A 57,671-nucleotide genomic window follows, 5' to 3' on the forward strand; every position below is an offset into this window, starting at 1 on the left:
AAACTAAATCCTACTCACGAGAATTTAACAGGCATGAGAACAGAAGAGATTGCAGGTAAAACACCTGTAGAAGTTCTTGGAGTAGAAACAGGTAATGCAGTAAGAAAGCGTTATCAAAAATGTCTTGATAAAAAAGAAACTATTACTTACGAGGAAGTCTTAAATTTACCTAGTGGTAAAAAAGTATGGTCGACTAAATTAAGTCCCGTTTTAAAAAATGGTGAAGTTACACATATTGTAGGTAGTGCACGTAATATCTCGGAAAGAAAAAAGCTTGAAGAAGAAAAAAAAGAACTTAGCAGAAGATATAAACTAGCTACTAGCGCTGCTGAAATAGGTGTCTGGAAGTTAGATGTAGAAAATGATGAATTAATTTGGGATGAATATATGCTAAAAATTTACGAGATTGAAAATGATGATCAATATAGTTATGAAAGTTGGACTGAGCATATTTATTATCAAGATCGAGAAGAGACTTCTAAAAAATTTAAGCAGGCAGTAGAGAATAATGAGATCTTTGACCATGAATTTAGAATAAAAACAGATGCTGGTAGTTTTAAATATATTAAAGCTTATGGGAAACCAGTTTTAGATGACCAGGGTAATGTAACTGAAGCAATAGGTGTTAATTTTGATATTACTGAAAGAAAAAAATATGAAAAGAAATTTAAAAAAATTTTTGATGAAACATTATTTGGTGTAGCTTTGATTAATCCAGAAACAGCTAAAGCAGTTGAGTTTAATAATACTGTTTGTGAGATGCTTGGCTATACTAAAAAAGAATTTGCTGAACTTAAAATAGAGGATTACGAAATTTTAGATAATAAGGATTTAATTTATAATAAATTAGATAGGATAAGAAAAGGTGAGAAATTAGAGTTTGAAACAAAACACAGGAAAAAAGATGGAACAACAATAGATGTATTAATAAGAGGAAGTGCTATTAACTTAGACGGTAGAAATTTAGCCCAAATTGTCTATGTTGATATAAGCGAAAAAGTCGAAGCACTGAAAAAGTTAGAAGAATATTCGAAAGAGTTAAAGTTAAGAAATATTGAATTAAAGCAAGCTCGCGATAAGGCTAAAGAGGCTTCAAAAGCAAAATCAGAGTTTTTATCAACAATGAGTCATGAAATTAGAACTCCAATGAATTCGATAATTGGAATGGCAGAACTGCTGCAGGATACTAATTTAAGTGAGCAGCAGAAAAAATATGTTAATATCTTTCAAAATTCTGGAGAAAGTTTATTGACTTTAATTAATGATATTCTTGATCTATCAAAAATAGAAGCTGGTAAGGTAGAGCTAGAAAATAAAGAATTCAATCTGATAAATATAGTTGAAAATGTTGCAGAAATGATTTCGGTTAGAGCTTATAAAAAAGGTCTAGAAATGCCTCTAAGAATTTCATCTGCAGTACCAGAATGTGTAATTGGTGACCCAGAGCGCTTAAGACAAGTTTTAATTAATTTGTTGGGGAATGCTGTTAAATTTACTGAAAGTGGTCAGATTTTTTTAGATTTGAGAATCGATACTGATTTTGAAGAAAAAGGTAAAAATAAAGTGATTTTTGCAGTTAAAGATACAGGGATTGGGATAGCGGAAGCAAAACAAAAGCAGATATTTGATAGTTTTACTCAGGCTGATGCCTCAAGCACCCGCAAGTATGGTGGTACAGGACTGGGACTAACTATTTCTAAGCAGTTAGTAGAAATAATGGGAGGAGAGATATGGCTTAGAAGTAGTCTAGAACTTGGCAGCACCTTTTATTTTTCTTTGCCATTTGAAATTCCAAATAATAATTTTGATAAGCAAAAAGATAAAGCATTACAATTTAATGATTTGAGAATTTTAACTGTGGATGATAATCCAACTAATATTTTTATTCTTAAAGAAATACTAGCTGATAAAGGTGCTGAAGTTGGTACTGCAAGAAGTGGGGAAGAGGCAGTAGAAGCTGTTGCAGAAAGTATAAAATCTAAAAATCCTTATCAGATTATTTTAATGGATAACTTTATGCCAGAAAAAAATGGTTTGAAGACTGCAGAAGAAATTAGAAACAAATTTAGTTTAAATAATTTACAAATAATAATTATATCTTCGGATTTTGAAAACAAATATTTGGCCCAAAATAAATGTTTTATTGATGATTATATGATGAAACCTATTCGAAAAAAAGATTTATTTGATCTGCTTGAAAAGGCTGCTGGTAGAATTTACAATCAAAAAAAAGAAAAAAATATTATAAAGAGTCAACTTGATGAGAAGAAAACTATAATTGATACATCTGATCATAAAAGCAAAAAACTACTTGTAGTAGAAGATAATCCGGATAATCGCTTTTTAATTAGAGCCTTTTTAGAAAAAAAAGATTATTTATTTGAAATGGCTGAAAATGGTCTTGAAGCTTTAGATAAATTTAATAATAATAGTTATGACCTTATTTTAATGGATATCCAAATGCCTAAGATGAATGGTTATCAAGCAATAAATAAAATTAGAGAATTAGAAATAGAAAATAAACTTAAAAAAACTAAAGTGATTGCACTAACAGCATATGCTTTAGATTCTGATAAAGATAGATCTCTGAGTGAAGGATTTGATGATCATTTGACTAAACCAATAAAAAAAGATAAATTATTTTCAATGATAGATAAATATTTAAAATACTAATTTCATTTTATTCATAAATGGTATATCATATAAATAAGGGAGTGTTTATATGAGTTTGTTAGATGGAATTTTAGGTAATGCAGGTGAGATGGATTTAGAAAAATTGGAAAGTGAATTAGAAGAGATAATTATCGAAGGAGAAAAAATTGAAGGTGGATATAAAGTATTAAGAGATTATTTTGTTTTTACAAACAAAAGACTTATTTTAGTTGATAAACAGGGCGTAACTGGCAAAAAAGTTGAATATCATTCAGTTCCATATAAAAATATTAGACATTTCAGTATAGAATCAGCAGGAACTTTTGATAGAGATGCAGAATTGAAATTATGGGTTGCTGGAATTACTGGTCCTCTTGAAAAAAAGTTCGGTAAAAAATCTAGTGATATATTAAAAATACAAAGGTCACTAGCTAAATATATTTTGAATTAAAATTTATAAATGGGGTGAAAAAAATGATTGATACAATTGGATTATTAGAATTTAAAAGAATATCGTCAGGTATTGAGGCTAGTAATCAGATGATTAAGGCTGCTGATGTGGAGTTAATTAGTGCGAGATACATATGTCCGGGGAAATATATTGTTCTAATCTCTGGTGATCTTAGTGCTGTTAAATCTTCAGTTAAGGCTGGAGTTGAAGTGGCTAAAAAAGATCTTATGAAAGAACTTGTAATCCCCAAAATAAATAAAAGTTTAATTGATATAATTCAAGGTAAAAATAATGAAATTGGAGAAATTAAGGCGCTTGGTATTCTTGAATATTCAAGTATTGCTTCTGGGATTATTGCTGCTGATGCTGCTGTAAAAGCTTCTGAAATAGAATTTTTAAAAATAGTGTTGGGAATGAGAACAGCGGGGAAATCTTTAATTATTTTTACAGGTAGTATAGAAGCCTGCCAGCAGGGATTAAATGCTGCTGAATTAGCAAATAAAGATAACGAAAAGTATTTATTAGGTAAAAAATTAATTTCCTCTCCAGAAAAAAAGCTAGTGGAAAAGTTAATTTAAGCTGAAGATAAAGATTATAATATATTAGTTTGTTTGAGACTTTGATTTTTTAGTTGGTTTTAATAGGTCCTCTTTTTTGTGAGATTGCCTTTGAAAAGAGGACTTTGGATATTATTTGAGTTATAGTGACAAGCAAAATAAAATAGTTATTATTAGCTTCTCTTGACAATTATCAAAAAATTATATAGAATAAAACATAAGTTAAAATAGTCAAAATATTTTTTTAACTTTAATGGTCTGACCATCATTCCTATTTTTTTTAATTAAATCATTTATAAAAGGAGGTATTTTTATTAATCAAGAGGATAGAATATTATTTTAGCAGTGGGTTTGAATTTTATAATTTAAAAGGGGTGTAATAATTGGAAATATTAGTTTGTGTTAAACAGGTTCCTGAAACTAAAGATGTTGAAGTAGATGAAAATGGAAATCTGATTCGTGATGGTGTTGACTCTATAATGAATCCCCATGATATGTATGCATTAGAAACAGCCTTAAGATTGAAAGCTGAGCATGGAGGAACAGTCTCAGCAATTACAATGGGGCCTCCACAATCTAAAGAGGTTATTAGAGAGGCTTATATGATGGGGGCAGATAAAGGGTATATTTTATCTGATATTAAGTTTGCGGGTGCTGATGTTTTAGCTACTAGTTATACATTAAGTCAAGGACTTGAAGTTATCGGGCTGAAAAATGGCTATGATTTAATTATATGTGGTATGGAAAGTACAGATGGAGATACAGCACAGGTGGGACCTGCAATTGCAGAAACTTTAAAAATTCCACATGTAGCCTATGTTAGTTCAATAAAGGAGTCTAATGGGGAAAAAATTATTGTTGAAAAAGATATGGGAGAAACAATTGAAATTGTAGAATTTAGTTATCCCGGTTTGATTACAGTTACTAAAGAGGTAAATCAACCGCGGCTTCCATCATACAGACTTAAACTTGATACACGTGATAGAAAAATTGAAACTCTTACTTTTGCTGATTTGCTTGATGATGATGAAAACAATTTTGGTTTAAAGGGTTCTCCAACTCAGGTAGAAAAAGTATTTCCTCCAGATGATAATATTGAAAAAGTAATGTGGACTGGAAATGGCGAAGAACTGTCAGAGAAATTATTTAATGAATTAAAGGAGTTGAAAGTTATATGAGCAACTACGATATTGGTTATGTAAATTGTTCCTTATGTGAAAAATGTATTGATGCTTGTCCATTTGATGCCATTGCTGTAGTGGATGGTAAAATAAAAATGAATTCAGCCTGCAAAGCTTGTGGAATATGTGTTGATAGCTGTCCGGAAGGTCTTATTACTCCTGTTAAAGATCAGAGAGCAAGCGTTGATAAAAGTCAATATACTGATGTTTTAGTTTTTGCAGAGCAAATTGAAGGGGAAGTACATCCGGTAACCTATGAATTAATGGGCAAAGGAAGAGAATTAGCTAATAAAATAGATCAGGAACTTCATGTTATTTTACTTGGGCATAATTTAATGGATCAGACTGATGAAATCTTGGCACATGGTGCTGATAAAATTTATGTTTATAACCAAAAAGCACTTCATCATTTTGATGTTCAGGCTTATGCTCGAGCATTTGAAGATTGTGTTGAAAAAACTAAGCCAACAATTATCTTAATTGGAGCAACTCCAGTTGGTCGCTCACTCGCCCCCAGAATATCAACCAGGTTCAAAACAGGTTTAACTGCTGACTGCACCATTTTAGATGTAAGAGAAAATACAGATTTGGTTCAGACAAGACCTGCTTTTGGTGGTAATATAATGGCTAGAATTTTAACTACTAGAACCAGACCCCAGATGGCAACAATGCGCTATAAAGTTATGGAGCCAGCTGCAAAAGTTGATAATCCAACAGGGGAAATTATAAACTTTAGTGTTCCGGAAGCAGAATTAGAAACAAGATCAAATTTTATCAGCATTACTAAAAAACCTGAAGTAGAAAGTATTGAAGATGCAGATAAAATTATAGCTGTTGGTCGAGGAATAAGGGAAGAAAAAGACTTAGAGATGATCAAAGAACTTGCCGATCTCATAGGAGCTAAAATTGGAACAACTAGACCTTTAATTGAAAAAGGATGGACCGGCCATCACCAGCAAATTGGCTTAAGTGGTAGATCAGTTAGACCAGAATTAATAATTACCTTAGGTATTTCGGGAGCAGTTCAATTTGTTGCAGGCATGAAAAGTTCAGAACATATTTTTGCGGTAAATAGTGATCCTGAGGCAAGCATTTTTAATGTGGCTCATTATGGTATGGTTGGAGATTTATATAATATTGTACCAAAATTAATTGAAAAAATTAAAAATGGAGAGAATGTATTTAAAAAAATAGAAAAAGAAGCAGTTGCAATTTAAAAACACTGAGTTAAAGGAGGAAAATTGATGGATTATAATAAAATAACAAAAGAAGATATAGAAGTATTAATAGATATCTTAGATGATGATCGTGTAACTTTAAGAGAGGATATAAATGAGGATTATTCTCATGATGAATTAGCAGAATTGAAAGCATTTCCAGAAATTATGATAGAACCTGAAACCACCGAAGAAGTTTCTCAAGTAATGAAATTTGCTTCTAAGAGAAATATACCGGTAACTCCCAGAGGGACTGGAACAGGACTTTGTGGTGGAGCAGTTGCTATGGAAGCTGGTATTTTATTATTAACAACTTCCATGGATCGAATTATTGAAATTGATGAGGAAAATTTGACTGCTAAAGTGCAGCCGGGAGTAATTTTGATGAATTTTTCCGAAAAAGTAAATGATTTAGGCTTTATGTATCCACCAGATCCAGGCGAAAAAAGTGCAACCTTAGGTGGTAATGTACTAACTAATGCAGGTGGAATGCGAGCTGTTAAGTATGGTGTTACAAGAGATTATGTGCTGGGGATGGAAATTGTACTTCCCAATGGAGAAATAATTGATACTGGAGGTAAAGTTGTTAAAAATAGTTCTGGTTATAGTATTCAAGATTTAATAATTGGTTCTGAAGGTACTTTAGGGATTGTAACAGAGATTACTTTAAAATTAGTTCCAATGCCAAAAAAAGCATTAACCTTATTAATTCCTTTTGACAGTCTAGAAGAAGCAATTGGAACTGTACCAGAAATAATTAATGCTAAAATAGTTCCAACAGGAATTGAATTTATGGAAAAAGAGGTTTTATTAGCTGCAACTGATTATTTAGGTAAAGAATTTCCAGATACATCTGCTCCAGCCTATCTTTTGCTTAAATTTGATGGTAATGATAAAAAAGAAATAGAGAAAAAATATGAAGTAGCCGCTGATGTTTGCTTAGAGAATAATGCCTATGATGTATATATTGCTAATACAGATGAGCGTCAGGATGTAATCTGGGATACAAGAGGAGCTTTGCTTGAGGCACTAAAAGCAGTAAGTGAGCTAGATGAATGTGATGTGGTTGTACCTAGGAATAAAGTTGCTGATTTTGTTAATTTTACTCATAATTTAGAGGATAAACATAAATTACGGATACGTGGTTTTGGTCATGCTGGAGATGGAAATTTACATCTGTATACTTTAAAAGATGACTTAGATGATGAAACCTGGCAGAAAAGGAATAAGGCAGTTATGGATGAACTCTATGCTAAGTCTAGAGAGATGAAAGGTAAAGTATCAGGAGAACACGGAATTGCAATTGCAAAAAAAGAATATTTACATGCAGATATTGGCCCGGTTCAGCTTGGCTTAATGAGGGGAATAAAAAATACTTTTGATCCGCAGAATATCTTAAACCCTGGCAAAACAGTTTAAATTAACATTTATCTAATTTTATAGTTTTACAATAATAAGATTAAGCAGTCCAATTTCTGTATAGGTCATGATTGAGGCTGCTTACTTTTTTAAAAAGTAAAAACCCGCCTTGCAGCGGGTCTGAAAAAAATCATAAAAAAAGAGATTTATTTTTCAAAGGGCTTAATAAAATAAAGTTCATTTTCAGAAGATTGATCTTCATTAAAAACATATCCATCCAAATTAATTTCTTTAATTTGATCTATGCTTTCAACCTGTTTTTTGATCAATTCATTGAGCAGTTTGCCTCGATTATGTTTAACATAATAACCGACTGTTTTAAGGCTGCCATCCTCTTTTTCTTCTTTGAAATAAAAATCTATTATCTTTCCTTCATAATTTTTTTCAACGACTTTGCTGTACTCATTTGAAGCTAAATTTATAATTAAATCAACATCAGAAAAATACTCTTTCATTACTTCCTGCCAGTATTCATAAAGATTGATTCCATTAGGTTTAAGCCTCATTTCCAACCTGTAAGGCCAGATTTCTGTATTTGAATGCAGTGGACCATACATCGGAGAAATTATAATTAGCTTTTCCTGCATATATGAAAATTGCTCTTTATTATAGCTCTCTAAATCAATTTGTTTGAAAGCTGAGCCATTATAACATTCAATAGCCGGAATTGTTTGATCTTCAAAACTGTGGTTTTGAAAAAGTTCATATGTCCTATCTAAAAGTTTGCCCTGGATATCTAGTTCAGACTTTAATTCCTTTTTTGACAATCCTTTAAGATAATTAAATAATTTTTTAGTCATATCTTTATTTGGAATATCTTTACCTTTTTCTTGGCTTTTTCTCTCGTGATTTTGAGTTTTGCTTGGTGATAATATTATTTTCATATTTAACATCCTTTCCTTGTAGAACTATATTATTTCTTATTTAATATATTCAAGGAAAATTATTTTACTCCTTTATTATAAAAACAAATTGATATTTTCATAAAATGGTGAAATTAACCTTTATAAGTTAAATGAAAAATATTTAATTGTAGCTTTTTCTAAGTTCTTCTTCATTTAAAATCAGCTCTATTTGTTTTCTTTTTGCAGGAGTGTCCCATGTTTTTAAAATATTATGTTTTTTAAAGTATTTTTCTGGTATTGGGTGAGTGCCAATTACCACTTTTGTATTATATGTATTTTCAATAAAATTTTTGAAATAGTTTATCCGTGGGCAGGGAGGATAACCAACAACTAAGCCTGTAGCAAGATGAATAACTTCAGCTCCATTTTTAATCATTTCTTGAGGTGCATATTCTATATTTCCGCCTGGACAGCCTCCACAGCTTGTATAACCAACGACTTCTACCTCTTTACCTTTATAAATCTGAAAAGCACCTTCTCGATTTTGTAAAGCTTTAAAACATTTACCACCTGCACAGCTGCTGTAACGGTCACAGATAAAAATAGCTATTTTCTTTTTTGAACTCATAATAACCTCCTTATTTACTTTAGTTATGAACATTATACCATAAATATATATAAAGATATAATATAGTAGTCTAGTAGTATATAGTTTATATTAATAAAAAACTGCTTAAATTAAATATTTTTTTAACTTTTTAAAGGACTTTTTAAAAGTATCTTCAATATATATAATAAGATACTAAAGAAATCGAGGGTTGGTATTATGGAAATTAAAAATTCTAAAGCTTTAAAAAGGCATAATCAACAAGCTGTATTAAGTGAAATTATAAAAAGACAGCCAATTTCTAGATCGAACTTAACGCAAGAGTTAGATGTATCTCATACAACTATATCATATTTAGTTAAAGATTTGATGGATAAAGAATTAGTTGTAGAAATGACTGCTGATTCAACAGGTGGGAGACCGCCAAAATTATTAAGCTTTAAAGGTGACAATAAATATATAATATCCATGAGTTTTGAAGAACGAAAGATTGCTTATGCTATATATAATTTAGATATTGAATTAATTGATAAAGAAATAATAGAGGTTAATAATGAACTTTTTGTTGATTTAATTAAAAAAATAGAAAAAGTGAGTAAATTAAAAAATAAAGAGTTTGATATAAATGAAGAACAGATCTTTGGAATAGGTGTGTCAGTACCAGGTATCTATAAAGAATATAAAGACTTAGTAATAAATTCTACAACTCATTATTTAGGCAGTATTAATTTAAAAACTGAGCTAAATAAAATATTTAACTATGCCCCAATATATATAGATAATGATGCTAACCTATCTGTCTATTATGAGTGGAGTCATATGTTAGATAAAGAATATGATAACTTAATTTATATTTATGTTGTAGACGGAATTGGTAGTGGAATTATAGTTAATAATAGTTTATATACAGGTAGTCATGGTAATGCAGGAGAAATTGGGCATATGAAAGTTAAATCTAAAGGAAAAAAATGTATCTGCGGTGGACAAGGGTGTCTAGAAACAATATCATCAATAAAAGCTATTGAAGATGATTTTAAAAAAGCAGTTGATAATGGAGAATATACTCTTTTAAACGATATATTTGATTCTCCTTTTGATTATAAAGAGATTATTACCGGTTATCTAAATAATGATAAATTGTGTAAAAAAATAATTAATAGAGCTATAAAATACTTTGTTCGCGGTCTTTCTAGTATAATAAACATATTTGATCCTCAGATAATAGTTTTAGGTGGTCTTTTTGATGAATTTAATGAAGACATGATTAAAAAAATTAATAACAAACTTGAGAATTCATATTTTCCTGATGAAAATGATAAACCTAAAATAATTAATAGAGGTGACCAACAAAATTACCAAATTTCAGCTGTAACTTCTTTTATATTCGATAAATGGAAAGCTAATTTCTGATAAGAAATTATATTAATAAAAATTTACAGAATTTTTAAAAAATTAATTAAAAATTTAAACAATATTAATAATTAAACTATAAAATTATAATTAAAATTTTTTTATTTTTTAAAAAATCCAAAAGGAGGGATGGTAAAGATAATTTTGATTTAAAGTATTAAAAATTCAAAGGAGGATGAAAAATGTTTAATAAGAAGTCACTTTTAATTTTAACACTTGTAATTTTATTTGTGGGTGTATTCGCTTTATCAACTTCTGCAGAAACAATTAAAATGATTAGTATGAAACAAGCTGGTTGGACACCAGAAGAGTATGATCAAATCATTGCTGAGTTTGAAGATAATAATCCAGGCATAGAAGTAGAGCTTACATTGGTTGGTTATGATGCTTTGCATGATAAGTTAATTACTTCAATTTCTGGAGCTAATCCAGCCTATGATGTTGTTTTAATTGATGATATCTGGTACGCACAGTTTGCTGAAGCTGGTTGGTTATTAGATGTAACAGAACGAGTATCTAGTGATATGAATGATGATGTATATGACAAGGCCTGGGAAGTTGTTGGATATAATGACCGACTTTATGGACTACCTTGGCTCTTAGATTTAGAATATTTCTTTTACAACGAACAAATTCTAAATGAAGCTGGTATTGAAAATCCACCTAAAACATGGGAAGAAGTTGTGGAACAGTCAAGAATAATAAAAGAAAAAGGTATTGTTGAATATCCAATGGTTTGGAGTTGGGCTCAGATTGAAGCACTTATCTGTGATTGGGTAACATTACTTAAAGGTAATAATGGGGACTTTTTTGATGAAAATAATAAACCAGCATTTAATAATAAAAGGGGAGTTGAAACTTTAAGCTGGATGAAAGAAACTATTGACAGTGGACTTACAAACCCAGCAAGCTTGTCTGCTAATGAAGAAGAAGTAAGAAGAATTTTCTCACAAGGTAATGCTGCTTTTACAATTAACTGGGTCTACATGTATGAATTATTAAATAATCCAGATGAATCTAATATAGTTGGCCAAACACAACTTGCTTTAATGCCTGTATTTGAAGATGCAAAATCAGAAGGTGTTGAAAGTGCAAGTATTACTGGTTCAATGGGCTTTAGTGTAACAAAAAATTCTCCAAATGCAGATATTGCCTATGATTTAATTGAATTTATGACAAGTAAAGATATTCAAACAAGATATGCTGATCATGTAACTCCGATGTACAAATCTGTAATGCAGCAAGAAGAAATAATTGAAATGCATCCTGAAACATTTAAAATGTTTGATAAGCAGTTCCCGTATATTTATTCAAGACCAAAAGTTCCTTATTATACTGAAATGTCACGTGTGTTACAAACTTCAATTCAGAATGCTCTTGTAGGTAATGTTAGTCCACAAGAAGCATTAGATAACGCTGCAGAAGAAGTAGAAAAAATTCAAGAACGTTGGTAAAACAATAAAATAGTGCGGAGTTTTTAAATACTCCGCACTATTTTCACTAATTTTATGGGGGAAAACATTATGAACTTTATTAAAAAAAAGATCACCAGTAAATTTGAAAAAAACACAAATTTGCTAGGATGGATTTTGGTTCTTCCAAGTTTTTTAATAATTGCTTCTGTGGTTTTTTATCCAATTGTTAGAACAATGTGGTTAAGCTTTACTTCCTATTCATTAGCTTATCCTTGGAGGACACAATTTATTGGCTTGAAAAATTATATTGATTTTTTTATATCTTTTGATTTTTGGGCAACAATCGGTAGAACTGCTTATTTTACAATAATTTCGACAGGTATAGAAATTGTTTTAGGTATAGCTATTGCATATTTAATAAATTTACACCTGAAAGGGTGGAAAATATTAAGAACAATTGTAATTATACCTTGGGCTGTACCAACAGTTGTAAATGCAATTATGTGGAAATGGATTTATAATGCAGAATATGGTGCTTTAAATGGATTGTTGCAATCATTAAATATAATTGATAAGTATCAGACTTGGTTATCTAAACCTTGGACAGCGATGAATTTAGTTATATTAGCCGATGTCTGGAAATGTACACCATTTGTTGTTTTAATTATGAGTGCTTCTTTGGCAACTATAAGCGAAGACCTTTATGAAGCAGCAGATATTGATGGTGCGAATGGACTTCAAGTTTTTAGCTATATTACATTACCATTATTAAAACCAGCTATTATGGTTGCTTTAGTTATAAGAACTGTTGAAGCATTTAAAGCTTTTGATATTATATATGTTTTAACTAGAGGTGGCCCAGCTAATGGAACCCAGATTATTTCATATAAAGCATATTTAGAATCATTCAGCTTTTTAAATATGGGAAGGGGTTCAGCTCTTTCATTTATAGTTTCTATATTTATATTAATTTTATCTCTGGTTTATATAAGAATCTTATATACAGAGGACGTGTAAAAGATGAAAAAAATGACACCAACCAAAAAAATAATTGGTTATATTTTAATGATAGTAGTTGCAATCTGGATATTAGCGCCGATTTATTGGCTGGTAATTTCTAGCTTATCTACCCAATCTTCATTATTAATTAAACCAATAGATTGGTTTCCTGATAATCTGACCTTTAAAAATTATGTGAGTATATTTTCAACCCAGGCAGGATCATCTCAATCAGCTGAAATGTTTACTAAGGCTTTATATAATAGTGTATATGTTTCTTTCTTTGTTACTTTAGTAAGTTTAATATTTGGAATTCCTGCGGCTTATTCTTTTTCTCGACTTGACTTTAAAGGGAGAAGAATAGGAATGCTTACTATGATTGCAACTAGAATGATTCCAGTTGTAAGTTTGATAATTCCAATTTATATTTTGATAAATAATATTGGACTATTAGATAAGAAAATAACTTTGGTTTTTGTATATTTATCTTTCACTTTACCATTTGTAATATATATTATGACAGGCTTTTTCCGGAGTATACCAATGGAATTAGAAGACTCTGCTAGAATAGATGGATGTTCAAGATTAGGAGCATTAATCAGAGTTATATTACCTCTTTCTGGCCCCGGTATTGCATCAGTAGCTATATTTTCATTTCTTTTAGCATGGGATCAGTTTTTTTATGCTTTAATCTTAACAAATAGTTATGCATCTAAAACTGTTCCAGTAGCAATAACTGAGTTTACAGGTCGACATGCTGTAAACTATACTGCAATGACTACAGGTGGTGTTTTAGCTGCAATTCCTCCCATGATTATTGTAATAATATTTCAAAGATTAATTATCAAGGGACTAACAGCTGGTTCAGTAAAGGGTTAAGGGGGTCTCAAAATGTTAGAAGATTTAAAAGGGAAAATAGAAAAAATAATTGAGGAAAAAAAATATCTAGATAAAAATGCAGCAATTGGTTTTGATGGATTTGTTGATAAAATATATAGGCCAATTAGTTCACAGGAAGGTAAAACAATTAACTATTATAAAACTATAGATGATTTTGGGGACAGGATAAAACAAGCTTCTGGACTCAGCTGTGATATAGATATTGAATTAGAATCAATACAACCTGGTGGTAATACACCACTTTTTGCAAACTCTTTGGGACATTTGGGCATAAATACTGACTGTATTTCACCAATTGATGAATATGAAGAGATCTTTAATAAATATATGTCTAAAAACTGTAATATATATTCTATAGGTAAGCCTGCTTTAAGTTTTGTTTTAGAGTTTTTTGATGGGAAAATAATGTTAGGAGATACACATACATTCAAAGAAATTGACTATAATACAATTAAAAATAAAGTTGGAGATAAAATATATGAAATATTAAATAACTATGAATTGCTTTCGATGGTTAATTGGAGTCATTTTAATAATATGACATCAATTTGGAAAAAAATAATTAATTATTTAAATCAAAATCAAGATAAATTTAATAATAAAGAACAAACTCTTTTCATTGATTTAGCTGATACTAGTTCAAGGTCAATTAAAGATATAAAAGAAATGTTAAAAACTTTATCTGATTTTAGAGATTATTATAGAGTAATCATTGGTTTAAATGAAAATGAAGTTAGAGATTTAGGAAAAAAGATGATGACAAATAATTTCAAAGATATTACTAATATTGGTAAGCATTTAGTTAATAGTGGATTTGTTGATGAAGTAGTAATCCATCCTGTTGCTGAAGCATATCTAGTAAAAAAATCAAATAAAGTTAAAGTGAGAGTTCCTAAAGTGGAAGCGCCTGTTTTAACTGTTGGTGGAGGAGATAATTTTAATGCGGGGTTTATTTGGGGAATATTAAATAATCTTACTGATCAAGAATCTTTAGTATTAGGCACAGTAAATGCTAGATTATTTGTTGAAAAAGGATCAAGTCCTTCGATTGATGATCTTTATAATTATATTTCTAAAAATAAAGATTCTATAGAAGTCATAAATATATAAATATGAGGTGGTAAAATGTCTGATCCGATGATTAAAGATATAAAAAGTCAACCAGAATTTTTGAATATGATTTTGACTAATTATTTTGAAGATACAAAGTATAAAAAAAGATTAAAAGAGGTAATTAATTATATTGAGGATAATGATAATCCAATTCTTTTTGCAGGAATGGGTAGTTCAAATTATTCTGCAATATCAGCAATTAACATCTTATCTAACAAAGGATATCTTTGTCTAAATCCAAATATAGATGAGTTCATACATTATCAGATGAATTCTATAAATGAAAATGTTACTGTAATAGCTATTTCTCAATCTGGAAAAAGTGCAGAAACAAAGAAACTATTAGAAAAATTATCTGATAATACTACTATCATTGCAATTACAAATTATGAGGATAGCCCAATCGCTCAAATGTCTGATTTTGTATTACCTATATTTGCAGGCAAAGAAGCTACTATCTCTACTAAAACTTATGTGAATAGTAATTATCTGCTCAATATAATCGCTCATTTAGTTGATAATAATAAAGGTTTAGATATAAAAAAACAGTCAGATGATATTGAAATAATAAATAATTTTATAGTGCAAGCAGAAAACACTATTCATAATCTATATAATCATCTAAAATCTAAAGATAAATGGTCGTTTATTTCAAGGGGAGATCTTTTAAGTACAACATTTATGGGAGCTTTAATTTGTGCCGAAGGAACAGGATTGCAGCCTAAAGGTTATAGCGGTGGTTCTTTTAGACATGGCCCTTTAGAAATCACAGGCAAAAATCACGGTGCCATTGTATTTGCACATGGCGATCACACTTTTAACCTTTTAATAAAACTTACCGAAGAGATGGCCCAAAATGGGTCAAACATAATATTGTTAACAGATAAAAACTATAATAATGAAAGTGATAACATTCTTTTAAATAAAATACCAATTGTCAATAGATTATTACTCCCAACTATATATGCAGTTGTAATACAGCTTTTCACAAGAGAAACTGCTTTAAATAGAGGAAGAATACCCGGCATGTTAAATAAAATTTCAAAAGTCACTGAAAAAGAATAAAATATATTTGTCCTAACTAGTTCTTGAAATATTTTTCAAAATAACACAGAAGACTCGCCTCCCGGCGGGTCTTTTTTTATGGGTTTTAGCCCTTAATATTCAATGTTAGTTGACCTTTATAATTTTTATAATTATTATCTAGAAATGGTTAAAAATCTGCAATATTTTTGACAAATTTTTTTCATGTTAAGATAAGGACTATTTGTGAGTAAATAAGATTTAATTAGGGATTGAAGTCTTTAATCATGTTTGAAGTTATTTAAGTTTTGCAAACTTGAGTACGATAATATAGTTAGAGAGATTAAATAAAATCATCATCAGCAAAAAAGGAGTGTAATAAAAAAGCATGAAATTATTAAAATTTAAGTCGATTAGAGCAAAATTTTTAATACCGACACTTATAGTACTTATAGCAGGGATGGCAGCAATAGGATATATAGGTTATGATACTCAAAGAGACTATATCATGGAGCAGACTGAAGAAACAGCAACCTCAAAGATGGAAGAAATTAAAACCATAATAGATGATAGAAAAGAAAATGCTCAGCTTACTGAAGAGGCAATTGATAAATATCTTATTACAATAACCAGAACAATAGATCAACATTTAACAACAGTATCTGATTCTATAATCCAGGAGGAAATAAATACTCTTATGCAGGAGTTGGATTTAGAAGAAATCCATGTAACTGATGCAAAAGGTGTTATCAGATGGTCTAGTGTTATGGAATTTATTGGGTTTGATTTTAGTGAGTCAGAACAGACAAAGCCTTTTCTAGAAGGATTGGAAAATGAAGAGTTTGAATTAGCACAAGCTCCTCAAGAGCGAGGAACAGATGGTGAATTATTTAAATATATAGGGGTTGGAAGAACAGATAAAGCGGGAATTGTCCAGATTGGTGTCCAGCCGAAAGAACTGCAGGAAATTTTGGCAAAAATTGATATCACTCGTACGGCAGAAACAGCTAAATACGGTAGAAATGGATATGTTTATATCACAAATAAAAGTGGACAAATAATAAGTCATCCAGAAAGCAGTATGATAGGAAGCAGTATCACAGATTACAGCTGGGGAAATGAAATATTAACTCAGCAGGAGGGTAGTGATATTATTAACCTGGAAGGGGAAGAACTTCTCCAGAATTATATGCCCTATGATAACTATATAATAGTCACCGCACTTCCAACTTCTGAATATCAATCAGCGCTGGATGCATACAGAAATAAGATATTCATTACCATCTTGTTAGCAATAATTATAGCCTCAATTATAGTCTTTATGGTAACCTCTTCTGTAGTAAATCCGCTTAAAAATGCTATAGGATTTGCAGAAGAGATAGCAAATGGTAATCTTTCGGTGGCAGAATTGAAAGTAAAGACTAAGGATGAAGTTGGGGAACTATCCAATGCATTAAATAATATGCTCAAAAACCTAAAATCTCTTGTTGGCCAGGTAATAGATATTTCAGCTAATCTGTCAGCTTCAAGTGAAGAACTTTCAGCCTCTGGTGAAGAAGTATCAGCTTCTGCAGAACATGTTGGCACAGCAATCCAGGATGTGGCATCTGGTGCTGAAGAACAATCAGCACAGGCGCAGGAAACAAATGCTCTGCTCTATGAACTTACAGGCCAGATCAATATGGTAAGTAGTTCCTCGGAAGCAATGAACAAAAAAGCAGATGAGGTAACATATAATATAGAAGTTGGTGATCAATCTATAGAAAATTCAGTAGCAGAGGTCAATAAACTCAAAGAAAATTCTAATAATGTATCTGATGCCATAGATTCTCTTGCAGATTCATCACAAAGAATTGGTGAGATAGTTCAAATAATTAAAGATATATCTGCTCAGACAAACCTTCTTGCTTTAAATGCAGCTATTGAGGCAGCAAGAGCCGGAGAAGCAGGAAGAGGTTTTAGTGTTGTTGCAGATGAAATTAGAGAATTGGCAGAACAGTCAGGCGAAGCTACCGATGAAATATCAAAATTAATTGGTGGAATTCAGAAAGATGTAGAAATTTCGGTTGAAAATATGGAGCAGACAGAGCAAGCAGTAGATACAAGTGTAAATTCAATAGAAGAAAGTGGTAAGTCATTTGATGATATCAGGCAGGCTGCTTCTGTTCTGAATAATATAATAGAAAATATAGGTGAACAGACTGAAAAAATGAAAGTAAACAGTAATGAAGTGGAATCTGCAGTAAAACAGATTGCAGAAGTCAGTCAAACCGCGGCAAGTAATGCAGAAGAAGTTGCTGCAGCCAGTGAAGAACAGAGTGCTTCCACTGAAGAGATTGTAAATTCTGCTCAAAATCTTGCAGAAATGGCACAGAAACTCTCAAATGCAGTAAATGAATTCAAAATTTAAATAAAAAATAAGTATAATCGAGTAGGAGAAAAATAATTAATTTATTCTCCTTTCTCTTACAACAATCACAGTATATCGTTAGTTGCTGTGCGGTTCATTAAGAATTAATTACTTGAAGAATTAATTACTTGTGCATATCTTTCCGTAAAATTAAAGTATCCAAATTTCTTTAAGAACTGGTTAGTAAAGATTTTTGCAAGTGTTGGGCTATTGGACATTATCCAGTAGCCTTTTCTTGTATTAGCATATTCCCATGCTTTAGCTTCTCTGATAACGAGTATTAGTATTCTCCGCTGAAATAGCATGCATTTTAATCATAAGACATCAACAACTCTAAATCAGAAAAAACAGAAAAAAATCAGCCAAAAATTAGGAAAAAATCAGATACGTTTTATTTAGTTAAAGAGCATTTCAATAACAGGTATTATCCCCGTTATAACGACCTTTGTAGATGATAAAATAGATTTTACAGAAAACGATAAATAAGATTTTACGGGTATTGCTAGATAATGTAAAAGTAATGATTTTCTAATGGTAAATATGTTAAATTAATCCAGTACCATAATCTGCTCTTTTAGGATATAATATTCTTCTAAATATTCTAAAAGGGGGCAGAAATATTGAACAAAGAAGATGGATATAAAATGCATATGAAAATCCAGCAATTAAAAGAAATAGGATTAAATAAATCCCAGATTGCAAGAAGATTAAATATCAGCAGACCAACACTCAATAAATACTATGACTTAAATACAGAAGAATTTAAAGAAGTTCTTCAGTCAATGAGTACCAGAACTAAAAAAGCAGATAAGTATCATGATAAGATTCTAAACTGGCTAAAAGAACATCCTGATATCTCAGCTTCTCAAATCTATGACTGGATTGAAGAACAGCTTAACGGATATCCTGGTTTCACAGAAAGTACTCTTAGAAATTACATAAGAGATTTAAGAAAAGAGCATAATATACCCAAAACAAAGCATCCCAGGATCTATGAGGCAGTTGAAGATCCGCCAATGGGTCAGCAGATGCAGGTTGATATGGGTGAAAAATGGGTCTACAAAGCAGATAAAATCACCAGAGTTAAGCTCTATCTCATTGCCTTTGTTCTCTCCCATTCTCGATACAAATATGTAGAATGGTTTGATAGACCATTAACTACAGCTGATGTAGTAGCAGCTCACGAAAATGCATTTGAATACTTTGAAGGCATACCAGAAGAAGCTGTCTATGATCAGGATAGTTTAATCCTGTACAGTGAAAACTATGGTGATTTAATTTACACTCACCAGTTTGCATCATATAGGCTTGAAAGAAAATTTAGAGTATATATGTGTAGGGCGGCTGATCCTGAATCTAAAGGTCGTATTGAAAATGTTGTTGGCTATGTAAAAAATAATTTTGCAGCTCATAGAACATTTATCAATTTAGAAAAGTGGAATGAGGATTGTCTTAAGTGGCTTGAACGCCGTGCTAATGGGAAAATATATGGCACAACAAAAAAATACCAGCTCAGGTATTAACCGTCGAAAAGAAATACCTGAAGCCGGTATCCGAAAAAATTAAAAATAATTCTTCTGACTTAAGTATAACTTATCAGGTGAGAAAAGACAATACTATCCCGATAAAAGGTAACAGATATTCTGTTCCATTAGGCACCTATCAAGGACCTGAAAGCTATGTTAAAGTGCTTGAGGACAATGATAAATACTTGATATATGATTTTGAAAGTACAGCTAAACTGGCAGAACATAAAATAATAAGAACTAAAGGTAAACTCTCTAAAAATAGAGATCACGGTAGAAAGAAATCTGATAATATTGACAAACTGATAGAAAAGATAACTCTTCTCTTTCCTGATCACAAAAGAGCAGATAAATTTTTAGCAAGAATCAGAAAAGAAAAACAGCGATATATCAGGGAACAACTGCTTGTAATAGAAAAAGCTTTAGAAGATAAAGATTCTGAAACTATCACAGAAGCATTAGAATACTGTATAGGTAATAAAACTCTCCAGTGCCAGTGATTTTAGAGATATCATTAGTTATTACGATAAAGAAAAAATCAAGTCTAAAAATGATGATATTTTACTGGTAGCTGATAATATAGCTTTAAATGAAAAAGATAAGGCTAAACTTGCTGCTAAACCAGCAGTAAGAGATCTTGATGTCTATCAAAAGATATTTGACTCTTAAAACTGGAGGTATAAATGACAATCACAATTGAAAATCTAAAAGATAAATTTAAAGTTTTAAAGTTAAAAAATGCCTCTGATAATATATCAGAAATCATATCTCATGCTGTTGAAAATTATTTTCCCAGCGAAAAATTATTAGAATATGTATTAGACCAGGAGATTGAGGCACGAGAAGAAGCTCGCCTAGAAAAATATTTGAAACAAGCTGCATTCCCATAGTATAAAACTCTGGCTGAGTTTAATCTTGAAGAACAGCAGTCATTATATAAAAAACAGTTTAACCAGTTTAAAGAATTATCCTTGCTTGAGCGTGGCTAAAATAGAGTACTGCTTGGTCCTTTAGGAGCAGGCAAAACTCATCTGAGCATCGGCCTCGGCATTCATGCCATCAACGAATGCTACCAAGTAATCTTTGCAGCTATTAGTGATTTAATCTACTGGCTTAAAATTGATGAAATGATTAGATATTATAAAACTAAACTCAATAGAGTTTTAAAGAGGTGAATTGCAAGTTGCAATGCACGGTTTTTTTTGATTTTTTAAAAATTACCTGTACCTTAAGTATTTCTAGATGCTGAAACTAAGTTTTTCTCTAAATAATTCGTCTGAATTTCCGTAGCCAAACATTTTTCTGGGATAAGTGTTTATAAATTCCTGAATCTTTTTTACTAGGGTTCTTTTGATCCCTTTGAAGCTTGTGCCTTTAGGTAAGAATCTTCGGATAAACCTGTTAGCTACCTCATTTGAGCCTCTCTGCCAGATGCAGTATGCATCGCAGTAATACTGACTGGTTCTTGGGATACTGCTACCTGTAAAAGATTCTTCAATTCCTTCATAATCTGCAAATTCTGCTCCATTGTCTGTAGTGATTGTTTTGAATGTCTCTCTGAAATTCACTACTCCAAATCGTCTTTCTATACGATCTAACCCCTTTACCACAGATTCTGATTTCTTGTTTGGTATTTTTTCTATGATTTCCTGTCTGGTCTGTCTTTCTGTTAAAACCAGTAAAAATGGCTCTCCTTTTTCCTTTAAACCCTCTACCAAATCCATCTCCCAGTGTCCAAATTCTTCCCTGGTATCAGCTTCTTCAGGTCTGTCCCTAATTGTCCGGCCTTCCTTACGTCTAGTAGTACTAGCACTTTCTTTAGGCCTATCTTTTTCAACTTTATAGTTACCATGTATGAGATCATCTCTATCTATATCCAAAACACCTTTATCTATATAATTATAGATTGTTTTCCAGTGTAGTTCTGTCTCATAATCATCTGATTTTTTAATATCATCTACTACTGCTGCAGGAGATCTTAATTTAAGTATTTGCTCTTTTATAAATTCTGCTAATTTATTATTATCGCCTATTTTTAAATCCGGTCCTTTAGCAGTATTCTTTTGCTCTATTTCACCCTTTTTAATTTCACGACTTACTGTAGTTCTATGACAGTTTAGTTCTTTACCTATTTCAGTATAATTTTTATCCTGTTGATTGTATAGATGTTCTATCTTTACGCGATCTTCATAACTTAGGTGTTCACCTTTGCTTCTTTTTGTGTTACAATTACTTTGACACATATTCTGTACCCTCCTAATGTTTTTGTGGTTATTAACATTATACAAAAGGTACAGGTATGTGTCTATTTTTTTATCAAATTACCGCGTGCATTTAATTATACAATTTATTTAGAGTTTTAAAGAGTGATCTTTTAATTATCGATGACATTATGTTTATGGCTATGGAAAAGCAGGAATCCAACCTCTTTTTCCAGCTGATAAACAAACTGTATGGTTAGACTTAAATTATTATCACCTCAAATAAAGGTCCTTCAGACTGGGGTGAATTGATAGGTGATCAGGCTATTACAGCTGCAATTTTAGATCGTATAATTCATAAGTGCTAAATCATCAATTTAGATGGTGATAGCTACAGATTGACTTACAGAGAAACCATTTTTAAAAATTATTGGGTGTAAAATCTTATTTAACATTCACAATAAGATCCCACTAATAATTATTACCGGCTTCTTGGGAGCAGGTAAGACAACATTTTTGAATAATTTACTGGGGCAGCTTAAAGATAAAAAAACTGGAGTTATTGTTAATGAGTTTGGTGAGACTAATGTAGATGCCAAGATGCTTGATTTGGAAAATGATGATGGCATAGTTGAAATAAACAACGGTTCTATTTTTTTGCAGCTGTTTATCAGGGTCTTTTGTAGAATCGATATTATCATACAAGGATATTGACTTAGACTATTTACTAGTTGAGAGTTCGGGGATGTCAAGACCTAAAAGTATCGACAGCATTTTAGCTGATGTGGCTAAAATAACAGATGATAGATTTGATTTTAGAGGAATGATTAGTATAGCAGAGGCTTCTAATTTTAATAAGATTTTTAAAGCATTAAACTTGGCCAGAGAACAGGTAGCATACAGTGATTTGGTTATAATTAATAAAACTGACTTAGTTGATAATAAAGAATTGGATAAGATTGAAAGCATAATTATTTCTTTAAATCCAAGTGCAGAAATAATTAAAAGCAGTTATTCTGAGCTTAATATAGATATCCTGGAAAATAATTTTTCTTCTAATAAAGATGTTGGAAAAATTTGAAAGAAGATGGAATTTACTGACTTAAATAAACCAGAAAATATCATACTGGAGTTTGAGAATGAACTTAAAATTGATAAACTGAAAAGTTTAATCAAAGAACTATCCACCTATTCTCATAGGATTAAGGGCTTTGTTTATTTTGTTAATATAAAAAAGAAAACTACTTTAAAATCAAAAAAATCACTCCAGGGAAGGGAGTGGGATAAAAATGAGAAAAATATCTATTTTTTTAAAATGAATAAGCTAATTTTTTTGCTAGAAAAGCGAACAAATGCATATAAAAATAAAAAAGAAAGAGCTGATTATTTGAACTTTAAAGAATGAGAAATAAAAAGTCGGCAACAATCATGTTGATAGAAGACAGCATAGATTGAAAGAACTTAAAGATCATGAGGATAATATAGAAAAACCAGTGCTAGCTGATAAGGAGAAAGAAAAAATTAATTAAAAACTGATATGCTATCTATAATCATATCGTCAAAGTTCACTTGACCGTTGTTGGATTTTTAAAATATAATTGTCATAATTATTCTTCTTAGTGGTTTGGTTTTTATTTCGCTAATAAATAATTTAACCACTTAAAGAAGGATTATTTTTTTAAAACAGGTTATCATAGTTCTATTTAAACAACCTATTAAGGATTGGATTTAATTAATAGAATGTTTATCTTATATTAATATAATAGAATATTTTGACGTGAAATTTATTTCATATATTGTTGTATGATTTTAAAAATAAAGAATTATATTATTTTTTTGAGAATATAAGAATAATAAATTCATCTCAGAAGGGAAAGATATACAATATGAAAAAAAGAAAGATATTTATTTTTACTCTGCATGTTCTAATGACAACACAAACATACTTTTTCTTGCCATTAATTCCAATTTACGCAAAAGAATTTGGTATAACTCAATTTTTAATTGGACAGATTATATTCTTCTACAATCTACCAAGTGGGTTTACCAAAATTTACATAGGTTTTTTAATTGACAAAATAGGTAGTAAAAATGTGCTTATATTTTCGAACCTTATATTTATAATTGGGCTAATATTTTATTTTTTTCCGAGAAACTTTTTTATTTTATGTACTGCTCAGTTTTTAACCGGTACAAGTAGAGCCGCTTTTATGGCCAGTACAGCTTTTTATTTTTCAGAGATGGATGCTGATGAGCGGGGGAAAAATCTTGGTATAAGAACAGCAGGAATAGGAATGGGATTTTTTATTGGTCCTATTTTAGGAGGTTTTGTAAGCGACTTGTGGGGTTATTATTCTCTTTTCATCATATTATTAATGTCTTTTTTTCTAAATGCTCTTCTCCTAAAAAATCTACCTAATATTGAAGTTAAAAAGAAAAAAACAAAACCAGCGGAAGATAATAATTTTATTGATGAAACTAAACTTCTATTAAAAAACCCAGAATATCTTATAGTTATATTAAGTGGTTTTACAATCTCTTCAATTATGATATTAACAGATAACTATCTACCTCTTTATTTGAATGAAATCAGCCTTTCTCTGAAAGCAGTTGGTTTTATATTAAGTGTTAAAGGCCTGTCACAGATAATATTTGGCAGTATAATGGGCAGTTTATCTGATAAATATGGAAGAATGATCTTTGTTTATGGTGGGATAACAATCCCAGCTTTATCTATCATGCTGCTTCCTTTTTTGACTAATTTTTATTTTCTTGTTCTTAATGTATTTTTAATATCTTTAGGATTTACAGTTCTAAATCCAATATTAAATGCACTTGCAGCTGAAACTGTTAGCCCAGAAAGAAGAGGTTTTTCTATCGGCATCTGGCAGTCAAGTGTAAGCTTTGCAACAACAACATTCGCTCTTTTATTCGGTTATATGTACAGCGCTTTTAAATTAAATTATATATTTGTTGTTTCCAGTTTATTTTTATTACTCTGCCTTATTGGTGTTATTTTTTTAAGATACAAATTTGTGCTAAGCGGAAAAACAAAATTAAAGGAAGTGAATTCTTATGATCAATGATATCGATCACAGCAAATCTGATTTTAGCCTTTTTATCGAAGATTTTATCGTTTCACACAGAAAAAAACTTTGATATTAAGAGATCATAAACATTATCATAATTCTTATGTGATTCTATTGACAAATAACGGTAGTGGAATCGTTTTTGCCAAGTGAAATTTGATTCTTTTATTAATTTAAAATTGACCCGGGTACGCAAAAAATAATATTAATTTACTCAACCAGCTACTTTTCAGTTTCTTTCATTCGATAAGAATTACCATTCATATTAATTACATATGATTTGTGGGTCAATCTAAACTTTATTTTTCTATTCCTCTGTACTGGGTGGGAGTAATTCCATTTATTTTTTTAAAAGTTCTTTCAAAATGTGTCAATGAATTAAATCCTACATTTACTGCAATATCAGTTATATTTTCACTGCTTTTTATCAACAGTTTCTGTGCTTCCATAATTCTTTTGTTGTTGACAAACTCTATGACTGTAAAACCTGTACTATCTTTAAAAAAATGACTCAAATAATATTTACTAATATATAACTTTTCGGCAATATTCTGAAGAGTTATTTTATTCTTATAATTTTGATTAATATAGGCTATTATTTCAGCCAGCTGAAGGTTGGGATTGGTTTTTTTGTCATTTTTATTACTGTATTTTGTCTCAATTTCTATAATTCTATCAATAATAACAACCATTTCTAGCAAATAAGCGTGAACGATAGGCTGAAACATATATTTCTTTTTTGTTGACTCCATGATTATCTTTTCAGTCAGATACTTAATTTTTTTATAGTCCTGATCTTTAAGTTTTATGTATTTAATATTTTTTTTAAATATATCTGTTAAATGAAAATCATATTTTTCAAATATACAGTTGTTTTTTAAAAAAGGACCTTTCATCTGTAAAACAAAGCGATCATAATTGGCGGAATTTTTCTTAACAAGAGTCTTGTGTATATCAAATTTATCGATTAAAAAAATTGATTTTGACGTCATATTATAGTTGTTATCTTTTATAAAAAACTCTCCTGAACCACTGTTCTGCAACAAGATCTCATATGCATTATGATAGTGCTTAAAATATTTTACAGTTGAGGATGTTTTCCTGTGTGAAATGCTAAAATCATTCGTCAACTTACTTTCATTATAAATATTGTCATCTTTTTTATCCATTTTTTTAACCTCCATAATTTACAACTTTATTTAATTTTAAGTATATATTACATTTTAAGAAATTACAACAATATATGTTGAACAAAAGCTAAGCAACAAGATTCGGAAAGTAAATATTCAATTTTTATCATATTATAGTCTTGCAAGTTAAAAAATTCTAAAAACTTTTTAAATAAAGTTTATATTGAAAATTTAAAAAATAATTAGGAGGGTCAGTTTTGAAAAAAAACTACGATATTACAATAATAGGAGGTGGTGTAGTAGGCACTGCTATTGCAAGAGAATTAAGTAAATACAAAACTGATGTATTACTTATTGAAAAAGAAAATGATGTAGGGCAGGGTGCTAGCAACAGCAATAGTGGTGTAGTTCATTCTGGTTTTACAGCACCTGTGGGTTCACTTAAAGCAGATGTATGTATGTACGGCAACAATCATTTTGAAGAAATTTGCAGAGATCTGGATGTTCCATATGAAAAGACAGGTAAATTAGTGGTAGCTGTAGAAGAGAAACAGGTTGCAGAACTATATAATCTGCAGTACATCGGAAGAAAGAATGGTGCAGAACTGCATATAGTTGGTGAAGATTTTATAGAAGAAAAAGAACCGAACATATCAGGTAAAGCAGCGATGTATTCTCCCAATAGTGCAATTACAAGTCCATATGAACTTACAATAGCCTTTGCAGAGAATGCATATCAAAATGGTGTTGAGATCAACCTGAATACAGAAGTGTTAGAAATAAATAAAAAAAATCACAAATTTTCTGTCAAAACAGACAAAGGTGAAATTATGACAGATTATGTTATCAATTCTGCAGGTCTTCATTCAGATAAAATAGCATCTTTTTCTGGTGAAGATAGATATGAAATATATCCCTGCAGAGGTGAATATTACGTTCTGGACAAAAATGCGTCGGGGCTTCTGTCAAGACTTGTTTATCCAGCACCACCAGAAAATGCTGGCGGATATGGAATTCACCTTACTCCGACTGTAGAAGGAAATATTTTGATTGGACCTAGCAATGAATACATCGATAATGTTGATAATGAGGCTACAACAAAAAAAGTAATGGATAAATTGATAAAAGAAGCAAAAGAGTTTCTGCCCAAACTTTCTCGAGATATGGTGATTAGAAGTTATTCTGGTATTAGAAGCAAAATTGTTCCACCTGAGGTCGGTGGATTCACAGATTTTATTATAGAAAAAAGCCCCAAATATGATAACTTTATTAATTTAATTGGAATAGAATCACCTGGACTGACTTCTGCTCCAGGTATTGCAAAATATGTTACAGAAATAATAGATGAAATGGAAAAATTAAAGAAAAATGAAGACTTTGTAAAAACAAGAAAAGGAATAACCAAATTTTATGAACTTTCTGAAGAAAAGCAAAAAGAACTTGCTGCAGATAATCCCAATTACAGAGAAATAATTTGCAGATGTGAAAATATAACAAAGCAGGAGATAATAGATGCATTAAATAATCCTCTTGGAGTACAAACATTAAAAGGAGTAAAATACAGAGCTAGAGCCACAATGGGAAGATGTCAGGGCGGTTACTGTATGTCCAGAATAATAGAAATCATGCAGGATGAATTTGATATGGGTCTAGATGAAATTAAGCTGGAAGGCAATAACTCCAATCTTTTTGCTGGACAGGCAAAGGGGTGGGAATAAAATGATTAAAATAGGACTCGTAATTATTGGAGCAGGACCTGCAGGGCTGGCTGCTGCACTTGCTGCATATGAAGACGGAATTGAAGATATATTAATTATCGAAAGAGAAGATAGGCCAGGGGGAATCTTAAACCAGTGTATCCACGATGGTTTTGGGCTGCACAAATTTAAAGAAGTGCTGACAGGACCAGAGTATGCTCACCGTTATATAGATAAAGTCAGAGGAAAAGAAATAGAAATTATGACAAATACTATAGTAACAGAATTAACAGATGAAAAGGAAATTAAAGCATTTAATGAAAATGAAGGCATTCTCCACATCAAAGCTGAGGCTGTGATTCTGGCTATGGGAAGCAGAGAAAGAACAGCAGGTGGAATAAGTTTACCTGGTGACAGGCCCTCCGGAATATATACTGCAGGACTTACACAGAATTTAATGAATCTACAGAATATACAGGTTGGTAAAAAAATCGTTATTCTTGGCTCTGGAGATATAGGTTTAATTATGGCCAGAAGGCTGACATTAGAAGGTGCAGATGTAAAGACAGTACTGGAAATTATGCCTTATTCAAATGGATTAAGGCGCAATATAAATCAGTGTCTTGTTGATTATGATATTCCACTTAAGCTAAATCATACAGTAATAGATGTTAAAGGTGATGGCAGGCTAGAATCAGTGATTGTGGCAGAAGTTGATGAGTTATTTAATCCGATTGCAGGTACAGAATATGAGATAAAGTGTGATACTTTAATTCTTTCTGTTGGACTTATTCCAGAAAATGAGCTTTCCAAAAAAGCAAAAGTTCAGTTAGATAACACAACAGGTGGAGCAGTGGTAAAAGACAATTTAGAGACAAATGTTGACGGCATATTTGCCTGTGGAAATGTTCTCCATGTTCATGATCTGGTGGATTTTGTTTCTGACGAAGCAGAAAAAGCAGGCAGAGCTGCATCTGAATATATTAAAAAAGGTCATAAATTAAATAAAGAAAACATATTTGTTGAAACCGGTAGTGGTATAGGATATGTAATTCCACAGGTTATTTCTAAAGGAAAAGATCAAATATTTTCTATGAGAGTAAGAAAACCTGATAAAGATAAGAAAATAAAGGTTATTGCTGATGGAAAAGTTCTTCATGAAGAACTTTTTAAAAAGCTAAATCCATCAGAAATGATAAAGATAAAGGTGAACAAAGATAAAATTAAACCAATGGAAAAATATAATATAAAGGTTGTGGTCGAATAATGGTAGAAAAAAAATATATATCCTGTATATTATGTCCAAATGGTTGTGATATAAAAGTAAAATATATGAATGATGAAATAATAGAAATTGAAGGTGCAGTCTGTCCAAAAGGCAAAGACTATGCAAAACAGGAAATAAAGAATCCACTTAGAACACTGACTTCTTCAGTGATGGTTGAAGATGGGGATACTTCTCTTGTAAGCGTAAAGACCAGTAAACCAGTACCATTAGAAAAGGTAATGGATATTATGAATGTAATTGATGATGTGAATGTGAATGCCCCTGTTTCAGTAGGAGATATTATTATTGAGTCTCCTGCGGGATTAGACTGTGATATTGTTGCTACAAGAGAAGTTAAAATAAAAAAATAATGTATTAGGAGGTGAGATATTTTTTATTCTGTCTATACTTTTAGTTCCAACTAATTGTAAAAATTAGAATTTAGTAGAAAATAAGAGGAGGAAAATATTTTATGAAACGCATTATGACTTTTGTTCTGATGGCTCTTTTGGTTTTAAGTCTGAGTAGTGGTGTAATAGCAGCTGATTATCCTAACAAGACAATTACATTAATGGTTCCTTTTTCAGCCGGTGGTGGAACTGATGTAATAGCAAGACTATTTGCTCCATATTTAGAAGAAGAATTAGATGAAAGTATTGCTATTTTAAACAAACCTGGTTCTAACGCTGAAGTTGGTATTACATGGTTATATAACCAGGATCCTGATGGATATTCAATTGGATTTACTAACTTACCACATTTTGTGTCTAATCCACTTATGAGAGAGACCCAATATTCAATTGATGCATATCAGCCTTTGATTAACTTAGTTACTGACCCAGGCGTAATAGCAGTTAAAGCAGATGATGATAGATTTCCTGATTTAGAATCATTCGTTAAATTTGCAGAAGAAAATCCTGGTTCATTAACAATTGGCAACTCAGGAATTGGTGGAGACGACCATATAGCAACTTTGATGCTTCAGGATAGAACTGGTGCTAAATTTACTCCAGTACCATTTACAGGTGCTGCACCTAACAGAACGGCTCTGCTTGGTGGACACATTATGGCTGCTGCAATCAACGCAAGTGAAGCAGTTCAATTTGTGGAATCCGGTCAGATGAGAGTCCTAGGAGTTATGTCTGAAAAGAGATATGGAGATTTACCAGATGTTCCAACATTTAAAGAAAGTGGTTATAATGTAATTTCTGGTTCTAGTCGTGGTATTTCATTGTTGAAAGGAGTTTCTGATGAGAAACTTCAAATTTTAGCAGATGCAGCAAGAAAAGCAGCGAAGAACCCGGAATTTATAGAAAAGGCTACTAAAGCTCAGCAGCCTCTAGATATTCAAGTATTAGATAACGCTGAAAAAGTTCTTGAAAGATATAATAGTAACATTAAAGAATTACACAAAAAGTTCCAGTGGTAATAAAGAACATAAAAAAATTAAAGCAAAGGGAGAAGCATATGCTTCTCCCTCTCAATGAAATTTAAGTTGATTAAGGAGGGAAAACAATGGAAATGGCTGTAAAAGATAAAATTACTGCCGCTATAATTTTTATTTTAAGTGTGGCTGGTTATATTAAAGCGGGGGAATATGAAATGGGAGGAGCCAGTTCGTTTCCCAAAGCAATTTTTATGGGGGGAATAGTTCTTTCGGCTGCTTTGTTTTTAGCGGCTCAATTTGATTTTTATAAGGGAAAAGAAAAAACAGAAAATATTAATGTTAAGAGAATGGCAATGATTATTGGAATTAGCATACTGTATTTTGTATTGATTGATAAAGTTGGATACTTTATTGTAACACCATTATTTTTATTTTCATTAACAATTATTCTTGGTTATAGAAACAAAAAGATTTTATTTCTCTACCCCCTCTTTTTTAGCGTGTTTTTATTTTTAGTATTTAGACTGTTTTTAAATGTACCATTACCAATGGGAATTCTATCTTAAAATAAATTGAGGAGGTAAAATATATGTGGGATTCGTTGCTTCAAGCTTTTTCGACAATTTTTAGTTTTTATGGTATTTTCTTAATGATTTCTGGTGTTGCTGGAGGTATAACAATTGGTGCTATGCCCGGTTTATCTGCAACTATGGGAGTTGCTCTATTGATTCCTATAACTTTTGCTATGGAGCCAGCCTATGGACTTATTTTACTTGGAAGTATATATATTGGAGCAATTTATGGAGGTTCAATATCTGCAATATTAATAAGAGTACCTGGAACACCTGCTTCTGTTGCTACAACACTTGATGGCTATCCGATGACTACAAATGGCGAAGCAGATAAAGCATTAAAAATTTCTATAACTTCTTCTTTTACTGGTGGGGTAATAAGTGCTCTTGCCTTATTGTTTATTTCACCGCCGCTTGCAAAAATTGCTTTAGAATTTGGCCCAGCTCAATATTTCTGGGTTGCACTTTTTGGTTTATCTATAATTGTAACACTATCTGCTGATAATCCGATCAAGGGTTTTATTTCAGCGGCAATTGGTCTTTTTGTGGGTGTAGTGGGAATGGATCCACTGGTAGGTACTTCAAGATTTACATTTGAAAATGTAAATTTGCAGAGTGGTGTTCAGGTTATTGTTCTGCTGATAGGATTATATTCTATTCCACAGGTTTTAGAGACTTTAGAAAGTGGAAAGTTAAATAAAGGTATAAGTGTTATGAAAACAGATAAAATTATTTCTCCAAAAGAAATTTTTGCAGAGATAAAGGAAATCTGGCCAACATATTTAAGATCAGGTATTCTTGGAACATTAATAGGGATTATTCCTGGTGCTGGAGCAAACATTGCATCTTATGTTGGATATAATGAGGGGAAAAGATGGTCTAAAAACCCCGAAAAATTTGGTACAGGCTATAGTGAAGGGATTGCAGCCTCGGAAGCAGCTAATAATGGTGTAACCGGAGGATCATTAATTCCGCTTTTAACTTTAGGTGTTCCTGGTAATGGTGTTACTGCAGTTCTTATTGGTGGTCTTTTGATTCAGGGATTAAATCCTGGTCCAAGATTATTTGCACAGAATGCAGATATTGTTTATTCCTTTATGGGAGCAATTCTTATTGGTAATTTTATTATGCTTGTGCTCGGATATTATGGAGCAAATTTATTTATAAATGTTGTTAAAATACCTACAGCGGTCTTAGGACCGATTATTATAGTGTTGAGTATTGTAGGATCTTATGCAATTCAAAACAGTTTGTTTGATTCTGGATTAATGTTGGCTTTTGGTTTACTAGGATATTTAATGCGTAAACTTAACATAGACTCTGCCCCTGCGGTACTGGCATTAATACTGGGTCCGATGGCAGAATCAAATGTTAGAAGAGCTCTTCTGATGGGGGCAGGTAATCCCGCTGTTCTATTCAAAGGATTAATCAACTGGGTATTAATTATTATGATAGTTGGTTCTATGGGCTTTGCATTCTACACATTTTATAGAGAGAGAAAAGTTGCTTTTACAGACAAATAGATAACTTAAATTTAGGAGGGTTACATTTATGGTAGAAACTGTTAGCAAGACAAAAACAAAGATAGAAACTAATCAAAAATGGTGCAAAAGCTGTGGAATATGTGTAGACTTTTGCCCAACAAATGTATTAGAACTAGACATTACAGGAAAACTTAAGGTAGTGGATGCAGACGCATGTATCAGCTGTATGCTGTGTGAGTTGCGCTGTCCTGATTTTGCAATAGAAATAGTAGAGGAGGATTAAGTATATGAAAGAAGCAGTATTAATGCAGGGTAATCAAGCAGTAGCTGAAGGAGCCCTGGCAGCAGGATTGAAATTCTGTGCCGGATATCCGATTACCCCTTCAACAGAAGTAATAGAAATACTTTCAGAAAAATTGTCTTCCCACGGAGGAAGATTTATACAGATGGAAGATGAGTTGGGAAGTATAGGAGCAATAATAGGTGCATCAGCAGCAGGAAAAAAATCGATGACGGCAACAAGTGGACCAGGATTTAGCCTGATGCAGGAAAACCTGGGCTATGCAGCAATGGTAGAGTTGCCGATAGTAATATACAATGCACAGAGGGTAGGGCCATCCACAGGTGGAGCTACAAAACCACATCAGGCGGATATAATGCAGGCTAAATGGGGATCACATGGAGACAGCCCACGTATAGCATTAATGCCTGGATCAGTAAAAGAAGCATATGAGATCACAGTAAAAGCATTCAATCTTTCAGAAAAGTATATGGTTCCAGTAGTAATCTTAATGGACGAGCTCTTAGCACATATGAGAGAAAGTATAGTAATACCGGATAAAGATGAATTGGAAATAGTAGAAAGACGCACAGATGCAGATCCCAAAGATGAGTATCTACCGTATAAAATAGATGAAACAGGATTACCAGTACTGCCACCACTGGGTGGAGGATACAGGTACAATATATCTGGCATGATCCACGGAGAAGATGGAATACCGGATCTTACACCATCGACAATAGATGCTAATGTAAGGAGAATCAACTCCAAATTAGATAGATACTATGATGATATAGTAATGCTGGAGAACGAAAAAAATGAAAAAGCTAAAATAGCCATTTTTGCATTTGGTTCAACCACCAGACCGGCAAAAGGTGCAATCAAAAAAGCAAAAAAAGCGGGAGTAGAAGTAGAGCTTATCAGGCCGATAACAATCTGGCCGTTCCCAGAAAAAGAGCTTAAAGAGATAGCAAAAAGAGTGGATAAGATAATAGTGGCAGAGATGAATTTAGGCCAGACAGCTGGACTGGTAAAACAGGCTCTAGAAGGAAAAGCAGAAGTGATACAGCACAACAGAGTAGATAGTGGACACATAAGTGTAGAAGAACTCTACAATAAAATTATGGAAGTAAATTCATAAGGAGGATAAATATATGAGCAAATTGGATAATTTACTGAGAACAGATCAGATGCCTCATTTTGCCTGTCCGGGATGTACCCATGGTACAGCCTGGAAGTCCATGCTTAAGGCAGTAGAAGATCTGGGCTTAGATCAGGATAAAACAGTGATGGTATGTGCGATCGGATGTGCGGGTAGATTACCGGTATATTCAGATTTTCCATCTCTCAGAACACCACATGGAAGAGCGTTAAGCTATGCAACAGGAGTAAAACTTGCCAATCCAGAATTAAATGTAATAGTATTTATGGGAGATGGAGATGCAGCAGCAATTGGGGGTAATCATTTAATCCATGCAGCTAGAAGAAACATCGATATTACCGCAGTAGTAGCAACAAATGAGATATATGGAATGACAGGAGGACAGTATGCGCCGACAACAGAGAGAGGAAGATTTGCCTCTACAGCACCATTTGGGATGACAGAAAATCAAATGGATGTATGTAAGCTTGTAGAAGGGGCAGGAGCAACTTTTGTTGGACGTGGAGATGTCTACAATGTAAGAGAGCTAAAAGGCTTAGTGAAGGCAGCTATAGAACACAAAGGATTCTCTTTAGTTGAAATATTTACAACTTGTCCTACTCATTTTGGGAGAAAAAATAATATGAAACAGCCTTCTAAATTAGTAAAACATCTAAAAGAGCTGACAGTAACCAAAAAACAAGCAGAAAAGATGACTGAAGAAGAATTAAAAGGTAAATTAATTAGAGGTATACTTGTAGATGAGGAAAAGCCAGAATATGTAGAAACATATGATAGACTGACAGGATTTAAAGAAGAAGGTGAAGGATAATGAGTTTAAAAAAACTTGAACAGTTAGAGATAAGATTCAGTGGTTCAGGAGGACAAGGACTTGTGCTGGCAAGTATTATCTTTGCCGATATACTGACAGCCTCAGGCTATAATGTAATACAGGGAGAGTCTCACGGTATAGAGGCCCGTGGAGGTGCAAGCAGAGGAGAGGTAATTGCAAATAAAAAAGGGATTACAAACCTTGCAGTTAAAAATCCGGATATATTTGTGGCACTTTCACAGCAGTCATGCAGCAAATATTATGCTGATGCAAAAGAAGATGCCCTGATAATTTTAGATTCATTTTTAATTGAAGATATTCCAGAAATCAATACAGAAAATCTATATCGAATACCATTTACAAAAGAAGTAAAAGAAGAGCTGGGAACAATACTGCCGACAAATATAGCTTTTATAGGAGCAGTGGCAGAGCTGACAGATATAGCAGAATTAGATGTATACAAAAAAGCAATAAAGGGAAGAATTCCTAAAGGGACAGAAGAAGTAAATATGAAATCCTTCCAATTAGGTATGGAACTTGCTAAAAAAGTGCAGTCAGAAAAGGAGTGAAGCTAACTTGAAAATATACGAATATCAGGCTAAAGAAATTTTTTCGGAAAATGGGATAGAAACCCCTGCTGGCCAGCTGGCACTTTCAGTAAAAGAAGCTGTAAAAAAAGCAGAAGAACTGGATTATAAGGTTGCCCTAAAATCTCAAGTCCATGTGGGTGGAAGAGGTAAAGTTGGTGGAATTAAATTTGCTTCAACTAAAGAGGAAGTAGAAAAAATGGCAGAAAAGCTATTTAATATGGAAATAAAAGGTGAAGAAGTAAATAGACTATTAATTGAAGAGCTACAGGATATAGAAGAAGAATACTATCTGGGATTAACATTAAACAGAAGCAAAAAAACAGACACACTTATTTTCAGCCGTTCAGGTGGAATGGATATAGAAGAAGTTGCAGCAAAAAAACCAGAAAAAGTTGTTAAAGTTAATATTGATCCTGTTTTAGGATTTCAGAATTTTCATCTGAATCCGATAGTAAAAGCTTTCGATTTTGACAGAGAAATGAGCAAAAAAATTGTACCAATAGTAAAGAAGCTTTATGATATATTTAAAAATAATGACTGTTTATTAGTAGAAATCAACCCACTTGCCCTGCTGGCTGATGGAAGTGTAAAAGCTCTTGATGGCAAATTAGAGATGGATGATAATGCAAGATACAGACAGTCAAAACTTCTCACAATGTGGGATGAAGAAAAAGAAGAAAAAATGGAGTTAATTGGTCGTCAGGCTGGTTTTGTTGTTATCAAATTGAGTGGAAATGTATCAGTAATAAGTAATGGTGCCGGTCTTGCTATTTCGACACTTGACGCACTGCAGCGACATGGAGCGAATGCAGCAAATATACTTGACTTGAGTGGAGGAGCTACTTCTGAAAAGGTACAAAAAGCTTTTGATGTAGTTTTACAGGACAGTGATGTTGAGTCAATATTATTCAATATCTTTGGTGGTATAACAAGGTGTGATGAAATTGCAACAGGTGTAAGCAAATCTTTAGAAAAAGTACCATCTGAGATTTCTGTTATCTGCAGACTTCAGGGGACAAATCGCGATGAAGGTATAGAAATACTTAAAGAAGCAGGACTTGAGGCGGCATCTGATTTAGAAGAAGTGGTAGAAAAAGTTGTAAAAACAATTAAGGGGGGTGAATAGTATGAGTATTATTATCGATAAAGATACTAAAATTATTGTTCAGGGTATTACTGGACGTGAAGGAAGTTTCCATGCTGATTTGATGTTAAAATATGGTGCAAATGTAGTTGGGGGAGTAACACCTGGGAAAAGTGACCAGAAAATTAACGGTCTGCCTGTATTTGACACAGTAAAAGAAGCAGCAGAAGCAACAAGTGCAGATGCAAGCATACTATTTGTTCCTCCAAGATTCAGCAGAGATGCTATTTTAGAGGCGATTGATGCAGGTCTTGAGGTAGTTGTTACGGTTGCAGAAGGTATCCCTTTCCATGATATGCTTTACTGTAGAGAATATGCAAATAAAAATAACTGCACATTAATTGGCCCCAATACACCAGGAATTATATCTCCTGGAAAATCTAAATTAGGATTTATGGCGGATATTATCTATAAAGAAGGCAGTGTGGGCATGATCTCAAGAAGTGCTACTCTTTCTTATGAAGCAGTTAACAACCTGACAATAAATGGAATTGGTCAGTCTACAGTTGTTGGTATAGGTGGTGACCCTTTACAGGGGATAACATTTAAAGATTTGTTGCCCCTTTTTGAAGAAGATCCAGAAACAGAGGTTGTTTTGATGATTGGAGAAATCGGTGGCACAGATGAGGAAGAAGCTGCCTTGTATGTCAAAGAAAATATGGAAACACCTGTTATTGCATTTATAGCAGGAGAGGCTGCACCTGAAGGAAAAAGAATGGGTCATGCAGGTGCTATAGTTTCTCCAGGTGGAGAAGGTAGTGCAAATTACAAAAAAGAAAAACTTGAAGAAGCCGGGATTGAAGTTGCAAGGAAACTGACAGACATTCCTGATCTTTGTAAAAAATATATATAGTGAGGTGGAGTATTATGGAATTTAAATTAAAATACGGCCACGAAAAAGTAAAGGTAAATGTTCTCGAACAAAATCTAATGGCAGAACTGATGCCAGAAGATGTTGAAGCTCTGAAAAATCCTGAGGCAGAAGTGATAAGAGCACTGGCTGAACCTATTAAGAGTAAAAAGCTCAAAGATTTAGTAAAAGATCAAGATGAAGTTGTAATTTTAGCCAGTGATATTTCTCGACCTTCTCCTTCCTATTTGCTTCTCCCTCCTATTGTTGAAGAATTAAACTCAGCAGGAGTTAAAGACGAAAATATAAAAATTGTCTTTGGGCTGGGAGTACACAGAAAACAGACTGAAGAGGAAAAGAAAAAACTTGTTGGAGAAGAGATCTATAATAGAATAGAGTGCATAGACCATGAGGTTGAAAGCTGCAGAAATGTGGGTACAAGTAAAAGAGGTACAGAAATAGAAATCTTTGATCAGGTCCTTGATTCAGATTTTATTATAGCAACAGGTAATTTGGAATACCACTATTTCGCCGGATTTAGTGGAGGTGCAAAAGCACTCGCACCAGGTGTGTGCAGTCGAAAAACTATTCTACAGAATCATCAGAAATTCTTAGATCCAATGGCAAGAGGTGGACAGATAGAAGGAAATCCTGTTCGCGAAGAAATAGAAGAGATTGGCGAAATGATAGGCATAGATTTTATGGTTAATGCTGTGCTTAACAGTGGCAAAAAGCTGATAAAGGTTGTTGCTGGTGAAGTAACTGCTGCCCACCGTGCAGGTAAAGATTATATAGAAAAAATATATCAGAGCGAAATAGATGAACTTGCTGATATAGTAGTTACCACACCTGGTGGAATGCCAAAAGATATTGACCTCTATCAGACACATAAAGCTATGGAAAACGCCAGTCTTGCCGTAAAAAAAGGTGGTAAAATTATAATTGCTGCTAAATGTGAAGATGGGCTTGGAGAAGATCATTTTGGTGATGCACTTACAGGAGGAAAATCTGCTCAGGAATTAATTGATGAGTTGGAAGATGATTTTATTCTCGGACGCCACAAAGCTTCTCGGATCGCCATGATACATAGCGAAAGTGAGATTTATCTTGTTTCATCACTGTCAGATGATATAAAAGAAAAACTCTTTATAAATATCTTTGATGACCTGGATAGTGCACTAAAAGATGCAATGGATGAACTTGGTGATGATGTCAAAATTCTTGTTATTCCTTATGGAATATCTACACTTCCAAAACTTAAAGAGTAATGAGTCAGAAGAACAAAACAAATTGAATCATCCTGAATTAAGAGCTATTTGCTGTGCAGTATGATTTTTTGCATAAAATTTTTATTTAAATAATGATAAATTTCAATATCACTTAGTATATTATATGGGGAGGCGACAATTGAAATGTTTAAAATTTTAGTTGCTGTAAAGGGTTCTGAAAGCTGTTCTGCGGTTGCTCAGAAAGCTCAAGAAATGGCTCTTTTATGCAAAGGTTCAGTTACATTTCTGACAATTATAAGTACTAAACACAAATTGATAAGATCTAAAGAAGAGTTTGAACAGTTAAATCTCGATCTGGAAGAAACAAAAAAAGAAACAGAAGAAGCTTTAAAAACATGCAGCACACTATATGGGCAGTGTGAGGTTGAATTAGGAGAAAAGGGTTTAGAGACTGAAAGAGTTGTTAAAGAAGGAAATTATATAGGGCAAGATATATGTAATTATGCTGAAGAAAATAATTTTGATTTAATAGTTATTGCTGATAAAAGTGATAAAACAGTAAAAGATAAGCTGCTGGGAAGTACAGCGGAAAAGATTATAAAACATGCAAAAACATCTGTCTTGGTTGTAAAGTAAATATTCTCCCACAAAAAATATTTTTTGTGGGAAGAGTCCTGTTAGAAAAAAAATTAAACTTTAAGGATGGTTATTTTGGAAAATTTAAAAGAAAAAGCGTTAAAGATGCATGAAGAAAAAATGGGGAAATTAAAGGTAGCAGGAAAGGTTAAGGTAGAAAACGAAGATGACTTAACCCTTGCTTATTCTCCGGGAGTTGCCTATCCATGTCTAGCAATTGCCGAAAACAGTAATGATGTATATAAATACACTAATAAAAGCAACTTTGTAGCTATTGTTTCCAATGGTACCGCAGTATTGGGACTGGGAAATATAGGAGCAGATGCTTCTATACCTGTAATGGAAGGAAAATCAGTTTTATTTAAAGAGTTCGGTGCAATAGATGGGTTTCCAATCTGTCTTGATTCAGAAGATTTAGAAGAAATAATCAATACAGTAAAGTTGTTAGAACCTGTATTTGGAGGAATAAATCTTGAAGATATAAAAGCACCAGAGTGCTTTATTATAGAAGAAAAATTAAAAGAAGAAATGAACATTCCTGTATTCCATGATGACCAGCATGGAACTGCAATTATAACTTTGGGTGCACTTATGAACTCAATTAAAATTTTAGATAAGAAATTCAAAGATTTAAAAGTAGTAATCAATGGTGCAGGAGCTGCTGGAATTTCCATGGCCGGAATCATAATGGAAAAAGGAGCTGAAAATGTCATACTCTTAGATAGATGTGGAGCTCTTTATGAAGGCAGAGGAAACATGAATGAGATCAAAGAAAAAATTGCAAAGATAACTAATCCTGACAAAGAAAAGGGAAAGTTAGGAGATGTCATAAATGGAGCAGATGTCTTCCTAGGAGTATCTGTAGCAAATGTAATGACAGAAGAGATGGTAAAAGATATGGCAGATGATCCGATAGTATTTCCCATGGCAAATCCAGATCCTGAAATAGATCCAGAACTTGCTTTTAAAGCAGGCGCAAGGATAGTAGGAACTGGACGTTCTGATTATCCAAATCAGATCAACAATGTACTTGCTTTCCCGGGAATTTTCCGTGGAGCACTGGATGTAAGAGCGACGGATATTAATATGGAGATGAAACTCGCAGCAGCACAGGCGCTTGCAGACTTAGTCAGTGAGAAAGAACTTACAGAAGAATATGTAATACCAAAACCTTTTGATAGTAGAGTTGGACCACATGTTGCGGCAGCAGTAGCGGAAGCAGCAGTAAAATCTGGTGTAGCAAGGATAGAATTAAGTTATGAGGAGGCTTATAAAAAGGCAGAAGAAAAACTGGGGGAAGAATAATATGGAAGTGAAAATACCTTATGGTAAAAACGAATATGTTTCTGTTGATATTCCTAAAAAGAATCTAATTGGTGTTTTTGATGTAGAGGAAAAAGAAAAAATAAAAGATACTATGGCGGCAGTAAAGAAAGTTTTGAATAATCCTGTTGCAGCAGATTCATTAAAAGCACTTGCAGAAGACAGAAAAAATGCAGTTATTGCAATTACAGATCACTCCAGGCCAAACATTGAAAAAATTGCACTGCCAATCATTGTAGAAAAACTCAATGAAGCGGGAATAAAAAACGATGATATCACTGTTATGATAGGTCCGGGATCTCACAGACTAGCATATGAAGAAGAAGTTAAAGATAAACTTGGTTCAGTATATGGAAAAGTAAATTATGTCTGCCATAGTGCTTTTGATAGTGAAATGGTTGATTTAGGAGAAACTTCTTTTGGTCACCCTGTCAAAATCAATAAGCAGTTTTACGAATCAGATTTAAAAATCGCTCTCGGCACCGTTTTACCACATCCATTTGCTGGATTTAGTGGTGGAGGTAAGATGGTTTCTGTTGGAGTTGCAAGTGATGAGACCATAAGTTCCACCCACAGGCCTATAATAGTTGACAATCCGCAGGCCAGTTTTGGTATTGTAGAAGATAACCCATTTTATCTTTCAAGTCTAGAAATGGCAGAGATGGCAAAAGTAGATTTTCTGGTAAATGGAGTTATGAACGAAGAAGAAGAACTATTTTATGTACAGGCTGGAAAAGTTGAAAAAGCACACAGAGATATAGTTGCTTATGTTAGAGATATGTTCGAAGTAAAAGTTTCAGAAAAAGCAGATGTCTTGATTGTTGCAAGTGGATATCCAAAAGATTCTAATCTATATCATGTATCAGCCATGGGGGTCTGTGCTGTTGCAGGTTCAGCAGTAAAATATCCATGTGTAGATAAAGGTGCCCGATTGATTATGGTATCACCGATGAAAGATGGAATATATAATCATGTTTTCTATGATACACTTGCTAAACATAAATCTCCAGAAGAAGTTGTAAATGTTGTAGGAGCTTTTGAAGAATTCAAGCCGGGACACCATAGAGCTTATGGAGTTGCCCAGGTTCTTTCTGACCATGAAGTAGTTATGGCTCAGCCGTATCTTGAAAAAGATGTTTTTGAAAAAATTCATATGAGTTATGCAGAAACAGCTCAGAAAGCTGTAGATCAGGCACTTGCTGATTTTGGAGAAGATACAAGAATTGCTGTAATGCAGTATTCACATAGAATGATAGTTAAATATGAGCAGGAGGTGAAATAGTTGGAAGAACTTAGAAGTCAAAAACACATGGAAGGTTTAACAGGAGCTTATGCTAGAGCCATGTACAGAACAATGGGATATACAGATGAAGATCTCAAAAAACCTCAGATAGCAATAGTTAACTCATTTAGTGAAAGTAATCCGGCTCATTATCATCTCAGAGATCTAGCTAAATATGTAAGAGAAGGTATTTATGGAGCTGGAGGAATGCCTGTTGAATTTAATACAATTGCTCCCTGTGATGCTGTTGCACAGGGAAAAGGTATGCATTATATTCTGCCGTCTAGAGATATTATAGCAGCCTCAATAGAGCTAATGGTTCAGGCATCACAGTATGATGGACTTGTTATGCTCTGTTCCTGTGATAAAATAGTTCCTGGTATGCTCATGGCGGCAGCCAGACTTGACCTGCCGACTGCATTTTTAACAGGTGGTGTAATGCTTTCCCGGGAGATAGCTGGAGAAGAATTTGTTACCTGTGATATAAAAGAAGCAATGGGTAGAGTAAATTCTGGTGAAATAACTGAAGAAGAATTTTACGAAATAGAATCAAATACCTGTGCTACTGTCGGGACATGTTCTATGATGGGAACAGCGATGACCATGAGTACATTTGTTGAAGCACTGGGGCTTTCTATACCTGGTTCGTCTACAATGCTTGCTGTTGATTCTCAGAGAATGCATAAAGCAAAGGAAACAGGTAAACTTGCTGTAGATCTTGTAAAAAATAATATTACTACCAGAGAAATGATAAATGAAGATACAATTAAAAATCTGGTTAGATATTTGATGGCAGTAGGTGGCTCAACAAATGCTATTTTACACCTACAGGCAATTGCTTCTGAATTTGGTTATGAACTGCCGCTGAAATTATTTGATGAATACAGCCAGACCACACCACTGCTGGCAAAGTTTAAGCCTGCTTCTAAGTTTAACATGAGTGACTACCACAAAGCAGGAGGAGTATATGGAGTTCTTAAAGCCCTTTCACCACAGTTATATACAAATTTTCTAACTATAACAGGTGAGAAGATGAGTGATCTTCTTGAAAAAGTAGAATTTACTCCCAATGAAGTAATTAAATCACTCGAAAATCCGCTGGCAGAAAAAGGTGGGCTTGCTGTTCTACAGGGTAATCTTGCTCCTAAAGGGTCTATTGTTAAGGAAAGTGGAGTAGATGAAGAGATGCTTGTTCACAGCGGACCTGCTGTAATAGCTAATTCGGAAGAAGAGGTTAAAGAACTTCTACTGTCAGGTAAGGTTAAACCTGGTGATGTACTTGTAATCCGCTATGAAGGACCAGCAGGCGGCCCGGGAATGAGAGAACTATCACTTCCAGCTGCAATATTGGTAGGGATGGGACTTGGCAAATCTGTGGCAATGATAACAGATGCACGATACTCTGGAGCAACACGCGGTCCTTGTATCGGTCATGTTTCCCCAGAAGCTGCAGTAGGTGGAAATATCGCTTTTATTAAAGATGGAGATATAATAGAAATTAATATTCCAGAAAGAAAACTTGAGCTAAAAGTTTCTGAAGAAGAACTGCAGAAGCGGAGAAAAAATTGGAAAAAAGTCCCGATGAAAGTGGCTGGTAACAGTTTCCTCAGAACTTATGCCAAGATGGTGAGTGATGCTGGTGAAGGTGCAGTCTTTAAATATAGGGAGAAGTGATTAAAATTAGTGAAATAAATATACTTAAAATAAGCGAAAAAGACAATGTAGCAGTACTTCTTTCTGATGTATCTAAAGGAGATTATTATATTTACAATGACAAAAAATATGAACTTAAAGAAGATATAAAGTTTGGTCATAAAGCAGCACTTAATGCTATAAAAGAAGATGAAGAAATAATAAAATATGGTGAGATAATCGCATATGCAAAAGAAGATATTTCTGCCGGAACCTGGATTCATAATCATAATATAATTTCTGATCGCGGCAGGTTGAAAGCAGGTGATGACAGATGAAATTTATGGGATATAAAAGAGAAGATGGTTCTGCTGGTGTAAGAAATTTTTTGGTAGTGATTCCCTCAGTGTTTTGTGCTAACAAAGTTGCAGAACAGATAGCAGCAAATATAGAGGATGCCGTTAGTCTGACCCATTCTGTAGGCTGCAGTCAGGTTGGAGAGGACTTGGAACAGACAGCAAGAACACTCAAAAATCTTGCGACACATCCTAATGTAGGTGGAGTGTTAATTGTTGGACTTGGATGTGAGCGCTTTACTCCACAGGAGTTTTACGATGCCGTGAAGGAGAGTGGAAAACCTGTAGAAAAGGTTGTTATACAGGAAGAAGGAGATTCTCTAAAAGCTGTTACTGTCGGTACAGAAAAGCTCTATGAATTAAATGAAGTAGTAAATTCATATCAAAGAGAAGAAATCGATGTTTCTGAGCTGACAATTGGGTTAGAATGTGGTGGAACAGATGCCACTTCAGGTATTGCTGCAAATCCAGCAATAGGAAAAACATCCGATATACTGATAAGTAAAGGAGGATCTTCAGTATTTAGTGAGACGACCGAATTGCTGGGTGCCGAACATATCTTAAGACGCCGCTGTGTAGATGATGAAGTGGCAGAAAAAATGTTGAATTCTGTTGAAAGAACAGAGGGAGAACTTGCAAGGGCAACCGCCTCTGAAAAATACAAGCATCGTTCTGCACTTATTTCTACCGGAAACTTTGACGGAGGAGTCAGTACAGTTGTGGAAAAAGCTCTTGGAAACATTCATAAAACTGGGACAGCTCCAGTAACCGGTGCAGTAAAATATGCAGAAAAGATGCAGGCAAAAGGTCTTAACTTTATGGATACTCCTGGTCAGGATGGGGAATCTACTACAGGTCTGGTTACAGGTGGAGCACAGATTGTTCTCTTTACAACGGGTAGAGGAACTCCTACCGGCTTTCCAATTGCACCTGTGATAAAAATAACAGGAAATGATGATACTTTTCAAAAAATGAAATTTAATCTTGATATAAATGCAGGGAAAGTAATACTGGGTGAAGAAGATATAGATTCAATGGGTAAAATAATATTTGAATATATGCTGGAAGTTGCTTCTGGTAAGAAGATAAAAGCAGAAGTTCTCGGCCATGATGAATTATTTAATATACCCAGAGTTTTAAATTACTGTGGAAGTTAATAATAACATTAAGTGGATGAAATCTGTTTTAAAGCTTCATCCACTTTTTCTATCTGTGATTTTTATTTTAATAATTAGAGGTGATTATTTTGGGTATAATAGGATTAATTATTGCTTTTTCTACAGCAATTTTTTTGATTTTCAAAGATTATAATATGGGATTATCTCTTTTCCTTGGAGCAGTAATACTTAATTTTTTTAGTGGTTTTGGATTTATTAATTTATTTGAGCATATCATAATAACACTGCAGGATCCTACTACAATAAAGCTTATGTTGGTCGTGACATTGATAAGTGGGCTTGGTTTTTTAATGGATCTGACCGGAGATATGAGAAAGATGATAGATGCCTGTATTAATATATTTAAAGATGGAAGACTTTTGAGTATGATTCTGCCGGCACTGATTGGTACATTATCAGCTCCAGGAGGAGCAATACTTTCTGCACCGATGATAAACGAAACTGGAGATAAAATTGGTTTAGACAATAATAGAAAAACAGCTATTAATCTTTTTTACCGCCATATAGGGTATTTTATCTATCCATTGTTTTCATCTATTATTGTTGCAAGCAGTATGTTAAATAAGAGTGCAGCATCTATAGTAAAATATAATATTGTAATAATGTTATCTGGATTAATAATTGCTTTTTTTGTACTTTTTAGAAATTTAGATACAGAAGAAAAACATGAGACAAAAACTGGGTTTGCAGAAAATATTTATAATTTCAGCAGGGCGTTTTTTCCTATTTTCATAACACTGTTTTTGGCTTTGGTAATAAAAATATATTTTCCATTGGCTGTTTTAATAGGTGTAGTGACAGCAGTTTTAAATAATTGGCCAGAAGAAAAAAAGATAGAAGTTTTTAAAAATAGATTTTATGAATTTTTTACTAAAGGAATAAAATACAAGTTAACATTTATAATTTTTGGTGTTATGGTGTTTAAGACAATTCTAGAAAAATCTGGTGTAATCAATATTATAGCAGAAGGTCTGACAGGTCTGGGTCTGCCGTTGTTTCTGATAATAATTGTTTTGGGCTTTATTTCTGGATATATAACAGGAGTACACGTGGCGGCTACAGGTATACTGCTGGCAATATTTATACCCCTTTTTCCTGTCGGTGTTGAAGGACCATATGTTTCACTACTTTTAACTTCAATAATAATCGGTTATCTTGTCTCTCCGCTGCATTTATGTCTTGCTCTAACTACTGAATATTTTTCTTCGGAAATTGCAAAGGTCTATCAGCTGCTTTTTCTGCCTCTAATCGGAATGATTTTGGCAGGGGTTATTCAGATTATAATTTTTACATAGTTTGAATAGACAGATTAGCACAAAATAATAATATTTAATTTTAAAAAGAGGTGTTTATAATGGCTGAGATTTTAGTCCAAAAATTTAGAGGTGAACTTTTAGAAAATATTCATCGAGGGGATATAGCTGTGAGTACTACAGAAAAGAAAGTTGTTGCTTACTGTGGAGATGTTGATAAAGATGTATATTATCGCTCTGCAGCAAAACCTCTGCAGGTACTGCCTGTTATTACAAGTGGTGCAGCAGATAAATATGGTTTTATAGATAAAGAGATTGCATTGATGGCGGCTTCACACACTGGAGAAAAGTTTCATATTGAAATTTTGAAAAGTATTCTTTCTAAAATGGATCTTTCCATTGAGGATTTAAGATGTGGGACTCATCCTCCATTCAGCCGTAATGCCAGAAAATATCTGCGCGAAAATAATCTTCCAATAACACAGGCACATAATGCCTGTTCCGGTAAACATTCTGCCCAACTGGCTCTCGCCAAATTTTATGGTTGGAATCTGGATAAATATTACAAAAAAGAACATTATGTTCAGAAAATGCTTTTAAAAACTATTTCTGAAGCTGCTGATTACCCAGCGGAAAAAATATATCAGGGAATCGATGGCTGTGGAGTAGTGGTCTTTGGTCTACCTTTAAAAAACATTGCTTATTCTTATTTCTTGCTGGAAAACAATAAATTTATGAGTGAGAAATATAGAAAAGCAGCAGACAGGATAGTTAGTGTTATGAAGAAATATCCGGCTATTATTGCTGGAACAAATCGGTTTGAAACATTACTATGTCGGACTATATCGAAAGACATACTTGTCAAATCAGGAGCAGATGGTGTATTTGCCCTGGCTTTTGATGATAAAGGTATTGCAGTTAAAATTGAAGATGGTAAATTACCTGCTGTCTATCCGGTTGTGATAGATATACTAAAAAAATATGATGTTATAACTGATGAAGAAACAGATAAATTGGATAAATATTATAGACCAGTTATTAAAGATCATAATGGACGTAAGGTAGGATATATAAAGGCAAATTTTGAACTGAAAGTAGATAGCTATAGGAATAAATTTAATACATAATTTATTCCTATCTTAAGAATTAAAATTTTAAAAAATCTAAAAAAATAAAGCAGAAATTTGTATATTTTTATATAATATTATAATTGATTGAAGCATTAATTCATTTAACACACTAAAAGAAAGTGGTGATTGTATTGGGGTTTAAAGTGTTGATAACTAAATATATTCCCGAAAAAGGTTTACAAGAATTAAAAAAAAATTGTCAAATTATTATGCCAGAAAAAGGGAAACCTTTTAGTGATAAATATATACTTGAAATTGCTGCAGATATTGATGCTCTTATTGCTGTTAGATTTAATGTTAGTAGTGAGTTTATTAATAGAGCAAAAAATCTTAAAATTATTAGTGTTTATGGGGTTGGTATTGATAACATGGATATAGAAAAAGTTTCTAAGAATAACATTTTGGTAAGTAACCTGCCTGAAGTAGTAACAGAACCTACTGCGGAATTAGCTTTTGGATTAATGTTAGCATTGAGCAGAAGAATTGTAGAAGCAGATTATTTTGTAAAAAATGAAAATGATAAGAACTGGCATCCCTTTTTACTTATAAGTAATGAATTATATGATAAAAAACTGGGCATTATTGGTTTTGGTAGAATAGGTCAGGCGGTAGCAAGGAGAGCCTTAGCTTTTGGTATGAAAGTATACTTTTATGATAAAGCTTATAGTAATAATGATAAATTTAATATGGATGTTAATTACTCATCTTTTTTTGATATATTAGAAAATACGGACTATATAACTCTTCATGTACCACATGTTAGATCAACACATCACTTAATTTCTAAAAATGAATTTAAGAAAATGAAAAATTCTACTTTTTTGATCAATAATTCTCGTGGTCCAGTAGTTGATCAACAGGAATTAATAAATGCTTTAAAAAATAAAGAAATTGCTGGTGCTGCATTGGATGTTTTTGAGAACGAACCCGAGGTTCCAAAAGAATTGACTGAATTCAAAAATGTAGTATTAACTCCACATTTAGGAACAACAACTATTGAAACAAAAACCAAAATGGCTTTTGAAGCCTCAAAAAAAATTATTCAATTTATTAATGGGAAAATGCCTGAAAATATTGTAAATAAATAATATATTGAATATTAATTAGATAATAAAAGAGGCATTTTCTGTTTAATTAAAAAGTAGAAGTGGTCTTGTGAAATTAAAAGAAGAAGCTTTAAAAATGCATAGAGATAATCAAGGTAAATTGATGGTAAAAACTAAAGTTGCAGTTAAAGATGAACATGATTTATCTCTTGCTTATTCGCCTGGTGTTGCAGAACCTTGTTTAGAAATTGAAAATAACAATGATAAAATTTATGATTATACAAATAAAGCAAATTTTGTTGCTGTAGTTAGTGATGGTAGCGCTGTATTAGGACTTGGAGATATTGGTGCTGCAGCCTCAATGCCTGTTATGGAAGGTAAGGCAGTTCTTTTTGAAGAGTTTGGTGGAGTAGATGCTTTTCCAATCTGTCTTGATGAGTCTGATCCAGATAAAATTATAAAAATTGTAAAAAAGATGGAGTCTGTCTGGGGGGGATAAATCTAGAAGATATTAAAGCACCAAAATGTTTTTATATTGAAGAAAAATTAAAAGAAGAATTAAACATACCTGTTTTCCATGATGATTAGCACGGTACTGCAATTATTACTACAGCAGGACTTATTAATTCTCTAAAGATAGTAGATAAGAAAATTGAAGATGTCAAAGTTGTTGTTAATGGTGCAGGGGCTGCTGGCGTAAGTGTAATAGATCTCCTTATAGAAGAAGGAGTAAAAGATATTATTGCTTTAGACAGCAAAGGTGCTATCTATGAAGGCAGAGATAATCTCAATGAGGTCAAAAAAGAACTAGCCAAAATAACTAATAAAGATAGCAAGACTGGAGATCTTGCTGAAATAATGAAAGAAACATATGTGTTTATTGGTGTCTCAATTGCCAATTTAGTTTCAAAAGAAATGATAAGATCAATGAATGAAGACACTATTATTTTTGCTATGGCAAATCCAGTTCCAGAAATAATGCCAGATGATGCATTTGAAGCAGGCGCTAAAATTGTAGGTGCAGGGCGCTCTGATTTTCCAAATCAGGTAAACAATGTGCTGGCATTTCCTGGTATTTTCCGAGCGGCACTTGATGTGAGAGCAAAAGAAATCAACAAAAAGATGAAACAGGCAGCCGCTTATGCTTTAGTAGAGCTAATTGCCAAAGATGATTTAAAACCAGATTATGTAATACCAAAACCATTTGACCCTCAGGTTGGTCCAAATGTGGCTGCAGCAGATACAGGAGTAGCAAGAATAGAGATTACCTATTATGACGAACTTGAAAAAGTTAAAAAAATAATGGGAAAATAATTGTAATAGACTATAAATTATGGCAGGGGTGATTTTCTAGTTATTCTCTGCTATTTTTTTATAAAATTTACTATTGATAAAAGTCAATATAGAAAGGAAGTAAAATGAAATCTATAGAAGAAAAAATTAAAGAAATTAAAAAATGAGATTTTGAAGTTCACCTTATTTTAAAAAATAGATAGAAAAAATTCAGCTTTTACTAGAAGTGAAGAGATTATTGATCTGATTTTTATTAGGAGAAAACGCATATATGAAAGGGTCGAAAATTATCATATTTCGCCATCTGCTAAACTTTTATTAGTTACTAACCAGGGTTAGGGTTTATTATATACTGAAGAATAATTTGAAGAAATAAGGGATGATTATTATTGCTAAAGAATGAAAAAATTTATTATGATAAATTAAAAAGTTTAGAAGTTGATATTTCTCTACTTCAGGGTAGATTTAAAGTAAAAGCAAATTTTTCAGATAAGCTGGAGATTAATGTAAATTTTAATGCAGGTATTTACTAACATAATTTTTTTAGATATTGTTAGGCAACATCGAATTAGATTTAATTTCTACAAATCTAATTACTTATTTATAGTTTTTTAGTATCTTAATAAGTTATTATACTTTAATATTAAGGACAATATTTATAAACAGGAGGAAAAAATGTATAAAGTACTTAAAAAAGAAAAATTAGTGCCAACAATTACGAAACTTAAAATTGTGGCACCATTAATTGCTGAGAAAACAAAGCCTGGAAATTTTATTATCTTAAGAGTTGATGAAAAAGGAGAAAGAGTGCCACTTACAATTGCTGATTATGATAGAGAGGAAGGAAGTATAACTATCATTTTTCAGGAAGTAGGTTATTCCACAAAAAAATTAGGAAAACTAGAAGTTGGAGATTGTCTACAGGATTTAGTTGGTCCTTTAGGCCACCATATTGATATGGAGGACTGTAAGAAAGTAGTTTTACTTGGAGGAGGGACTGGAACTGCTCTGCTCTATCCAAAAGTTAAAGGTTTCTATGAACAGGGTGCTGAGGTAATCAGTATCACAGGTGTCAGAACTAAGAACTTGATTATTTTAGAGGATGAATTAAACGAGTATAGTGATAAACTATATATTGCAACAGATGATGGAAGCTACGGAATTCATGGTTTTGTAACGGAGATTTTAAAAGATGTACTGAAAGATGAAAAAGACATAGATTTAGTTGTAGCTATTGGACCGGTGCCGATGATGAAGGCAGTTGCAGATATGACTGAAGAATATGGCATAGAAACCATAGTCAGCTTAAATGCAATTATGGTTGATGGCACAGGGATGTGTGGAGCCTGTCGGGTAACTGTAGGCGGAGAAACAAAGTTCACCTGTTTTGATGGACCATCCTTTGATGCACATCAGGTTGATTTTGAAGAACTAATGAACAGACTTAACTTTTATCAGAATGAAGAAGAAGATGTAGCAAAAGCAAATTCAGCTGAGGAGGTAAATTAATGTCCCTACAGAAAAAGAAAACTCCAATGAGAGAACAGGATCCTAAAGAAAGAATTAAAAACTATAAGGAAGTTCCTTTTGGTTATACTGATCAAGAGGCGCTAATGGAGGTAGAAAGATGTCTGCAGTGTAAACATCAGCCCTGTGTTGACGGATGTCCAGTTAAAGTGCCTATTCCTCAGTTCATTCAAGCCATTAAAGATGGAGATGTTGTTGAGGCTAATCAGATAATCAAGACAAAGAATAGCCTTCCTGCTGTCTGTGGACGAGTCTGTCCTCAGGAAGAACAGTGTGAAGACCTCTGTGTGATGGGAATTAAAAATGAGCCTGTTGCTATAGGTAGATTAGAGAGATATGTATCAGATTATAATATGGAAAGAGGTTCAGATAAATCATCGTCTAAAGAGATAGAAAAGATGAAGATTCCAGAACTTAAGGGGAGAAAGGTAGCAGTAATAGGTTCAGGACCAGCTGGTTTAACAGCAGCGGCTGACCTGGCCAAATACGGACTTAAAGTAACTATTTTTGAGGCTCTTCATGATACGGGGGGTGTGCTTCGTTATGGAATACCTGAGTTCAGACTTCCAAAAACTATCGTTGATAAAGAGGTAGAATCTATCAAAGAATTGGGAGTTGAGATTAAACTTAATGTCGTGGTAGGTAAATCACTTACAGTAGATGAAATATTTGAACAGGGCTATGAATCAGTATTTATAGGAGTGGGGGCCGGTCTACCTAGATTTTTAGGTATACCAGGTGAGAATTTAAATGGAGTATATTCGGCAAATGAATTTTTAACAAGGGTTAATCTAATGAAGGCCTTTAAATATCCTGAGTATAAGACTCCTGTTATAGTGGGAGATAAGGTTGCAGTTGTAGGAGCAGGAAATGTTGCTATGGACTCAGCTAGAACAGCAAAAAGACTTGGAGCTGAAGATGTATTTATAGTTTATAGACGTTCCAGAAATCAAATGCCGGCAAGATCAGAAGAGATTCATCATTCAGAAGAAGAAGGAATAGAACTAAGGTTGCTTAATAATCCTGTTGCAATCCATGGAAAAGACGGCTGTATTGATAAAATGGAGTGTCTGAAAATGGAACTTGGAGAAAAAGATGATTCAGGTAGAAGAAGACCGATTCCGATTGAGAAATCAAACTGGGTGATTGATGTGGATACAGTAATCATCGCTATAGGTCAGAACCCCAATCCCTTATTAACCAAAAACACAAAGGATTTAGATATTGAAAGCTGGGGCGGAATAATAGTAGATGATACTCAGCAGACAAGTAGAGAGGGAGTATATGCCGGTGGAGATGTAGTTACCGGTGCAGCAACAGTTATTAAAGCTATGGGTGCTGGTAAACAAGCAGTAGAAAGTATAAAAGATTATCTCTTAAATAAAAAGGATAATAAATAGTAATGAATAGTAGATAAATAGAGAGAAAAAAATTAATAAATATTGGTAGAGCTGAATTTCAAAATTAGAATTATGGATTAAGCCAGAAAGAAAGCTTAAAAATAGAAATAAAATATGGTAAAGAATTAATTAAATTTGACATTTCAGAAGGTAGAGTGCTTAAAGTTCTTAAAGCTTCATAAAGATAATCAAGGTAAATTACAGGTTCAGACAAAATTTTAAGTTAAAAACGAACATGATCTTTCATTAGCATATTCGCCTAGTTTAGCATCATCATGTTTAGAAATTGAAAAAGATCCAAATAAAATATATGAATATACAAACAACTCAAGTTTTGTAGCTGTAGTGAGTAATGGTAGTGCTGTCTTAGGATTAGGAAATCTTGGTGCTTCAGCTTCTTTACCAGTAATGGAGGGAAAGGCAGTATTGTTTAAAGAATTTGCTGATGTTGATGCTTTTCCAATCTGTTTAGATGAATCTGACCCTGATAAATTAGTAGAAAATATTAAAAAATTGGCACCGATTTTTGGAAGTATTAATCTAGAAGATATAAAAGTAGTAGTAAATGGAGCTGGGGCTGCAGGAGCTAGTATAATTAAATTACTTAATTTTGAATGAGTTGGAGAAATTATAGCTCTGGATATCCATGGAACAATTTATAGAGGTAGTCCTCATCTTGATGAAAGTACCAGAGAGATAGCTGAAATAACAAATCCCAAAAATAAAAAAGGAGATCTTGCAGATATGATTAAAGATGCAGATGTATTTATTGGGGTTTCTGCAGCAAATCTTCTATATAAAAAAATGGTTAAATCAATGGCAGCTGATCCAATAATCTTTGCGATGGCTAATCCTGAATCAGAGATTTGGCCTGAAGATGCTTTAAAGGCTGAAGCCAGGATTGTCGGCACTGGCAGATCAGACTATCCAAATCAGGTGAATAATGTATTAGCATTTCCAGGGATTTTTCGAGGAGCACTGGATGTACGAGCAAAAAAGATTAACGAGGAAATGAAAAAGGCCGCAGCTTATGGATTAGCTAATCTAATTTAAGAAAATGATTTAAAACCAGATTATGTAATACCAAAACCTTTCGATCCAAGAGTTGGACCTCATGGTGCTGCAGCTTTAGCACAAGCAGCTATTGATACAGAGGTCGCTAGAATAGATATTAGTTATAAAGCAGAACTAGAAAAAGCTAAAAAATTCATGAATAAATAATTTTATATTATAGAGGTTATATTAAATTTAATGAGAAGGTATATATGTATAACAATTAACAAAATAAGTTTGGTAACGTCAAGTGTTTTATGTAAATAAATTAATATCTTTCTTCAAATAGTTAAATTAGTTTATCTTTTGCAGCTAAAAATCTTTTTTAATCTTCATTCTTACCATTTAGAATTTTAGTCTGAATCTTAATACTTAGAGCATCAATAAAGAGCACAATGTAGAGTTTTTCTAAGGGTCTGCTTTTCCACTACTCAATTGCTTTAACTGTACTATATCTGTCGGTTGCTGACACTAGTAGCACTGTATTTTGGGCCATACATTTGCTCAATCAAATTCGCGATATCACGGGTAAAAAGCCTTCGGGCATACATTTTAACTATACGTTCTAGCCAGTCATCACAGCACTTATATGGTTTTAAAAGAGCATTGTGAAAGTTATTATTTTTATCTCTTGGAATCTTTAAGTTTCAATGAAATTATATTTAATCTGTAATATATAGAAATAATCACCATTGCGACTGTTGTTAGATTTTTTGCTAGCAACTCTATACTTATCGTAATTTAGAAATCCAGTTAATTTAGATCTAAGAATTTTTTCGAGGAAAATTTTGATCATATCATTAATCACATCGTCAAAATTTTATTTACACAACTTACTGTTCATTACTACCAAATAAAATTTAATAGTTTTAATATTTAAGATAGTAATAACTAAATATTCTTTTATCATGTTTTCAGCAGTGCCCCTAATGTTATTCAGGTAATGGATTATATTTATCTGATAGCATATAATTTGTTCCATCTATACATCTACAGAAATTTAAGAACTTTTTATTTTAAAAAAAGAACTAAAAAGACATTTTCAAGAAGATTTTACAAGAGACTTATCCTCTTAAATGAGCTGCTGTATTATAAATGTGCATCGTCAGGATAAGACTCGAATTTGTTCAGCTAGTCATAGAACTACAAAAAAATATGCTAAAAGCCCTCCATTTTAATGGGGAAAGGATATTCTGTATCCTATTTGAATAAATTCCAGTGTAAAAAATGCTATTTAAAGAGATATTCCGCTTTTTTGTTTTTTAAAAATCATTTTTGGAGTCTCTGATTAAGACAAATTGATCTTTAAATGATAAATAATATTCAGGCCTATCTTATTAACATATATTTTATTAATGATAAATCAGTAAATGGATCTAAGAGTAAAGTTGAATGGATTGGAGCTATAAAAGTTGTGAAAAACTATCTTGGTATCAAAAAAATCACAAGTTAAGTGATTACATGATTGATTTATTCATAGATGTAGAAGAAATATAATTTTTAAATAGAATATATTTTCAAATAGAGAAAGTAACAATTTATTAAGTTACATTAAATATAAGAGCTGATATCAGTCATTAAAAGATATCGGTTTTTTTGTTTACCATTGATATTATAATTAATTTAGCTCTAAATAATCAAAATGGCAGGATTTTGGCAGGATTTACCTCCAAACAACAAAAAACCCGCCTCTCGGCGGGTCTTTTAAAATGGGCATCAGCCCTTAATATTCAATGGCGGAGAGACAGGGACTCGAACCCTGACACCTTTCGGCTTCACCGGATTTCAAGTCCGGCTCCTTAGCCAATTCGGACATCTCTCCACTTATGTCACGAATAATATTGTACTATATCTTTTGATTCCTGTCAAGAGCAATTGATAATTTCTTTTTAAAAGGTGAATTGCAATTTGCAATGAACGTTTTGTCGAAATATTCTGATTCTTCATTTTCCTATCTTTATATGTTATAATTAATTTAAGAAATAGATTAATTTATATTTTACACATATTCTATCTTTAACTAATGTTTTTGCTGATATAAACATTATTATAAGTTATAGATATGTGTTTATTTTTTGTCTTATCAATTGGGAAAATCACTTTTGTGATCTGTCATTATTTTTGCGAAATATAATTTTTGAAAGGAGAAAAATATGAGCTGTTCTTTTAAAATAGAGGTTATTGACATGCCTGGAGTTACAAGTCAACTTTTAAATGTAATAGATGACTTAAATATTAATTTGATGGCAATGGAAGTGATTCCTGGAGAAATATTCATTCGGGTTGGGGCTTCACCGCAGTGCAAAACAGTTAAAAAAGAAACACTGCTAAATGAATTATTAGAATTTGATTTTGTTAAAAAAGTAAATGATATTGAATATATGCCTTTTGAGGTCCAAGAACAAGAATTAAAAACAGTTATGAATAATTTAAAAGAAGGGATTATTGCTGTTGATAAACAGGGTAAAATAAGTACGATGAATAAATCAGCAGAGATTATCTTAAATGCATCTTTAGAGGAGTCTATCGGAAAAAACATTAGAGAAATTATCGGTTCAGATGAAATTACAATTTTAGAAACTCTAGAAAAAGAAGAAAAAATTGAAAACGAAGAGGTTTTAATTGAAGGAGATTATGGACAGTCACATTACTTTACAACAACAACACCTATTTTTGATAAAGATAATAACCTAATTGGTGCAGTTGCTTCAATGAAAGATATTGATGAAGTAAGAAAATTATATAATACTATTCATGAGACCCCTAAAATTAAATTTAGTGATATAATTCATCAGAGTGAAAAAATGAAGCAGTTGATTGAATATGCAAAAAGATCTGCTAAAAATGATTCTACAATATTTATCCGAGGCGAAAGTGGAACCGGAAAAGAACTATTTGCAAGAGCAATTTATTCAGCCAGTTCTAGAAGTCAAGAGCCTTTTATAGCAGTTAACTGTGCGGCGTTACCAGATTCTTTACTAGAAAGCGAACTTTTTGGTTATGAAGAGGGTTCTTTTACTGGAGCGAAAAAAGGTGGAAAACAGGGACTTTTTGAAATAGCTGATAAAGGCACAATTTTTCTAGATGAAATTGGTGAAATGTCAGCTCATCTGCAGGCAAAACTTTTAAGAACTCTTGAGCAAAATCAGATTAGAAAAGTTGGTGGAGATCAGGTTATTAATATAGATGTCAGAATAATTGCTGCGACTAATAGAAAAATTGAGGAAATGATTAGAGAAAATAAATTTAGGGAGGACTTATATTATAGATTGAACGTTATTCCTGTTATTATTCCACCTCTTAGGGAAAGAAAAGAAGACTTATTTGCTTTAAGTAATTATTTTATCTGGAAAATTACTAATAAAATGAGAATTCCTAATAAATATTTATCTGCAGAAGCTAAGAAGAAGATAATATCATATGATTGGCCTGGTAATGTAAGAGAATTAAAAAATGTTCTAGAAAGAGCAATTAATTTTGTTTCTTCAGAAAAGATAGAAGCAGAAGATATAATATTTGATAGGTTAAGATTACAGAATAACAATATTTTGAGTGATCAAGATAATAATATCAATAAAAATGAAAGATTATTAGAAGGAGATCATTTAGCTATAAAAGAGATTACTTCTATTAAAGAGATGGTAAGCGAATTGGAAAAGATGGTTATAACGCATACTCTAAATAAAGAAAAAAGTTTGCGAAAAGCAGCTAAAGTTTTGGGCGTATCCCATACTACAGTGTTAAATAAGGCCAAAAAGTATGATGTGAAATAAAATTTCCACTTGTAAATAAATCTTTACACTAGTATTTGCTATTTATAACTAGTAAAACTAATATAATTAACCATAATTGATTTTAATTTGATATTAAGATGTGGAAACATTAATTAACGACATTCAAAATTTTAAGACTATTTATATGAGTTTTAAAGTTAAAAAATTATT

General features: G+C 32.5%; 53 protein-coding genes, 1 tRNA gene and 3 pseudogenes (1 of these 57 only partly in view). 50 read left to right on the plus strand and 7 right to left on the minus strand.

The window, feature by feature from the left end; translation table 11 throughout:
- The 6 genes from HSACCH_RS04840 to HSACCH_RS04865 form a co-directional block, all read left to right on the plus strand.
- Positions 1-2,673 carry the 3' portion of a response regulator gene (locus HSACCH_RS04840; protein ID WP_005488298.1) on the plus strand. It extends 105 nt beyond the left edge of the window, so 2,673 of the gene's 2,778 nt are visible here — the last part of the coding sequence; the start codon falls outside the window, past its left edge; its stop codon occupies positions 2,671-2,673.
- Positions 2,674-2,722: 49 nt separating this feature from the next.
- Positions 2,723-3,103 carry a PH domain-containing protein gene (locus tag HSACCH_RS04845; protein ID WP_005488299.1) on the plus strand — a complete coding sequence of 127 codons (381 nt, stop codon included), beginning with the start codon at positions 2,723-2,725 and terminating at the stop codon, positions 3,101-3,103.
- Positions 3,104-3,126: 23 nt separating this feature from the next.
- Positions 3,127-3,681: a BMC domain-containing protein gene (locus tag HSACCH_RS04850; protein WP_005488300.1), complete on the plus strand. Its 555-nt coding sequence runs from the start codon at positions 3,127-3,129 to the stop codon at positions 3,679-3,681.
- A gap of 362 nt (positions 3,682-4,043) precedes the next feature.
- Complete coding sequence (locus tag HSACCH_RS04855) at positions 4,044-4,838, plus strand: electron transfer flavoprotein subunit beta/FixA family protein (RefSeq protein WP_005488301.1); 795 nt, start codon at positions 4,044-4,046, stop codon at positions 4,836-4,838.
- Positions 4,835-6,058 carry an electron transfer flavoprotein subunit alpha gene (locus tag HSACCH_RS04860; protein ID WP_005488302.1) on the plus strand — a complete coding sequence of 408 codons (1,224 nt, stop codon included), beginning with the start codon at positions 4,835-4,837 and terminating at the stop codon, positions 6,056-6,058. The genes HSACCH_RS04855 and HSACCH_RS04860 overlap by 4 nt, the downstream gene beginning before the upstream one ends.
- Positions 6,059-6,085: 27 nt before the next feature.
- A complete protein-coding gene (locus HSACCH_RS04865) occupies positions 6,086-7,477 on the plus strand; it encodes an FAD-binding oxidoreductase (RefSeq protein WP_005488303.1) in 1,392 nt (463 codons plus the stop codon).
- Positions 7,478-7,623: 146 nt separating this feature from the next.
- On the opposite strand, the gene HSACCH_RS04870 is transcribed toward HSACCH_RS04865, so the two are convergent.
- Both HSACCH_RS04870 and HSACCH_RS04875 read right to left on the minus strand, forming a co-directional pair.
- Positions 7,624-8,361: a YaaA family protein gene (locus HSACCH_RS04870; protein WP_005488305.1), complete on the minus strand. Its 738-nt coding sequence runs from the start codon at positions 8,359-8,361 to the stop codon at positions 7,624-7,626.
- A gap of 142 nt (positions 8,362-8,503) precedes the next feature.
- The gene (locus HSACCH_RS04875; RefSeq protein WP_005488307.1) at positions 8,504-8,950 is read right to left on the minus strand and encodes a CGGC domain-containing protein; all 447 of its coding nucleotides are present in this window, start codon (positions 8,948-8,950) and stop codon (positions 8,504-8,506) included.
- A gap of 198 nt (positions 8,951-9,148) precedes the next feature.
- Here HSACCH_RS04875 and HSACCH_RS04880 point away from each other — a divergent pair, with 198 nt between their 5' ends.
- From HSACCH_RS04880 to HSACCH_RS14260, 11 genes are all read left to right on the plus strand, one after another.
- Positions 9,149-10,339 (plus strand): ROK family transcriptional regulator, encoded by a 1,191-nt coding sequence (locus tag HSACCH_RS04880; protein WP_005488308.1) that lies wholly within the window; start codon positions 9,149-9,151, stop codon positions 10,337-10,339.
- Positions 10,340-10,521: 182 nt separating this feature from the next.
- Complete coding sequence (locus HSACCH_RS04885; protein ID WP_005488311.1) at positions 10,522-11,793, plus strand: ABC transporter substrate-binding protein; 1,272 nt, start codon at positions 10,522-10,524, stop codon at positions 11,791-11,793.
- Positions 11,794-11,862: 69 nt separating this feature from the next.
- Complete coding sequence (locus tag HSACCH_RS04890; protein ID WP_005488313.1) at positions 11,863-12,771, plus strand: carbohydrate ABC transporter permease; 909 nt, start codon at positions 11,863-11,865, stop codon at positions 12,769-12,771.
- A gap of 3 nt (positions 12,772-12,774) precedes the next feature.
- Positions 12,775-13,632, plus strand: a complete 858-nt coding sequence (locus tag HSACCH_RS04895) for a carbohydrate ABC transporter permease (RefSeq protein WP_005488315.1) — start codon at positions 12,775-12,777, stop codon at positions 13,630-13,632.
- A gap of 12 nt (positions 13,633-13,644) precedes the next feature.
- On the plus strand, positions 13,645-14,763 hold the full coding sequence (locus HSACCH_RS04900; RefSeq protein WP_005488316.1) for a PfkB family carbohydrate kinase: 1,119 nt from the start codon (positions 13,645-13,647) through the stop codon (positions 14,761-14,763).
- Positions 14,764-14,778: 15 nt separating this feature from the next.
- Positions 14,779-15,831, plus strand: coding sequence for an SIS domain-containing protein (locus tag HSACCH_RS04905; RefSeq protein WP_005488318.1), 1,053 nt, complete (start codon positions 14,779-14,781; stop codon positions 15,829-15,831).
- A 346-nt stretch (positions 15,832-16,177) separates the two neighbouring features.
- Positions 16,178-18,199, plus strand: coding sequence for a methyl-accepting chemotaxis protein (locus tag HSACCH_RS04910; protein ID WP_051056329.1), 2,022 nt, complete (start codon positions 16,178-16,180; stop codon positions 18,197-18,199).
- A 620-nt stretch (positions 18,200-18,819) separates the two neighbouring features.
- On the plus strand, positions 18,820-19,722 hold the full coding sequence (gene istA, locus HSACCH_RS04915; protein WP_005488323.1) for an IS21 family transposase: 903 nt from the start codon (positions 18,820-18,822) through the stop codon (positions 19,720-19,722).
- Between the two features lie 77 nt (positions 19,723-19,799).
- Entirely contained in the window at positions 19,800-20,225 is a 426-nt protein-coding gene (locus tag HSACCH_RS13745) for a hypothetical protein (RefSeq protein ID WP_084815732.1), read from the plus strand.
- Positions 20,226-20,408: 183 nt separating this feature from the next.
- A complete protein-coding gene (locus HSACCH_RS13560; protein ID WP_005488325.1) occupies positions 20,409-20,615 on the plus strand; it encodes a P-loop NTPase family protein in 207 nt (68 codons plus the stop codon).
- Between the two features lie 108 nt (positions 20,616-20,723).
- On the plus strand, positions 20,724-20,900 hold the full coding sequence (locus HSACCH_RS14260; protein WP_084815741.1) for an ATP-binding protein: 177 nt from the start codon (positions 20,724-20,726) through the stop codon (positions 20,898-20,900).
- 63 nt (positions 20,901-20,963) lie between these two features.
- On the opposite strand, the gene HSACCH_RS04925 is transcribed toward HSACCH_RS14260, so the two are convergent.
- On the minus strand, positions 20,964-21,968 hold the full coding sequence (locus HSACCH_RS04925) for an IS30 family transposase (protein WP_005488326.1): 1,005 nt from the start codon (positions 21,966-21,968) through the stop codon (positions 20,964-20,966).
- A 110-nt stretch (positions 21,969-22,078) separates the two neighbouring features.
- On the opposite strand from HSACCH_RS04925, the pseudogene HSACCH_RS14115 reads away from it, so the two are divergent.
- From HSACCH_RS14115 to HSACCH_RS04945, 5 genes and pseudogenes are all read left to right on the plus strand, one after another.
- Positions 22,079-22,366: pseudogene (locus tag HSACCH_RS14115) on the plus strand (ATP-binding protein); the annotation flags it as partial.
- Positions 22,367-22,406: 40 nt separating this feature from the next.
- Positions 22,407-22,640: a GTP-binding protein gene (locus HSACCH_RS14180; RefSeq protein WP_268741835.1), complete on the plus strand. Its 234-nt coding sequence runs from the start codon at positions 22,407-22,409 to the stop codon at positions 22,638-22,640.
- Between the two features lie 31 nt (positions 22,641-22,671).
- Positions 22,672-23,007, plus strand: a complete 336-nt coding sequence (locus tag HSACCH_RS04935) for a GTP-binding protein (RefSeq protein ID WP_005488328.1) — start codon at positions 22,672-22,674, stop codon at positions 23,005-23,007.
- Between the two features lie 6 nt (positions 23,008-23,013).
- Positions 23,014-23,331, plus strand: coding sequence for a hypothetical protein (locus HSACCH_RS04940; RefSeq protein ID WP_005488329.1), 318 nt, complete (start codon positions 23,014-23,016; stop codon positions 23,329-23,331).
- A 394-nt stretch (positions 23,332-23,725) separates the two neighbouring features.
- Positions 23,726-25,012: an MFS transporter gene (locus HSACCH_RS04945; RefSeq protein WP_327049757.1), complete on the plus strand. Its 1,287-nt coding sequence runs from the start codon at positions 23,726-23,728 to the stop codon at positions 25,010-25,012.
- A gap of 302 nt (positions 25,013-25,314) precedes the next feature.
- On the opposite strand, the gene HSACCH_RS04950 is transcribed toward HSACCH_RS04945, so the two are convergent.
- Positions 25,315-26,184, minus strand: a complete 870-nt coding sequence (locus tag HSACCH_RS04950) for an AraC family transcriptional regulator (RefSeq protein WP_005488332.1) — start codon at positions 26,182-26,184, stop codon at positions 25,315-25,317.
- A 218-nt stretch (positions 26,185-26,402) separates the two neighbouring features.
- Between HSACCH_RS04950 and HSACCH_RS04955 the strand changes: the two genes are divergently transcribed.
- The 27 genes and pseudogenes from HSACCH_RS04955 (at position 26,403) to HSACCH_RS05080 (ending at position 53,895) form a co-directional block, all read left to right on the plus strand.
- Entirely contained in the window at positions 26,403-27,863 is a 1,461-nt protein-coding gene (locus HSACCH_RS04955; protein ID WP_005488333.1) for an NAD(P)/FAD-dependent oxidoreductase, read from the plus strand.
- Between the two features lies 1 nt (position 27,864).
- Positions 27,865-29,109, plus strand: a complete 1,245-nt coding sequence (locus HSACCH_RS04960) for an NAD(P)/FAD-dependent oxidoreductase (protein WP_005488335.1) — start codon at positions 27,865-27,867, stop codon at positions 29,107-29,109.
- Positions 29,109-29,480 carry a DUF1667 domain-containing protein gene (locus HSACCH_RS04965; RefSeq protein WP_005488336.1) on the plus strand — a complete coding sequence of 124 codons (372 nt, stop codon included), beginning with the start codon at positions 29,109-29,111 and terminating at the stop codon, positions 29,478-29,480. Before HSACCH_RS04960 ends, HSACCH_RS04965 begins: the two co-directional genes overlap by 1 nt.
- A 101-nt stretch (positions 29,481-29,581) precedes the next feature.
- Positions 29,582-30,538, plus strand: coding sequence for a tripartite tricarboxylate transporter substrate binding protein (locus HSACCH_RS04970; RefSeq protein WP_005488338.1), 957 nt, complete (start codon positions 29,582-29,584; stop codon positions 30,536-30,538).
- A gap of 86 nt (positions 30,539-30,624) precedes the next feature.
- Positions 30,625-31,062: a tripartite tricarboxylate transporter TctB family protein gene (locus tag HSACCH_RS13565; protein ID WP_005488340.1), complete on the plus strand. Its 438-nt coding sequence runs from the start codon at positions 30,625-30,627 to the stop codon at positions 31,060-31,062.
- Between the two features lie 23 nt (positions 31,063-31,085).
- Positions 31,086-32,591, plus strand: a complete 1,506-nt coding sequence (locus HSACCH_RS04980; RefSeq protein ID WP_005488342.1) for a tripartite tricarboxylate transporter permease — start codon at positions 31,086-31,088, stop codon at positions 32,589-32,591.
- A gap of 28 nt (positions 32,592-32,619) precedes the next feature.
- Positions 32,620-32,835, plus strand: a complete 216-nt coding sequence (locus HSACCH_RS04985) for a 4Fe-4S dicluster domain-containing protein (protein ID WP_040477117.1) — start codon at positions 32,620-32,622, stop codon at positions 32,833-32,835.
- Between the two features lie 4 nt (positions 32,836-32,839).
- Positions 32,840-33,973 carry a 2-oxoacid:acceptor oxidoreductase subunit alpha gene (locus HSACCH_RS04990; RefSeq protein WP_005488344.1) on the plus strand — a complete coding sequence of 378 codons (1,134 nt, stop codon included), beginning with the start codon at positions 32,840-32,842 and terminating at the stop codon, positions 33,971-33,973.
- Positions 33,974-33,986: 13 nt separating this feature from the next.
- Positions 33,987-34,805, plus strand: a complete 819-nt coding sequence (locus HSACCH_RS04995) for a thiamine pyrophosphate-dependent enzyme (RefSeq protein WP_005488346.1) — start codon at positions 33,987-33,989, stop codon at positions 34,803-34,805.
- A complete protein-coding gene (locus HSACCH_RS05000; protein WP_005488347.1) occupies positions 34,805-35,374 on the plus strand; it encodes a 2-oxoacid:acceptor oxidoreductase family protein in 570 nt (189 codons plus the stop codon). Before HSACCH_RS04995 ends, HSACCH_RS05000 begins: the two co-directional genes overlap by 1 nt.
- A gap of 7 nt (positions 35,375-35,381) precedes the next feature.
- The gene (gene sucC / locus HSACCH_RS05005; RefSeq protein WP_005488349.1) at positions 35,382-36,521 is read left to right on the plus strand and encodes an ADP-forming succinate--CoA ligase subunit beta; all 1,140 of its coding nucleotides are present in this window, start codon (positions 35,382-35,384) and stop codon (positions 36,519-36,521) included.
- A 1-nt stretch (position 36,522) separates the two neighbouring features.
- The gene (gene sucD, locus HSACCH_RS05010) at positions 36,523-37,392 is read left to right on the plus strand and encodes a succinate--CoA ligase subunit alpha (protein ID WP_005488350.1); all 870 of its coding nucleotides are present in this window, start codon (positions 36,523-36,525) and stop codon (positions 37,390-37,392) included.
- Between the two features lie 14 nt (positions 37,393-37,406).
- Positions 37,407-38,657: a lactate racemase domain-containing protein gene (locus tag HSACCH_RS05015; protein WP_005488352.1), complete on the plus strand. Its 1,251-nt coding sequence runs from the start codon at positions 37,407-37,409 to the stop codon at positions 38,655-38,657.
- Between the two features lie 144 nt (positions 38,658-38,801).
- Positions 38,802-39,254, plus strand: coding sequence for a universal stress protein (locus tag HSACCH_RS13570; RefSeq protein WP_005488353.1), 453 nt, complete (start codon positions 38,802-38,804; stop codon positions 39,252-39,254).
- 66 nt (positions 39,255-39,320) lie between these two features.
- Positions 39,321-40,559, plus strand: coding sequence for an NAD(P)-dependent malic enzyme (locus tag HSACCH_RS05025; RefSeq protein ID WP_040477119.1), 1,239 nt, complete (start codon positions 39,321-39,323; stop codon positions 40,557-40,559).
- Position 40,560: 1 nt separating this feature from the next.
- On the plus strand, positions 40,561-41,859 hold the full coding sequence (locus HSACCH_RS05030; protein WP_005488355.1) for a nickel-dependent lactate racemase family protein: 1,299 nt from the start codon (positions 40,561-40,563) through the stop codon (positions 41,857-41,859).
- Complete coding sequence (gene ilvD, locus HSACCH_RS05035) at positions 41,860-43,533, plus strand: dihydroxy-acid dehydratase (RefSeq protein WP_005488356.1); 1,674 nt, start codon at positions 41,860-41,862, stop codon at positions 43,531-43,533.
- A complete protein-coding gene (locus HSACCH_RS05040; protein WP_005488357.1) occupies positions 43,530-43,829 on the plus strand; it encodes a UxaA family hydrolase in 300 nt (99 codons plus the stop codon). Before ilvD ends, HSACCH_RS05040 begins: the two co-directional genes overlap by 4 nt.
- Entirely contained in the window at positions 43,826-45,004 is a 1,179-nt protein-coding gene (locus HSACCH_RS05045; RefSeq protein WP_005488358.1) for a UxaA family hydrolase, read from the plus strand. Before HSACCH_RS05040 ends, HSACCH_RS05045 begins: the two co-directional genes overlap by 4 nt.
- 89 nt (positions 45,005-45,093) lie before the next feature.
- On the plus strand, positions 45,094-46,320 hold the full coding sequence (locus tag HSACCH_RS05050; protein WP_005488360.1) for a DUF401 family protein: 1,227 nt from the start codon (positions 45,094-45,096) through the stop codon (positions 46,318-46,320).
- Positions 46,321-46,379: 59 nt separating this feature from the next.
- On the plus strand, positions 46,380-47,405 hold the full coding sequence (locus HSACCH_RS05055) for an asparaginase (protein ID WP_005488362.1): 1,026 nt from the start codon (positions 46,380-46,382) through the stop codon (positions 47,403-47,405).
- A 149-nt stretch (positions 47,406-47,554) separates the two neighbouring features.
- Positions 47,555-48,496, plus strand: a complete 942-nt coding sequence (locus HSACCH_RS05060; RefSeq protein ID WP_005488363.1) for an NAD(P)-dependent oxidoreductase — start codon at positions 47,555-47,557, stop codon at positions 48,494-48,496.
- Between the two features lie 67 nt (positions 48,497-48,563).
- Positions 48,564-49,768: pseudogene (locus HSACCH_RS05065) on the plus strand (NAD(P)-dependent malic enzyme).
- Between the two features lie 368 nt (positions 49,769-50,136).
- Complete coding sequence (locus tag HSACCH_RS13920; protein WP_005488367.1) at positions 50,137-50,280, plus strand: hypothetical protein; 144 nt, start codon at positions 50,137-50,139, stop codon at positions 50,278-50,280.
- Between the two features lie 142 nt (positions 50,281-50,422).
- Positions 50,423-51,256: a sulfide/dihydroorotate dehydrogenase-like FAD/NAD-binding protein gene (locus HSACCH_RS05070; RefSeq protein ID WP_005488369.1), complete on the plus strand. Its 834-nt coding sequence runs from the start codon at positions 50,423-50,425 to the stop codon at positions 51,254-51,256.
- Positions 51,256-52,674, plus strand: coding sequence for an NADPH-dependent glutamate synthase (gene gltA / locus HSACCH_RS05075; RefSeq protein WP_005488370.1), 1,419 nt, complete (start codon positions 51,256-51,258; stop codon positions 52,672-52,674). The genes HSACCH_RS05070 and gltA overlap by 1 nt, the downstream gene beginning before the upstream one ends.
- 135 nt (positions 52,675-52,809) lie before the next feature.
- Positions 52,810-53,895: pseudogene (locus HSACCH_RS05080) on the plus strand (NAD(P)-dependent malic enzyme).
- Between the two features lie 281 nt (positions 53,896-54,176).
- Here the strand turns inward: HSACCH_RS05080 and HSACCH_RS14265 are convergent.
- The 3 genes from HSACCH_RS14265 to HSACCH_RS05085 all read right to left on the minus strand — a co-directional run bounded on the left by HSACCH_RS14265 (position 54,177) and on the right by HSACCH_RS05085 (position 55,549).
- Entirely contained in the window at positions 54,177-54,365 is a 189-nt protein-coding gene (locus HSACCH_RS14265; RefSeq protein ID WP_084815740.1) for a transposase, read from the minus strand.
- A gap of 2 nt (positions 54,366-54,367) precedes the next feature.
- Entirely contained in the window at positions 54,368-54,535 is a 168-nt protein-coding gene (locus HSACCH_RS14270) for a hypothetical protein (RefSeq protein WP_152415988.1), read from the minus strand.
- Between the two features lie 926 nt (positions 54,536-55,461).
- Positions 55,462-55,549, minus strand: a tRNA-Ser gene (locus HSACCH_RS05085).
- 331 nt (positions 55,550-55,880) lie between these two features.
- Between HSACCH_RS05085 and HSACCH_RS05090 the strand changes: the two genes are divergently transcribed.
- Entirely contained in the window at positions 55,881-57,500 is a 1,620-nt protein-coding gene (locus HSACCH_RS05090; protein WP_005488375.1) for a sigma 54-interacting transcriptional regulator, read from the plus strand.
- Positions 57,501-57,671: the final 171 nt, after the last annotated feature.

Source organism: Halanaerobium saccharolyticum subsp. saccharolyticum DSM 6643 (genome assembly GCF_000350165.1).
Lineage (GTDB): Bacteria > Bacillota > Halanaerobiia > Halanaerobiales > Halanaerobiaceae > Halanaerobium > Halanaerobium saccharolyticum.

Bases quoted from the DNA above. Each gene is read 5' to 3' on its own strand.
- HSACCH_RS04845 (WP_005488299.1), top strand. From the start codon at position 2,723: ATGAGTTTGTTAGATGGAATTTTAGGTAATGCAGGTGAGATGGATTTA.
- HSACCH_RS04850 (WP_005488300.1), top strand. From the start codon at position 3,127: ATGATTGATACAATTGGATTATTAGAATTTAAAAGAATATCGTCAGGT.
- HSACCH_RS04860 (WP_005488302.1), top strand. From the start codon at position 4,835: ATGAGCAACTACGATATTGGTTATGTAAATTGTTCCTTATGTGAAAAA.
- HSACCH_RS04865 (WP_005488303.1), top strand. From the start codon at position 6,086: ATGGATTATAATAAAATAACAAAAGAAGATATAGAAGTATTAATAGAT.
- HSACCH_RS04870 (WP_005488305.1), bottom strand. From the start codon at position 8,361: ATGAAAATAATATTATCACCAAGCAAAACTCAAAATCACGAGAGAAAA.
- HSACCH_RS04875 (WP_005488307.1), bottom strand. From the start codon at position 8,950: ATGAGTTCAAAAAAGAAAATAGCTATTTTTATCTGTGACCGTTACAGC.
- HSACCH_RS04880 (WP_005488308.1), top strand. From the start codon at position 9,149: ATGGAAATTAAAAATTCTAAAGCTTTAAAAAGGCATAATCAACAAGCT.
- HSACCH_RS04885 (WP_005488311.1), top strand. From the start codon at position 10,522: ATGTTTAATAAGAAGTCACTTTTAATTTTAACACTTGTAATTTTATTT.
- HSACCH_RS04890 (WP_005488313.1), top strand. From the start codon at position 11,863: ATGAACTTTATTAAAAAAAAGATCACCAGTAAATTTGAAAAAAACACA.
- HSACCH_RS04895 (WP_005488315.1), top strand. From the start codon at position 12,775: ATGAAAAAAATGACACCAACCAAAAAAATAATTGGTTATATTTTAATG.
- HSACCH_RS04900 (WP_005488316.1), top strand. From the start codon at position 13,645: ATGTTAGAAGATTTAAAAGGGAAAATAGAAAAAATAATTGAGGAAAAA.
- HSACCH_RS04905 (WP_005488318.1), top strand. From the start codon at position 14,779: ATGTCTGATCCGATGATTAAAGATATAAAAAGTCAACCAGAATTTTTG.
- HSACCH_RS04910 (WP_051056329.1), top strand. From the start codon at position 16,178: ATGAAATTATTAAAATTTAAGTCGATTAGAGCAAAATTTTTAATACCG.
- HSACCH_RS13560 (WP_005488325.1), top strand. From the start codon at position 20,409: ATGACAATCACAATTGAAAATCTAAAAGATAAATTTAAAGTTTTAAAG.
- HSACCH_RS04925 (WP_005488326.1), bottom strand. From the start codon at position 21,968: ATGTGTCAAAGTAATTGTAACACAAAAAGAAGCAAAGGTGAACACCTA.
- HSACCH_RS04935 (WP_005488328.1), top strand. From the start codon at position 22,672: ATGTCAAGACCTAAAAGTATCGACAGCATTTTAGCTGATGTGGCTAAA.
- HSACCH_RS04940 (WP_005488329.1), top strand. From the start codon at position 23,014: ATGGAATTTACTGACTTAAATAAACCAGAAAATATCATACTGGAGTTT.
- HSACCH_RS04950 (WP_005488332.1), bottom strand. From the start codon at position 26,184: ATGGATAAAAAAGATGACAATATTTATAATGAAAGTAAGTTGACGAAT.
- HSACCH_RS04960 (WP_005488335.1), top strand. From the start codon at position 27,865: ATGATTAAAATAGGACTCGTAATTATTGGAGCAGGACCTGCAGGGCTG.
- HSACCH_RS04965 (WP_005488336.1), top strand. From the start codon at position 29,109: ATGGTAGAAAAAAAATATATATCCTGTATATTATGTCCAAATGGTTGT.
- HSACCH_RS04970 (WP_005488338.1), top strand. From the start codon at position 29,582: ATGAAACGCATTATGACTTTTGTTCTGATGGCTCTTTTGGTTTTAAGT.
- HSACCH_RS13565 (WP_005488340.1), top strand. From the start codon at position 30,625: ATGGAAATGGCTGTAAAAGATAAAATTACTGCCGCTATAATTTTTATT.
- HSACCH_RS04980 (WP_005488342.1), top strand. From the start codon at position 31,086: ATGTGGGATTCGTTGCTTCAAGCTTTTTCGACAATTTTTAGTTTTTAT.
- HSACCH_RS04985 (WP_040477117.1), top strand. From the start codon at position 32,620: ATGGTAGAAACTGTTAGCAAGACAAAAACAAAGATAGAAACTAATCAA.
- HSACCH_RS04990 (WP_005488344.1), top strand. From the start codon at position 32,840: ATGAAAGAAGCAGTATTAATGCAGGGTAATCAAGCAGTAGCTGAAGGA.
- HSACCH_RS04995 (WP_005488346.1), top strand. From the start codon at position 33,987: ATGAGCAAATTGGATAATTTACTGAGAACAGATCAGATGCCTCATTTT.
- HSACCH_RS05000 (WP_005488347.1), top strand. From the start codon at position 34,805: ATGAGTTTAAAAAAACTTGAACAGTTAGAGATAAGATTCAGTGGTTCA.
- sucD (WP_005488350.1), top strand. From the start codon at position 36,523: ATGAGTATTATTATCGATAAAGATACTAAAATTATTGTTCAGGGTATT.
- HSACCH_RS05015 (WP_005488352.1), top strand. From the start codon at position 37,407: ATGGAATTTAAATTAAAATACGGCCACGAAAAAGTAAAGGTAAATGTT.
- HSACCH_RS13570 (WP_005488353.1), top strand. From the start codon at position 38,802: ATGTTTAAAATTTTAGTTGCTGTAAAGGGTTCTGAAAGCTGTTCTGCG.
- HSACCH_RS05025 (WP_040477119.1), top strand. From the start codon at position 39,321: ATGGTTATTTTGGAAAATTTAAAAGAAAAAGCGTTAAAGATGCATGAA.
- HSACCH_RS05030 (WP_005488355.1), top strand. From the start codon at position 40,561: ATGGAAGTGAAAATACCTTATGGTAAAAACGAATATGTTTCTGTTGAT.
- HSACCH_RS05045 (WP_005488358.1), top strand. From the start codon at position 43,826: ATGAAATTTATGGGATATAAAAGAGAAGATGGTTCTGCTGGTGTAAGA.
- HSACCH_RS05055 (WP_005488362.1), top strand. From the start codon at position 46,380: ATGGCTGAGATTTTAGTCCAAAAATTTAGAGGTGAACTTTTAGAAAAT.
- HSACCH_RS05070 (WP_005488369.1), top strand. From the start codon at position 50,423: ATGTATAAAGTACTTAAAAAAGAAAAATTAGTGCCAACAATTACGAAA.
- gltA (WP_005488370.1), top strand. From the start codon at position 51,256: ATGTCCCTACAGAAAAAGAAAACTCCAATGAGAGAACAGGATCCTAAA.
- HSACCH_RS05090 (WP_005488375.1), top strand. From the start codon at position 55,881: ATGAGCTGTTCTTTTAAAATAGAGGTTATTGACATGCCTGGAGTTACA.